Below are 57,412 nucleotides of genomic sequence, written 5' to 3' on the forward strand. Positions count from 1 at the left end.
CACGCTGGCGAAAGCCTGCGGCGAAGCTTTCCTGCTGACGGATGCGGGTGGGTTGAACTGGAATAAGGCCGCCTGATTTCTGAAGGCAGGCACTTGTCGGAAATCTTGGTGAATTTGAAAGGCCGTTCTTGACGGCCTTTTATTTTATGTGGATTGGTATCCTGAATATAGTGATGGATTTAACGATGAATAATATTAGAAATTTCTGTTTTTTATTTGTGTTTATACTTGGATGCATGCTCGGAAATAGTGCGAATGCGGAAACGTCAGAGTGGATGAGCGGCAAGGACGCCTTTTCCCGTGCAGACAAGCTGCGCTCTTTCGGAATGATCGTCACCCGCATGGATTGCAAGGACAGCGGCCAGCGAACGCTTGATGTGGGCAGCGCGCTCGTTCGCATGCACTACACGCGCAACACGGAAATGCGCGACTGGGTCATAGACGGCTGGAACCATCTGGAAGAAAACAAGAACTATTGGGCCGAGCGCGGCTACAGGCTTGCCTCCCACACGCTTTTTGTCCGCAAGGCCTCCGGGCTGAAATTGTATTGTACCGTCTTTTATAAATAACGGATGCCTGTTTCGCGCAGCGTGTTTCTCCCGGCAAAAACGGACAGAATGAGCGAAGCCCCATGACTTTGCGGTAATGAGCGGCTATCGTGCGCGCAACGAAGCTGGGAATCGCAATTCATGTTCATCACGCTGGCAATCATCGCGGCAATCGCGCTTTATGTCGTCTTCATCTATAACGGCCTCGTCAAGGCTCGGCAGATGAAGGAAGAGGCGTGGTCGGGTATCGACGTGCAGCTGAAGCGCCGCGCCGATCTCATCCCCAACCTCATCGAGACCGTGAAGGGGTATGCGGCGCATGAAAAGAGCACCTTCGAGGAGGTGATTGCCATGCGCAACCGGGCGCAGGCCGTGCCGGCTGGTGATGTCGAAGGCCGCGCCCAGGCGGAAGGCCTGCTGTCGCAGGCGCTCGGCAAGCTCTTTGCGCTCGCCGAAGCTTATCCCGATCTCAAGGCCAATACGAATTTTCTGGAATTGCAGCGCTCGCTTGAAACCATCGAAGGCGAACTCCAGATGTCGCGCCGTTATTACAATGGTGCGGCGCGCGATCTCAACGTCAAGGTGGAAAGCTTCCCGTCCAATCTCGTCGCCGGCCAGTTCGGGTTTTCCAAGGCGCCCTATTTCGAGATCGACAACCCGGCCGACCGTGCCGTGCCGACCGTGAAATTCTAAGGACACCGTTCTTCTGACGGTTTAAAACCTCCCGCTCAAATTCCGATAATCCGGCTCCGCGCCGCATTCTTTGACAAGACGACGATCATGATCGAATTGACCATCACCCCGCCCGGCCACCCGCTTTCCGGCAAGGTCGAGCCGCCCGGCTCCAAATCCATCACCAACCGCGCGCTTCTGCTCGCCGGCCTCGCCAGGGGCAAAAGCCACTTGTCCGGCGCGCTGAAAAGCGATGACACGCTTTATATGGCCGAAGCCCTGCGCGAGATGGGCGTGAAAGTCACCGAGCCTGATGCCACCACCTTCGTGGTGGAAGGGACCGGCGTGTTGCAGCAGCCGGAAAAGCCGCTTTTCCTTGGCAATGCCGGTACCGCTACGCGCTTCCTCACCGCCGCAGCCGCGCTTGTCGATGGTGCCGTCATCATCGATGGCGACGAGCACATGCGCAAACGCCCGATCATGCCGCTGGTGGAGGCGCTACGCGCCCTCGGTGTTGAGGCGGACGCGCCGACCAGCTGCCCGCCCGTCACCGTGCGCGGCAAGGGCATGGGTTTCCCGAAGGGCAACGTCACCATCGACGCCAACCTCTCCAGCCAATATGTGTCAGCACTTCTGATGGCCGCCGCCTGCGGCGACAAGCCTGTCGATATCATCCTCAAGGGCGAGGAAATCGGCGCGAAGGGATATATCGATCTCACCACGTCAGCCATGGAAGCCTTCGGCGCCAAGGTGGAGCGGGTTAGCAACGCCATCTGGCGCGTGCATCCCACGGGCTATACGGCCACCGATTTCCACATCGAGCCGGATGCTTCCGCCGCCACCTATCTCTGGGGTGCGGAACTGCTGACCGGCGGCGCGATCGATATCGGCACGCCTGCCGACAAGTTCACCCAGCCGGATGCCAAAGCCTACGACGTCATGGCCAAGTTTCCTCATCTACCCGCCGAAATCGACGGCTCGCAGATGCAGGACGCCATTCCGACTATCGCGGTTCTGGCCGCTTTCAACGAAACGCCGGTGCGTTTCGTCGGCATCGCCAACCTGCGCGTCAAGGAATGCGACCGCATCCGTGCCGTCTCGCTCGGGCTCAACGAAATCCGTAACGGTCTGGCGCATGAGGAAGGTGACGACCTGATCGTACATTCCGATCCCGCACTGGCGGGCCAGACGGTGAATGCCTCCATCGATACCTTCGCCGATCACCGCATCGCCATGAGCTTTGCGCTGGCGGCGCTGAAGGTCGGCGGCATCGCCATCCAGAACCCCGCCTGCGTGGCCAAGACCTACCCGGCTTACTGGAAAGAGCTCGCCTCGCTCGGCGTCGAGTACACGGAAAAGGAAAGCGCTGCCGAGCCGCAGCACTGAAGCCATCAAGGAGGGATCGCCCGTGAAGACCATCGCCGCAAGACTTCTCGCGCTGTTCGTCTTCCTGGGCGTGGCCTTTCCGGCCTTCGCGGAGGAATTCATCCGTTCCTACCATTCCGTCGTCGAGGTGGCGGCGGATGGCGAGCTGGCGGTGACGGAAACCATCACCGCGCGCGCCGAAGGGCAGAACATCAAGCGCGGCATCTTCCGCGATTTCCCGCTTTACGCGCTGGATGCGAATAACCGCCGCACGAAGGTGGATTTCAACGTCGTTTCGGTGGAGCGGGATGGCGCGCCGGAAAACTGGCGCACCGAAAATATCGATGGTGGCATCCGCATCTATACCGGCAGCGCCGACCGTTTTCTGCCAACCGGCGAGCACGTCTTCCAGATCACCTATACTACCGCCCGGCAGATCCGTTATTTCAGCGATTACGACGAACTCACCTGGAACGTCACCGGCAATGGCTGGCAGTTCCCGATGGGCGAGATTTCCGCGACCGTGGTTTTGCCTGATGGCGTGAAGGCGACAGATACCAACGTCTTCACCGGACCCTTTGGAGCAAAAGGCAAGGATGCGCGGGTTCTGAACGAAGGCAACGAGGTGTTCTTCGCCTCCACTCGCCCGTTTTCGGTGGGTGAGGGCATGACGGTTGCCGTCAAGCTGCCGAAGGGCGCTATCGCCGCACCCGACACCTCGCAGGAAACGGGCTGGTGGCTGCGCGACAATCTCGCCATCCTGCTTTCCGGCGGCGGGCTTTTGGCTATTTTGCTCTATTATCTGCGGGCGTGGTTCGCGGTGGGCCGCGATCCGGCCCGTGGCGTGGTCGTGCCGCGCTGGGATGCGCCGGAGGGGCTTTCTCCAGCTCTGGTCAATTACGTCGACAACAGGGGTTTTTCCGGCGCGGGCTGGACGGCGCTCTCCGCCTCGGCACTTGACCTCGCGGTCAAAGGTTATGTCGTTCTGGAAGACCTGAAGAATTCCATCGTCATCCGCCGCACCGAAAAGGAAAGCGCCGCCAATCTGCCGACGGGGCAGAAAACGTTGCTCGCCTCCATCGGTGGCCCGGGCGAAACGCTGACAATCGACAAGGCCCATGGAACGGAAGTCGAAAAAGTCGGCAAGCAGTTCCGCGCGGCGATAGAGAAAGAACATCGCGGCAAATATTACCACAGCAATGCCGGCTACGTCTTTTTCGGCATCTTCTTCAGCGTCTTCATTGTCGTTGCGACGCTGGTGTTTGGCGATCTCGATGAAATCGCCATTGCCGCCGTGCTGGTTTTCGGCTTTTTCGCATTGTTCTTCAGCATTCTGTCTATCGGCATCGGCCGGCAGTTCTCGCGCGGCGCATCGCTGAAAAAGCGGATCGGCGGCATCGTCATGCTGGCCTTTGCCGGTTTCGTGGCTTTCTCGGTTATCGGCGGCATCGCCACGCAGATCCTGCTGGATGTGACGCATGATACGAAATCGCTGGCGCTGGCGGCCATTGGCGGCATCATCCTTACCAATGCGCTTTTCCTGTTCCTGATGGGCGCGCCAACCCCGCTTGGCCGCAAGCTGATGGATGGCATCGAGGGCCTCAGAACCTATCTGACGCTGGCGGAAAAAGACCGCATGAACATGGCGAGCGCGCCTGCCATGTCGCCGCAACATTTCGAGACCTTGCTGCCCTATGCCGTCGCGCTCGGCGTTGAAAAACCGTGGAGCCGCACCTTTGAAACATGGCTTGCGACAGCCGCCGCCGGTGCTGCCGTGGCAAGCTATGCACCCGGCTGGTATGCAGGCAGCAATTACGGCAGCTTTGGCGACAGGATCGGCGGGTTCTCCTCGACCATGGCAAGCACCATCGCCTCCACCATTCCCCAACCCGTCAGTTCGTCCAACTCCAGCTTTTCTAGCGGTGGCGGCGGCGGCGGTTTTTCCGGCTCGGGCGGCGGCGGCGGTGGCGGCGGCGGCGGCGGCTGGTAATGCCCGCGCGCGGTAATTTAACCGAATGCATTGGTGACTTTTGCTGCGTTGCTTGCTAAGCCGACCGCAATCGTCCGACAACAGATAAAGTCCTGATCCCATGCCCGATCTTCTGCTTGAACTCCGCTCCGAGGAAATCCCCGCCCGCATGCAGCGCAAGGCGGCGGGCGATCTGAAGAAACTCGTCACCGATGCCTTGGTGGAGAGAGGGCTGACCTACGAAGGCGCGCGCGAATATTGGACGCCGCGCCGCCTGACGCTGGATATTCGCGGCCTCAACGCCCGCTCCGCCGATGTGCGCGAAGAAAAGAAGGGTCCGCGCACCGACGCCAATGAAAAGGCCATCGAAGGCTTTTTGCGCGGCGCTGGTCTCAATGATATCTCGGAAGCGCAGGTCGTTTCCGATCCGAAGAAGGGCGATTTCTACGTCGCCATCATCAACAAGCCCGGCCGCCCGGCGGAAGAGATCATCGCCGAGGTGATGCCCGGCATCATCCGCTCCTTCCCCTGGCCGAAATCCATGCGCTCCGGCCCGGCCTCCATGCCAAAGGGTTCCAGCTATGCCGGCATCGAAGGCAAGGGCTCGGAAAGCCTGCGCTGGGTGCGCCCGCTGCAATCCATCGTCTGCCTGTTCGGCCCCGAACATGACGAAACGCAGGTCATTCCGTTCGTTATCGACGGCATCGTCGCCGGCAATGTCACCTATGGCCACCGTTTCCATGCACCCGGCCCGATAACCGTGCGCCGTTTTGAGGATTATGTCTCGAGCCTCGAAAAGGCAAAGGTCATTCTCGATGCGGAGCGCCGCAAGGATATCATTCTGCACGACGCCAAGGATCTGGCCTTCGCCAATGGTCTCGACCTGGTGGAAGACGAAGGTCTGCTGGAAGAGGTCTCCGGCCTCGTCGAATGGCCGCAGGTGCTGATGGGCACCTTCGAGGAAGACTACCTGCAGATCCCGGCGGAAATCATCCGCCTCACCATCAAGACCAACCAGAAGTGTTTCGTCACCCGCAATCAGGGTGCGGAAGAAGGCCTTTCCAACCGCTTCATCCTGATCTCGAATATCGAGGCAAGCGATGGCGGCAAGGAAATCATCCACGGCAACGGCAAGGTCGTGCGCGCCCGCCTGTCGGATGCCCGCCATTTCTGGAACCGCGACCAGGGCGATCTGCCCGATCTGGAAACACTGAAGGATTCGGCTGCGAAGTTCGATCTCGATCTCAAAAAGCCGCTCGATCAGCGCATGGCAAAGCTCGACGCGTTGAACGTTACCTTCCACGCCAAGCTCGGCACGCAGGGTGAGCGCGTGGCCCGCATCCGCGAACTGGCCAAGGCGCTGGCCCCCGTCGTTGGTGCCGATGCCAATCTGGTGGACCGCGCGGTGGTGCTGGCCAAGGCCGACCTGCGCACCGAAGCCGTTGGCGAATTCCCCGAGCTTCAGGGCTTGATGGGCCGCAAATATGCGGCGCTTCAGGGCGAAAACGAGAGCGTCGCGGCTGCGATCGAAGATCACTACAAACCGCAAGGCCCCTCGGATCGCCTGCCGGCCGACAAGGTGGCGATCACGGTGGCGCTGGCCGACAAGCTCGACACTCTCGTCGGCTTCTGGGCCATCGATGAAAAGCCGACCGGCTCGAAGGACCCGTTTGCGTTGCGCCGCGCGGCGTTGGGTGTGGTGAGGGTTATTCTGGAGCGGAATGTCCGCAGCAAGCTTTCTGGTATCGTAGCAGGTGCCTACCTTCGAGTGCTTCTTGGCAAGCAAGTGGGCGGACAAAAAGTTTACTATCGTGAACAAGAGGCCAATGATAACGGCGTCTTAGCTTTTGTGACCATTACTCACCAGTTCCATGAACACATGTGGGAACGGGTTGAAAAAGGTGTGGTAGATGTATCTCAGCCATTCTGGGTTACCCAAGAGATAGATGCTCAACAAACCGAGCATGGGGTAACTTTTACCGATAGCTTAGCTCAGAAGAATGTTGTTCAAACCTTTCCGCCGCTTGCGGAAATTACTACAGACCTGATCTCCTTCTTCCACGACCGCCTGAAAGTTTACCTCCGTGACCTCGGCGCACGTTACGATCTGATCGACGCGGTTCTGACGCCGGAATCCGATGATCTCCTGATGATCGCCCGACGTGTCGAGGCGCTCACCGCCTTCATCACCGGCGAGGATGGCCGCAACCTTCTGGCGGGCGCCAAGCGCGCCACCCAGCTTCTGGCCGCCGAGGAAAAGAAGGGCACCGTGGTTGCCGATGGCGTTTCGGAAGAGCTGCTGAAGCTGGATGCCGAAAAGGCGCTTTACGCGGCGATCAAGACCGCCTCCGCCGATGCCGCAAAGGCCGTCGAAGGCGAAGATTTCCGCTCCGCCATGCAGGCGCTTTCGACGCTGCGCGCGCCCGTCGACAAGTTCTTCGAGGATGTGCTCGTCAACGACGAGGACGCCGCCATCCGCGCCAACCGTCTGGCGCTGCTGAAGGCCATCCGCGAAGCGACCGGAACGGTTGCGGATTTCTCGAAGATTACGGGGTGAGTGAATTGTGGGTAACCGGGTATGTCAGCGTACTTGGTTCACCCCCCTCTGTCCTGCCGGACATCTCCCCCACAAGGGGGGAGATCGGCAAGAGGGCGCTCCCCGTAAAAATTTGCAACGTCGGAGGTGGTCGAGAGGTTGCCACGATTCGATCTCCCCCCTTGTGGGGGAGATGTCCGGCAGGACAGAGGGGGGTAAGCCGCAGCTTCCGCTCCCGCAGGATGTTTCCCATTGACCCACACGCCTCCCAAAATCCTCATCAGCGCCTGCCTCCTCGGCCAGCCCGTCCGTTACGACGGCAAGGGTAAACCCCTATCCCACCCTGCAATAGAGCGCTGGCGAAGCGAGGGCAGGCTGGTAACGATCTGTCCGGAGATGGCGGGTGGTATGCCCGTGCCGCGTCCACCGGCGGAAATCGAGAGGGGTGCGTCTGGTCTTGATGTGCTGGAGGGCCGCGCCCGCGTGCTGGAGGTGACCGGTGGTGATGTCTCCGCGCAATTTATTGCCGGTGCGGAAAAGGCGCTTGCCTTTGCCAAGGCCAATGGCTGCACCCACGCGCTTTTGATCGACGGCAGCCCGTCCTGCGGGTCGGTCGCGATCTATGATGGTTCGTTCTCCGGCCTCAAACATCCGGGCAACGGCGTGACGGCTGCGCTGCTTGAGCGTGCGGGCATTTCGGTCTTTTCGCCAGCCGACATCGACAGGCTGGATGCTATGACACGTTGAAACGAAAAGCGCCGGAGTTTCCCCCGGCGCCGTTTTTGATCGATAGCCTCAAAGCGTATCACCCCGCCATACGCATCTGCTCTGCCATGCCGTGAAGCTGGTGTCCGGAAGAGACGCGGAAGCCGCGGATGAGGTTCAGCAGCTCTTCGGTGTCCACGGCCAGCGCCTCTGCCGAAGCCGTGGTTTCTTCCGCCATGGCGGCATTATGCTGGGTGGCGACGTCGAGCTGGTTCAGCGAGGTGGAAATCGAGCGCAATGTCGTGTCCTGTTCGGCGGCCGAATGGGCGATCTTGCTGACGATCTCGTTGGCGGATTTGATCTGGTCCGAGATGCGTTTCAGCGCTTCTCCGGTCTCGCCGACAAGGCGCACGCCGTTTTCCACCTGGGCGGAAGATCGGGAGATCTGGTCCTTGATCTCCTTGGCAGCGGCGGCGGATTTCTGCGCCAGCTCGCGCACTTCCTGCGCCACCACGGCAAAGCCCTTGCCGGCCTCACCGGCACGCGCTGCCTCCACACCGGCATTCAGCGCCAGAAGGTTGGTCTGGAAGGCGATGTCGTCGATCACGCCGATGATGTTGGAAATCTGGTCGGAAGACTGTTCGATGCCGCTCATCGCTGATATCGCCTCTTCCACCACCCGGTCGCTGCGCATGGCCTCCGAGCTGACGGTGGTGACGCGCTTGGCGGCGTCGGCTGCGCCTTCCGCCGTCTGGCGCACCGCAACGGTCAATTCATCCAGTGCGGCCGAGGTTTCCTCAAGGTTCGCGGCCTGCCGTTCGGTGCGCTGCGAAAGCTCGTTGGAGGCCTTGCGGATTTCCTCCTTGGAGCCGCCAATATCGATGCTCTTGGAGTTCACCTTGGCCATGGCGGCATCAAGATGCGTCAGGGCCTCGTTGAAATTGTCACGCAGCGCCGCATAGCGATTACCGAGATCGCCGCAGCGCACGGTCAGATCGCCGCCGGCCAGCTTTTCCAGCGCCTCGCCGATGGTGGTGACGACGCGGGCCTGCAATGCGGCTTCGTCGCGCTGCATGTCGAGATTGTTCTGGCGTTCCGTGTCGAGCTGGTCCTGCTGTTCTTCCTGCCGGCGCTGCATGGCGTGGCGCTCGCGCACCTTGTCCTGCAGCGAGGCGGTGGCTTTCGCCATCATGCCCACCTCGTTGGTAAGGCCGGTATGGGGAATGGTAAGCGAGACGTTCTCATTGGCCACTTCGCCAAGTGCGCGGTGAATATCGCCGAGCGGTCTGGAAATGCCGCGAATGACGTAGAAAGCGGCGGCGAGCGCCAGCACGAAGATGGCGGCACCGATGGACAGCGCCTTCATCACCTCGCCGCGAACCTGCGCATTCAGATCATCGATGTAAACGCCGGTCACGACCACCACCTGCCAGGGCTCGAAGGCAAGTGCGTAAGAGCTTTTGGCGTAATCATTGCCTTCCATGCCGGGCTTTGGACCGTAGAAATCCGTCTGGCCGCCGCCGTTGCGGCCAAGCCGAACCAGCTCGTCACGATAAGCGAAGCCTTTGCTGTCTGGCTTGCCCCTGTAGTTTTCGCCGACCCGCTTGGCATCGGGATGGAACTTCATCGTCACGTCATAGTCGTAACCGAACAGATAGCCATCAGGGGTGAACCTGATGGCGCTGACGGTGGCGTAAGCCTGTTTCATGGCTTCTTCCCGCGACAGCGTTCCGGCCGTTTCCTTGTCATGGAAGGATTGCAGAATGGAAATGGCCGATTGCACCTGCGTCCGCAACATGCCGTAGCGTTCCTCATAGATCGCATCGGTGGCGGATTTCAGCTGGTAGAAGGTCGCTACGGAGAAGGCGGCCATAAGGGCCACCACGAGCACGATCAGTTGACGGGAGATGGAGAGGTTCTTCATGGGCGCTCACAAGCGTTTTGCATCGCGGCCTGAAAAGGTCGCGCGCTGCCGAAGTTTCGGAAATGGGAATAGCGCCTGATGCGCGGTGAAGGGCCTGAAAAGCGAGCGTCCGCCTCAGGCCTCATATTGTGCTGCATTGCACCATGAAGTCACTTAGCGGCCAAAAATTTGAATAAATATTTAATTAGCAAAAGCTTTATCAGCTTGGCTGACAGAATAACGGCCGGAAAATATATTATTCCCCGAATGGTTGCTGAGAGCTACGATAAATACAGCAATGACGCGATTATTTGACGTTTGTCAGGAAAGCGCGCCGAGTACTGCCCGTCAGTTGCCACGCAATTTGAAATCCGGGAATACGGGTGCGGTGACCGCCGAGGCGCTGATCGAAGCTGCGGCATTGTCGGCAGAGATTTCCTTGACGCCGGCGGTCGTCGTCGTCACGTCGATGCCGGCAGGTGTCGAAACCGTTTCTTCCGGGTGCGCCACGGGTTCGGCATCGTCATAGGTTGCGATTGCGGTGCTGGAGGTTTCCGGCATCCATGCGGGATTGGTGCTGACGAAGGTAACCGGCGCACCGCCGAGCCATGCTTCGGTGCGGATAAGTGTGCGTTTTCCGTCGATTTCGCGCATTTCCGAATGCTGCGTTCCCGGCTCGATGGACGGAATGGCATAACCCTGCGCTGGCGTTTTGTCTTTCACGGGTTCGCAGCCCGTGCAGTCACGGCGAATGAAGCTGCCGTTGCTGGCATGGACGCCATTGATATATTCGATGGAAGACGCCATGGCCGACCCGCTGGTCAGCGCGATAATGGCTGTCAAAAGAAGACGACGCATCGAAAAACCCCCGAAATAACCGCAAAACCCGTGGCACAGGCACGGCGCGTCATTCAATATTCGGGCAAATATTACCGGTCTTTCGTTTCCATCGGGTCAGCAAACTTGGTAAAAATTGAACGAAATATTCGTTCTCAACGCTGTCTGCTTTAAGTATCAGGCCTTTTCGCGGGCCACGGCCTGCCAGCCGATATCACGGCGGCAGAAGCCGTTTTCCCATTCCACTTTGTCCGTCAGTGCATAGGCGCGTGCCTGCGCCTCCGTCACGTCTTTTCCAAAAGCGGTGACGTTCAGCACACGTCCGCCGGTCGCGACAAGCTGGCCATCCTTCAGCGCGGTTCCGGCATGGAACACCTTTGCCTCTTCGCTGGCATCGGGAATATGGGCGATCGGCGTGTTCTTGTCGTAAGCGCCGGGATAACCCCTGGAAGCCAGAACGACGGTCAGCGCCGCATCGTCACGCCATTCCGCCTGCACCTTGTCCAGAGTACCGGTGGCGGTGGCGTAAAGGATCGGCAGAAGGTCGCTCTTGAGGCGCATCATCAGCACCTGGCACTCGGGATCGCCGAAGCGCACATTATATTCGATCAGTTCCGGACCTTTGGCGGTGATCATCAGGCCGGCGAAGAACACGCCCGAGAAGGGATTGCCGTCCTTGGCCATGCCTGAAATCGTCGGCTCGATGATCTCCTTCATGGTGCGCTCCACCATGGCTGGTGTCATGACGGGGGCGGGGGAATAGGCGCCCATTCCGCCGGTATTCGGGCCGGTGTCGCCATCGCCCACACGCTTGTGATCCTGCGCGGTGGCGAGCGCCAGCGCCGTCTTGCCGTCCGAAAGGCAGAAGAAGCTCGCTTCCTCGCCATCGAGAAAGGCTTCCACAACCACCTCGGCACCGGCAGCACCAAACGCGCCGTCGAAACACTCATCGATGGCGGCAAGGGCTTCGTCTTCCGTCATCGCCACGGTCACACCCTTGCCGGCGGCAAGCCCGTCCGCCTTGATGACGATGGGCGCGCCCTGTTCACGGACATAGTCTTTCGCCGGTTCGGCGGCCTTGAAACGCTGGTAAGCGCCGGTCGGAATATCGTAACGGGCGCAGAGATCCTTGGTGAAACCCTTGGAGCCCTCAAGCTGGGCGGCTGCCTTCGAAGGTCCGAAGGTCGCGATGCCGGCGGCGCGCAGATCGTCCGCCAGACCCGCCACCAGCGGCGCTTCCGGGCCTACGATCACAAAATCGATCGATTTTTCTTTCGCAAAAGCGATGACGGCGGCGTGGTCTTCCACGTCAAGCGCCACGAGCGTCGCGTGGTCGGCAATGCCGGGATTGCCGGGTGCGGCGTAAAATTCTTCAAGCAGGGGAGACTTTGCGATTTTCCACGCCAGCGCATGTTCGCGTCCGCCGGAACCGATCAACAGAACTTTCATGGTCAACACCCCTGCAAATTCGCCAGTAACCTTGTGTCAGCGGCGTTAAGGGCAGGGGGGCGAAAGGTCAAGGAGAAAGCACCGCAAAGGCCTGTCTTTCCCTTGATCGCCGCCTTTCCTGTGGAATCGTTCCTGCCTCTTGTTGTCACGCCACAATCAGACATTATGTTCGCCGCTCCAGACGTCACATCAGAGAACCTCATGACCGCAGATAATGCCCGCCTCGCCACGCTCATCGCTTCTGAAATCAACGCCCGTCCCGATCAGGTAAAGGCGGCGGTGGGCTTGCTGGACGAGGGCGCGACCGTTCCCTTCATCGCCCGTTACCGCAAGGAGGTGACCGGCGGCCTCGATGACACCCAGCTTCGAACGCTGGCGGAACGCCTTGTCTATCTGCGGGAACTCAATGCGCGCCGCGCCTCCATCGTCGAGACCATCAACGGTCAGGGCAAGATGACGGATGCGCTGATGGTCAAGATCATGCAGGCTGGCACCAAGGCGGAGCTGGAAGACCTTTATCTGCCCTATAAGCCCAAGCGCCGCACCCGCGCGGAAATCGCCCGCGAACGTGGTCTCGGCCCACTGGCGGAAGCCATCTGGGAAAACCGCGCTAGCGATCCGGCGAAACTTGCAGAGGCCTATATCAAGGACGAAGTGGCCGATGTGAAAGCGGCGCTCGAAGGCGCGCGCGACATCGTAGCGGAAACCATGACGGAAAACGCTGATCTCCTCGGGCGTCTGCGCGACTACATGCGCCAGAACGCCATTTTCCTCGCCAAGGTGGTGGATGGCAAGCAGGCGACGGGCGAAAAATTCTCCGACTATTTCGATCATTTCGAACGCTGGTCGACGGTGCCGGGCCACCGGGCTCTGGCCATGCTGCGCGGCTGGAACGAGGAAATTCTGACGCTGACGATCGATGTCGATGCCGACGACCCGTCACCGGTGAAGCCCGCACAGCGCACTGTCGCGGCCGCCTTCGATATCCGCAATGCCGGTCCCGCCGATCAGTGGCTGATGGAAGTGGCGGGCTGGACCTGGCGGGTGAAGCTCTCCATGTCGCTGTCGCTCGATCTCATGCGCGAAGTGCGCGAGCGGGCGGAAGAAGAGGCGATCAACGTTTTCGCCCGCAACCTCAAGGATTTGCTGCTGGCCGCACCTGCCGGTTCGCGCGCCACCATGGGCCTCGATCCCGGCATCCGCACCGGCGTCAAGGTGGCGGTAGTGGACGGCACCGGCAAGCTGCTCGACACATCGACCGTTTATCCCTTCCAGCCCAGGAACGACGTGCGCGGCGCGCAGGCGGAACTCGCTTTGCTCATCCGCAAGCACAATGTCGAACTGATCGCCATCGGCAACGGCACCGGCAGCCGCGAAACGGAAAAGCTGGTCGCCGATCTTCTGGCGCAGATGCCGGCCTCGGCGTCGGGAACAAAGCCAACCAAGGTCATCGTTTCGGAGGCGGGCGCTTCTGTCTATTCCGCGTCGGAACGGGCGGCGGCGGAATTCCCCAATCTCGATGTTTCCATCCGCGGAGCCGTCTCCATTGCGCGGCGCCTTCAGGATCCGCTGGCGGAACTGGTGAAGATCGAACCAAAATCCATCGGTGTTGGTCAATACCAGCACGATGTCGATCAGGGCCGGCTCAGCCGCTCGCTCGATGCTGTCGTGGAAGATGCGGTGAACGCCGTCGGCGTCGATCTCAATACGGCCTCGTCGCCGCTTCTGGCGCGGGTCTCCGGCCTCGGAACTTCGATTGCCGACGCTATCGTTGCCCATCGCGACCAGACCGGCCCCTTCGCCAGCCGCAGGGAATTGCTGAAAGTGCCGCGCCTTGGCCAGCGCACGTTTGAACAATGCGCCGGCTTTCTGCGCATCCCGAACGGCAAGGAGCCGCTGGATGCGTCTTCGGTGCACCCGGAAGCCTATGGCGTGGCGAAAAAGATCGTCGCTGCCTGTGGCCGCGATCTGCGCACGTTGATGGGTGATAGCGCCACGCTGAAGGGGCTCGATCCGAAGCGGTTCATCGATGAACAATTCGGTCTGCCGACCGTCAAGGACATCATCGCCGAGCTGGAAAAGCCCGGCCGCGACCCGCGCCCGAGCTTCAAGACGGCGACTTTTGCCGACGGCGTGGACGAGATCACCGACCTGAAGCCGGGCATGTTGCTGGAAGGCACCGTCACCAATGTCGCCGCCTTCGGCGCATTCGTGGATATCGGCGTGCATCAGGACGGGCTGGTGCATGTCTCGCAACTGGCCGACCGTTTCGTGAAGGATCCGCATGAGGTCGTCAAGGCGGGCGATGTCGTCAAGGTGCGAGTCGTCGAAGTGGATGTGAAGCGCAAGCGCATCGGTCTCACCATGCGCAAGGATGGCGGAGAGGCGGCACCGCAGCCGATGCGCGAAAAGGGCAATGCGAGCGCCATGCGCCACGCGACATCCAAGCCGCAAGAACGCAACGAGGGGTCGCAATCCGGTGGTGCCCTTGCAGCAGCGCTGGCCGAGGCAATGAAGCGACGCTGACCTAAGGTTGAAATGATTTTTACCGAAAAGCCCTGTCGGATACCCCGGCGGGGCTTTTTATTTGATGAAATCGTTCAATTTTTTTGAAATAAGACTATCTTGAAACTTGTGCCGAAAGGAATACGGTCAACGGAATTGATAAGTGAGACTTAGCAATTTGGGGGTGCCATGGCGTCGTCTCTGCATGTTCTTCTCGAAAAGATAATCAAGATCGGTGATCTTGCCGTCCATAGCCCGCAGGGCAGCCGCACATTTGGCGACGGCACCGGAAAACGGGTTGTTCTGAATTTCACCGACGAAGCCGCCATGCAGGAGATCGCCGCGGATCCTGCATTGAAGTTAGCCGAAATATATATGGAAGGCCGTATGACCATCGCCGAGGGCGATATTTACGACTTTCTGGCGCTGGTCAAAGGCAATACGCTGAGCGAGGCGCTGTCCTTTGGCATGGTCTGGCGAGGTATGGCGCGCATCATCGCCGCCCGTATCAGGATGCGCCTGCCGGTCAATCACAACAAGAGCAACGTCGCCCACCACTATGATCTGAGCGCAAAGCTGTTCGACCTCTTCCTTGATGAGGACTGGCAATATTCCTGCGCCTATTTCAATCCGCCCGGCATCAGCCTTTCTGAGGCGCAGGTGGCCAAGAAACGCCACATCGCCGCCAAGCTGATGACGGAGCCGGGCCAGAGCGTGCTGGAAATCGGCTCCGGCTGGGGCGGCATGGCGATGTATATTGCCGAAAGTGTGGGTGCCGATGTCACCGGCATCACGCTTAGCGAAGAGCAGCTGCGCGTTTCCCGCGACCGGGCGGCAAAACGCGGGCTTGTCGGCAATGTCCGCTTTGAATTGCAGGACTACCGTTACCTGCCGGCCTCGAAGAAATTCGACCGTATCGTCTCCGTCGGCATGTTTGAACATGTCGGACCGACGCACTACCGCGACTATTTCGACAAGGTGGCGGAGGTACTGGACGACAAGGGTGTGATGGTGCTGCACTCCATCGGTCAGCCCTCTCCTGCACTGGCGACAAACCCCTTCATCGAAAAATATATTTTCCCCGGCGGGTATATTCCCTCGCTTGCCGAGGTGCTGCCGGCAATCCAGAAGTCGGGGCTGCTGGTGAAGGATATCGAAATTCTGCCCATGCATTACGCCCATACGCTCCGGCACTGGCGCGAACGTTTCGTGGCGCGCAAGGCGGAGGCGGTGGCGCTTTACGACGAGCGATTCTTCCGCATGTGGGAGTTTTATCTGGCGGGGTCCGAAATGGCCTTCACCCATGAAAATTTCCATATTTTTCAGATCCAGCTCGCCAAGGATCGCGATGCCGTTCCGCATAATCGCGACTATATCGCCCGTAACGAGGCGAAGCTGCTGGAGTTCGAGAAGACGCGTCCGCCGTTGGAAAAGGTGACGTTCTAAGGCATTCCTCCGTCATTCCGGCTGAGGGCCGGAATGACGGGACTTAGTCGCCAGTTTTCTTCCCGCGCTGGTTAATGGAATGGAAAGACAATCCCTCTAATTCTACGGGCACCTGTCTGTATTGCGTTTCTGGGGTTCTTTTCATGTTCAAGCCATCAGCGGCAGTCGCCGCCTGTGTCATGTCGCTTTTTGCCGTGGGCAACGCCCATGCCGAAGGCTGGTTTTCCGGCGACTGGTATCTGAAGCTCGGCGGCGCGGGTTTCACTGCGCCGAAATATCAGGGTGACAACAAGAATGAATTCGGCTTCTCGCCGATCATTTCGCTTGGCCGTCAAGGGCAGGGCGCGCGTTTCACCTCGCGCAATGACAGTGCTTCGATCTCGCTTCTGGACAACGGCCCGATCAGCATGGGTCTCGCCGGCAAGCTGGTTTCTCCGCGTGATGAGGGCGACTCTTCCGATCTGAAAGGCATGACCCGCATCAAGCGCGGTGGCGAGCTTGGTGGTTTCGCCGAGGCCTATCCGACTGACTGGCTGCGTGTTCGCGGCGAAGTCCGTCAGGGTATCCGCAGCCATAGCGGCGTTGTCGGTGACGTCGCCGTCGATGCGTTTACCGATATTGCGCCCGGCATCCAGATTTCCGCCGGCCCGCGCGCCACCTGGGTCAGCAGCAAATATAACGAGCGCTATTACGGCGTGAGCGCGGCACAGACGGCCGCCGGCGCGCCTTCGCCCTATAGCCCCGGCGGTGGCCTGCATTCCGCCGGCGTCGGTGCCGCCATCACCTGGAAGGTTACCGAAAACGCCGAAGTCGGCTCGTTTGCGGAATATCGCCGTCTCACCGGCGACGCCGCCGACAGCTCGCTGGTGCGCGAGCGTGGTTCGAAAAACCAGTTCATCATCGGCGTTCAGGCAAGCTACAAATTCAATTTCTCGCTGCCCTGAGACGACGCGAACAAGGTGATACAAAGCCCCGCCGCGAAAACGCTGCGGGGCTTTTTTTGTGGGCACGGCCAATGCTGAAATCCGTTCCGATTCGCCCGCCAATGCTGTAGAACCATCCCATGGTTCACCACAGCGATTTATCAGACCGCGTTTCCGACGCGCCATCCAACAACTGGGTCTATCGGATTTTGCCGAGGTCCCTCTGGCCCTATGCGCAGCTCGCAAGGTGGGATCGCCCCATCGGCTGGCAATTGCTGATGTGGCCCTGTTTCTGGTCCGCCGCCCTTGCTGCCAATGCCGCGACGATGAGCGGCGGCTTTTCCTGGGGCACGCTGATCTGGCACCTGGTGCTGTTCTTCATCGGATCGGTGGCGATGCGCGGTGCCGGCTGCACCTATAATGATCTGGCCGACCACAAGATCGACATGGCCGTGGCGCGCACCCGTTCCCGGCCGCTGCCATCAGGCCGCGTGACCCGGCTGCAGGCCAAGATATTCATCGTGTTGCAGGCGCTTGCCGGATTTGTGGTGCTTTTGCAGTTCAACGGCTTCGCAATCGCGACAGGCATCTTCTCGTTGATCTTCGTGGCGATCTATCCTTTTGCCAAGCGCTTCACCAACTGGCCGCAATTTTTCCTCGGCCTTGCCTTTTCGTGGGGTGCGCTGATGGGCTGGGCCGGGCAGTTCGGATCGATCGCCTGGCCGGCTGTCCTGCTTTATGTCGGCTCGATCGCCTGGACGATTGGTTATGATACAATCTATGCCCATCAGGACAAGGAAGACGACACGGCAGTCGGCATCGGTTCGACCGCCCTGCTGTTTGGAGAAAACACACATCGCTGGCTGGTTTTTCTTTATGGCACAGCCCTTGCCATGATCGCCCTGTCCTTCTGGGGCGCGGGTGTTAACGTCATTGCCTATAGCGGCCTTGCCGCCGCAGCCATCATGCTGTTCCGTCAGGTCTGGGTGCTGGATATCGACGACGTCGAGCAATGCCTCATATTGTTCAAATCCAACAACCGTGTCGGCGTGATGATTTTTGCCGGCCTCGTCCTGCCGCTTCTGCTGGCCTGAAGCCGGAAACATAAGATGCAAAAAAGCCCGGCCGCTTCGTTGCGCGCCGGGCTTTTGATTTGTTTTTGCTGACGATTATCAGCTGCGGGCGATGATTTCCTTGCCCTCGATCTTCATGCTCATGCCGAGCGAACCGGTGGAGCGGCGAACGAGGAAGCGCGGGCGGCGATCCGCGAAATAGGAATGACGGCGGCGCGGGCGGGTATTCTGGGTGCGCACCTTGCCGAGATGTTCTTCCAGCGGGCGGGCAACGCCATCGGCTTCCACCATCAGCATGGGAATGCGGTAGGCTTCGGACCAGCTGCGCCAGTCGGCGGCGATATCGCAGAGATCATGGGCGACCAGCAGCGGAACGCAGAGATCCGGGTCATCATGGTGAAGTTCCAGCGTCACGGTTACCTGACCGTCACCATGGTCGATGGCGCGGGCTGCAACACCCTTGAAGGCGCGGGCTGGCAGGGCGAAAGACAAAGGCAGGCCGGAAGAGGAAAGAACCTTTCTCAGAACGGCGCCCCGTTCATCGAGCGTCACGGCGACGTCGGTCGCGCCGTTGCTTTTTCCATAGGTGACCTGTTGCGGAAAACGTGCCGGGTCGAGTCTGAGTGTGGCAACGGCCCAGTCGGGCTTCAGAACGGTCTTGGTCATGTTTAATCTACCCTTGTTTTACCTGAGAGCCGGTTTCCGGTCTTCTCATCGGGACTTTTCGTCCTCTGATGTCAGGAGATTATCCGCCGCATGTTCGAGACTGCTTAAAAATCGCGGTTAAGAAAACTTTGCATTCCCAAATGGTTAGCAAAACCAACTGTGGCATGGTTTCGTTTGGGTAAAGCGGATTGAGACAATGCGGTTTTTATCGTCCCTGGAAATGTGCTCTTTCAAGCTCCGGGCAAGGAGCGTCATGCATAGTCCTGCCAAGGCTTGCCGTGCGTCCGGATGGGGCGTGTTGGGTGGATTTAAAAACCGAAACCTCGATGTCCCCCAAAGGGATACGCGATGTTTCAGAGGGCATTCAGATGGTATCGACGTATCTCAGCTACGACCTCATCAACCGCGATATGAAGACAAGCATTTCGCGCGTGGCGCAGCAGGGTCTCACCGAGCGGCAGACGAAATATTACAAGGAAAACATCGGCAATGTGAAAAGCGTCGATGATTTCCTCAATAACTATCAGCTCTATTCCTACGCCATGGATGCCTTCGGTCTCGGCGAAATGACCTATGCCAAGGCCTTCATGAAGAAGGTGCTGGAAAGCGATCTGAACGACCAGAACAGCTTCGCCAACAAGCTGACCGATGAGCGCTACCGCGAATTCGCCGCAGCCTTCAACTTCACGGCGTCTACGAAGACCGTCCAGACGGAGGCCCAGCTCGACAAGATGATCGGGCTTTACGGTACGTCGATATCCGATCTTGATAACAGTCTTTCGGAAGAAACGCGTTATTACAAGGCTATCATCGGCTCGGTCACCAATGTGGATCAGTTACTGCAGAATGACAGGACCCGCGCTTATATTTTTCAGGTCTTCAGCATCGATGAGAAGACCTATACCTACGCGCATATCAAGGGTTTGATGACCAGCGACATCGCCGATCCCGACAGCTACCTCAACCAGAAATTTGGCGCCGCCTATAATGACGCGGTCGAAAAACTGGCGATGAAGGGCAATATCGAACTTCACGGCCAGGTCACGGCCCGCATTACCGCCATCGACACCTCGCTTGCGGGGACGGACCTGACGGCCGAGCAGCGTACTGCGCTCGAAGCGGAAAAGGTGACGAGGCAGGATCAGCTGACGCAGCTTGAAGCCGTGTTGCCGCCGAAGAGCGAGTGGCAAGCAAAGCTCGCCGCCATCACGGCGGAGCAGACGACGCTGTCGAATGCCGTCACGCAATATAACAAGATGGCGCAACTCGCTGCCGCCTTCGAGTTCAAGAATGACGGCACCGTGGCCGCCGGCGGAGCGCAGAAGGCCGACAATGTCAAAGTGATGACGGATGCCTATATCGCCAGTGCACCGCGCGTAACGCCGACGGTCGCCACCCTGAACAGGGATTATTTCGAATCGAAGATCGGCTCGATCAAGACCGTGGCCGAACTGACCTCGGATGCGCGCCTTCTCAACTATATCAAGGTCGCCTTCGATCTGAACGACGTGACGATCGTGACGGCGACGATCGAGAATATTCTGACCAGCGATCTGAGTGACCCGACTAACTACATCGCGACCTTCGGCAAGAACGACAAGCGCTACATCGCCATGAGAAATGCGTTCAATTTCCAGACGGACGGAACGCTTGCCGCCGGCACGACACCGCAGACGACGTTGCAGACCGCGACCACCACCAACGGCTACATGACCCATTATAACGACAAGGATGACGCCGCCGACGAGAATGCGCTCAAGCTATTCAAGAGCGACATCAGAAGCGTCACATCCGTCAAGGATTTTCTCGATAGCAGCGCGGTCTATAACTATGCGCTGAAGGCGGTCGGTCTCGATCCGGCCAAGGTGAATGCCAGCGATATCCGCAAGGTACTCACCAGCGACCTGCAGGACAAAAAGAGCTTCGTTTATACGCTGAAGGACGAGCGCTACGTCAAGCTGGCCGAGCTTTTCAATTTCAAGTCCGACGGGAGTCTGGGGTCTCCGGTGCTGGCCCAGTCGGAAATCGAAATGCAGACCATGTCGGCCGATTATATCAAGAAGAAGTCGGCTTTCGGCACGGAGAAGGACAAGGAAGCGGCCAAGAAAGAATCGGAATATTTCACCGCCGAGATGCAGAAGATCAAGACGCTCAAGGAATTCCTGGCCAATGATCGCCTGACGAAATTTGCGATGGAATCGCTTGGCATCGATCCGAAAAGCGTGACGAAAGAACAGTTGGGAAAGATATTCTCTTCCAAGCTGGATGATGGCGAAAGCTACGTCAACAAGGAGATGGACCCGGTCTTCCGCCGCCTCGTCACCGCCTTCAACTTCGATACGGACGGCAATATCCTTCACGAAGATCGCAGTTTGATCCAGACGCGGCGTGGTCTTTACGAGACACTGGACAATTACCTGACCCAGACGCTGGAAACCCAGGCAGGTGAAGAGAATGCCGGCGTGCGCCTGGCGCTCTATTTCAAGCGCATGGCGGCAGGAACGACGTCCTATTATTCCATCCTCGCCGATACCGCGATCCAGAACTTCATCAACACCACCTTCGGCATTCCCTCCGAACTCGGCAACGCTCCGGTGGATACGCAGGTAGCGATGATGAAGAAATATTTCGACATTGAGGATTTTCAGGACCCGGAAAAGGTCAAGAAACTCGTCGCCCGTTTCACCATCATGTACGACAATGCGCAGAACACCACAGATCCGATCATGATGCTGTTTAATGGCAGCGGCTCGGCGGGTATCAGCGGCGAAACGCTGCTGGCGGTTGCGTCGTTGCGCGCGCAGTAAACAGCAGCGCGCAAACGCGCAATGAAAAGGCCGGGATTTGCCCCGGCCTTCGTATTTGTACTATTCGCTTACCATCCCGGCAGCATATGCCCGGCACGCAGGCGCGGCATCTTCGGGTAGGTCTTCACATCATTATCCAGCTCGTCGGCGACGTTCATCGGCGAGATATTGTCGAGGCAGGCGGTGATGTGGTCGGTAATGGCGTTTACCAGCGAGGGCGATAGGCCCGGACGTTTCATCAGGCCTATCTGCACCGGCGGCAGCGGTGGGAAACCGTCGGCGGCGGTCAGCACCTTCATGCCGGTACGCAGCGCCGATTCCGGCAGCACCGAGACGGCCATGCCGGCCAGCACGGCGGCGGCGACCACGGTGGAGGACCAGCTGGTGAACAGAACCTGATAATCTCGCCCGTCGGCATCGAGCGCCGAGCAGGCAAGCTGCCGCCAGTGGCAATCGCGCCGGCCGACGGCAAGCGGCACCGGCGCGTCGTCCTTCAGCGGATGGTTGGCGGAAGCGACCCAGCAGAGCGGTTCGGTGCGCACCACATCCGAGGAGCGGGCGCGGGGATTGTGGGTGACGAGCGCGATATCCAGTTCGCCGCGCGCCATTTTTTCAGCAAGGCTGACCGAAGGTTCGCAGACGATATAAAGCTCGACATTTGGATGGGTCTTGGCGAAACGGCCGATGATTTCAGGCATGTACCGGTCGGCATAGTCGTCCGGCGTGCCGATGCGCAACGTGCCCTCAAGCCGGTTGTCGTCAAAAGCGGCGATTGCCTCGTTGTTGAGACGGATGATACGGCGGGCGTAATTCATCAGCTTTTCGCCCTCCGCCGTCAGGCGGTTGCCACGCCCGTCCTTGGCGAACAGCTGTTTGCCGATCCGCTCCTCCAGCCTCCGCATCTGCATGGAGACGGCAGATTGTGTCTTGAAAACGCGGTCGGCGGCCTTAGTGAAGCTGCCCGTATCGATAATGGCGATAAAGGTGTGCAGCTGGTCGATGTCGAGGGGTGCGGACATGGAAACTCATCCATCAGAATGATTGATGTCTCATATTAGAAACATTCGTTGGACTGATCAATAGTCTTGCGACATTTTGACTTCAAGCAAATCAATCTCAACCACGGGCCGGCGAAATGTCAGGTCCCCAACCCAAGGCAGCTTCTCGCGCGTGGTGCGTCGGGGGCGGTGCCGCATCGTGCCGTTACGGAAGGATAAGTGTCATGCGCACGGCAGAACGGAGAATGGAACTGGAACTTGCAACCACAAGGCAGAGCGACACCCTGCGTCGCATCGTCTTCGGTGGCGTTTGGGCCGTGAAAACGTTTTTGCAGCGCATCTACAACCGTATCGCCGCCAATGGGCTTACCGAGCTTGACGACCGCCTTCTTGCCGATATCGGGCTGGCGCATTCGGATGTGCGGAACGCGCTTAATACCGGCCTGTTCGAAGATCCGACCGCTTATCTGACCCGCGCCGCACGCGAGCGGGCAGTGACACGGTTCAAGACGCTGTAGATCACGTTCGGACAATTGCGGCAGACCTCCAGCGGCCGGAATTGCTCCGAACAGACAAGGTTTTCCCCGCAGGGTGATTTGCCAATAACCCTGCCTTTGCCCGGTGCCAGGCCCTCGCGGCCACACCGGGTTTTTTTGTGGCTTTGATTAAAGTTTCCGCAGGCAAAAGCGCTGGGCGGTTCTGCCTGCTCTAATACTGATATTCCTCGAACACTGGCAGCACCGAGCCGCCCCAGCGTCCATTATAGAGCGCCAGCAGGTCTTCGGCGAGCGTGGTCTTCTTGGCCAGCACCTCGTCCAGCGATGACAGGAACACGGTCTCGTCCTGTCCTTCGCCATTCAGCCTGTTGCGGTTTTTGAGGCCGGTGCGGGAAATATCGACAACCTCGCGGGCGATACCGAGAAGCGGCTTGCCGGCAATCTCGGCACCCAGACCCTTGACCGGCACGGCATCGCGAAGCGCGATGACCTCGTCGAAGCTCCAGCCAGCGGTCAGTGCATCGGCAGCGTCAAGCGCTTCCTGATTATAAAGAAGGCCAACCCAGAAAGCCGGCAGGGCGCAGATGCGCCTCCATGGGCCGCCATCCGCGCCGCGCATTTCCAGAAAACGCTTCAGGCGCACATCCGGGAAGAGGGTGGAGAGATGATTTGTCCAGTCACCCATGGTCGGCTGCCAATCGGCGATTTCGCCCTTCAGCGCCCCATTCATGAACTGACGGAAGGTGACATGGGTGCAATCGTGATATTTGCTGTCGCGCACGATGAAATACATCGGCACATCAAGCGCCCATTCGACATAGTCCTTGAAGCCGAAATCGTCGTTGAAGGTGAAGGGCAGCACGCCGGAGCGCTGATTGTCGGTGTCGCGCCAGATATCGCCGCGCCAGGAGAGAAGGCCGTTCGGCTTGCCTTCGGTGAAGGGCGACGAGGCGAACAGTGCGGTTGCCAGCGATTGCAACTTCATGGAAACGCGCATCTTCTGGCGCATATCCGCTTCGGAGGAGAAGTCGAGGTTCACCTGGATCGTGCAGGTGCGGTACATCATGTCGAGACCCCTGGTCCCGACCTTCGGCATATAACGCGTCATGATCGCATAGCGTGATTTGGGCATATGCGGTGTTTCGTCATAGCTCCACAGCGGGCTGCCGCCGATGCCGAGGAAACGGATGCCCATCGGCTCGGCCACTTCGCGCAGCGTCGCCAGATGCTGGTTGGATTCCTTGCAGGTCTGGTGCAGGTTTTCGAGCGGCGCGCCTGACAGTTCGAACTGGCCGCCCGGCTCGATGGAGATGGCCCCCATGCCGTGCTGCTCGCCAAGCCCGATGATGTTCTCGCCATCCATGATCGGTTCCCAGCCGAGCTTTTCCTGCATGCCCTTGAGAAGCGCTGAAATGCTGGCCTCGCCGAAATAGGGAACCGGGCTGTTATCCTCGCGGAAGAAGGCAAATTTCTCGTGCTCGGTGCCGATGCGGAAATCGGCTTCAGCTTTGTTCCCGCCCGCCAGATAATCGGTAAGCTCCGTAACGGAGGAGAGGGGGGTCTGGTCGGTCGTGTCGCGTGCCATGGCTTACCTTGTTATGACGTCTCTGTTGCGGCGAGGCATATGATTGGCAGATAGAGCCGGATCGTATCTGGTGGCAAATGAATTTCTTTTAAAGATGCATGAAGCGTAATATTCGCCTTCAATTCCAGTCGCCGACGGTTGCCTGAATGACTGCCAATGCTGCGACCGCGGCCGTATCGGCCCGAAGGATACGCGGCCCGAGCGGAATGGGGGTGACGAAGTCAAGACTGCGCAGAAGCTCCCGTTCCTCCTCGGAAAACCCGCCTTCCGGGCCAACCAGCAGGGCGATTTTGCGTTCCTTGACGGATTGCAGAACGGGCAGCGGATTTTGTCCGGTATCGCCTTCGTCGCAATAGATGATGCGCCGGTCATGTGGCCAGCTCTCCAGCATGTCTTTCAGTTTCACCGGCTCCGCGACATCGGGCAGGGACAGTATGCCGCATTGCTCGGCGGCCTCGATGGCATTGGCGCGCAGCTTTTCGGTATTGTGGATCTTGCCCTGAACATGCTGCGTCATCACCGGCTGCAAAAGACCAGCACCCATCTCAACCGCCTTCTGCACCAGATAATCCATGCGCCCGACTTTCAGCGGCGCGAAGAGATAATGCAGATCCGCCGCGTCCGGCTGTGGCCGCGTCTGTTCCAGAGGGACAAGGACGATCTTCTTGCGGCTCGGAAAGGACAGTTTCGCCTTCCACTCGCCGTCACGGCCGTTGAACAGCAGGATTTCCGCGCCATCGGTCATGCGCAGCACATTGGCGAGATAGTTGAATTGTTCGCCTGTCGCCTCCAACGCCACGCCATTGGCAAGGGCGGCTTCGATAAACAGGCGTTGCATCCGGAAATTTGCGCGCATGGGATTTGGTTTCAGGTTCACATAAAGAGGAAAGACATCAGCCAGTAAAGCAGCGCCGCAAGCGTAGCGCTTGCGGGAACGGTGACCAGCCAGGCGGCGATGATCGTCATGAAGTGGGAACGCCGGACAAGATAGCGCCGGCGCACCTCGGACGGGTTTTCAGCATATCTGTCGGCTCTGCGGATTTGGCCGGAGCCAACCTGGACCAGTTCCTGCCGCCGTCGCGACGCCTGCGTGTACCATTCGCGGAAGAAACCGACGCCGAACACCGCGCCGATTGCGGTGTGGGTGGTGCTGACCGGCAGGCCGAAGCGTGAGGCAACAAGAACGGTGAGTGCCGTCGCCACGGAAACACAGAAGGCGCGCATCGGATTGAGCTTGGTGATCTGCTCACCGACAAGGCGGATGAGGCGCGGGCCATAAAGCAGAATACCGCAGGAAAGGCCGAAAGCGCCAACCAGCATCACCCATAACGGTGCGCGTGCCGAGGTTCCAACCGTCTCGTCATGCAAGGCGCGCACGATGGCCACCACCGGGCCGATGGCGTTGGACACGTCATTCGCCCCGTGCGCGAAGGACATCAGCCCGGCGGCGAGCACGAGCGGCCACTGGAACAGAATCCGAAGCGACTGGTTGCGGTTCTCCAGCCCTTGCGATTGTTTGCGGATGATCGGTACGCAGAGACGCCAGGCGACGAGACCGGTCACGAGCCCGATGAGGCTGGCATGGCCAAGCGACACATGCATGAGCTGCCGCAACCCGACCCAGATGAGATAAGCGGTGAAAACCCCCGCCATCAGGCCGATAAGTACCGGCACCCACAGCCGCGCGGATTCTATCTTGTCCTCGCGGTAGATGATGCATTCCTTGATGAAGGCAAGCATGAGGATGGCGATGGCGGCGCTGATGAAGGGTGCCAACACCCATGCAAACGCAATGCTGCCGAGCGACAGCCAGTCGACGGCTCCGATGCCATAGGCCGCCATGCCGGCACCTGCAACGCCGCCGACCACCGTATGGGTGGTGGAAATCGGCGCTTTGGTCCAGGTTGAAAGATTGACGAGAAGGCCGGCGGCGAGAAGTGCCGACAGCATCGCCCAGGAAAACACGGTCCTGTCGGGAATGGTCTCGATATTGATGATGCGGCTGGAAATGGTCTCGACGACATTACCGCCGGTGATCAGCGCGCCGGCGATCTCGCAGATGGCGGCAATGATGAGCGCTGCGGCCAGCGGCAGCGCCTTGGCGCCGACCGCCGGGCCGACATTGTTCGTCACATCGTTCGCGCCGATATTGATCGCCATATACGCGCCGATGGCGACGGCCGCGATGATGATGACCGAGCCGTCTGTGCCGGTAACAAAGGCACCGGCGAATATGGCCGCCAGGACAACGAACATGAACCCCGCGCCAAGGCCGGCAAGCTGCTGCGTGACATGCAGCGTCGCCTCTTCGACACGGGTGATCTTGTCGAGATCCTTGTCGAGCGTCGGCTTCATGTTCGATGGCGGCTTTATTGCCAATTCAGACCTCGTTTGCCAGCATTCCCTCTCGTCCGGCAATGTCGCAGGTTGAAGGCAATTTTACAGAAAGACTGTTACATCTCGCACATCTTTCCAAAATGAAAGACGATAAAAGCCATGTTGGAAAAACAAACTGCACATTGCCACGCTTCGGGCGGCAGCGCTATTTCGAATGCGCCATCCGCTTGTCGAAAGCGAGCATCAGCGCCTTCAGCTCCGGCTCGTTGACCCGCCTGTTGGCTTCCTGGGGCGTGACCCATTCCAGCCGTCTGGAGTCTTTTTCGGGAAAGCTATCCTGCATTTCCGAGACTTCGAGCAGATGCACCTGAACCCTGCACGGCACGTTGATGCCGCTGTTCAGTTTTTTCTCATATTCATAAAAGCCGAAGGGAGCCTTCTCCACCGTGCCTTTGACACCGGCTTCCTCATAGGCTTCCTGTTCGGCAACCGCATGGGCTTTCTTGCCGCCCATCGGCCAGCCCTTGGGAATGACCCATCGTCCCGTATCCCTGCTGGTCAGCAACAGGACTTCCGGCTCCGGATGTTTTTTGGAGAATCGATAGCACAGCGCCGCATATTGCTGTCGCGGCGGTCTGCGCAACATCAAGCCAACATCTGTCGCCAATCGATTCAAAATCTTCAATCCGTATAAATCCTTGTTTGCCGGGTAGTGATAATTGCTAATATAGATACACTGTATGTTCCGCCAATCCCCCTTTATCCATAACCCACTATTGTCTTCACGCTGATGAAGATTAAGGGGCACAGATGGAGGCGAACGGAAGCTTGCCGGGGTTCCCGGTTCAACAGCCGATTGCGGAATTCCGTATCTGTCTGCTTTCAGGTCATTCGGAACGCAAACCGCTCAACGGTTACGGCCGGAATTGCGCTGGCCCGCATCCAGTCCCCAATGCTGGAGACCTTCCATCACACCATCCGCTTCAGTCGCGCCCGAGAGGTAAAACCGGCTATTGCCGTTTGCCAGGGAAACAAGTTCCGGCAACGCATTGCCAACGATCACGCCGCGAACGTCATTTAACTCGAACATCGCCCGATCATTTCCAGTATCGCCTGCGACGACCGATTCGTCGAGACCGATATGCAGTTGTCCACATAACCATGCCAGTGCCGCACCCTTGTCGGCGGCCTTTGGCAAGATGTCCAGGTCGCGACCGCTGGAATAGACGATGCGGGCATCGATATCGGCCGTCAGCAGCGCGTTTTCAATATCGGCAAGCGCCTTTTCATCGGCATCATGCAGGAACCAGCTGGATTTGAGGCCGTGCTGATATTGCTCTTCCTGCATCGTCACATCGGATATGCGGCCCATGACATCGGCAACCCTCTTCGCGTCGAAGCCGGTGCCGAGGGAGTGCCTGTAGGCGCTTTCCAGCTCGCTGCGCTCCTTCGCATGCAGCATGGTTCCGACGCCGCCGATTATATAATCGGGCCGCGGCAGCGGCACCTCTTCCAACAGCGCAAGCTGGTCATCGACCAGCCTGCCGCTGTTAAAGACCAGAACCGGACGATGCTCGTCCGGTAATGATTGCCAGAAATCGCGGAACCGGCGCGTGGCATCGTTGTTGCCAACGACGGTGCCATCGAGATCGGTGGAAAAAAGGCGAAGCGGTCTCAATCGCCGTCATTCCACGGTTCGGCCCAGTCCGCCTCTTCGAGAACCGGCATCATGGTCCTGCCTTCAACAAGCGCCAGCAATTGCTGGGCAATTCCCGTCCAGGTGAACAGGCTACGCGCCTTATGTGCGCCCATGCGGGAAAGCCGGCCGTAAAGTCGCTCATGCTTGAACGGTTTCATCATGGTAATGCCGAGGTCTTCCTTGTCGAAAGGATCGGCAAACAATGCATGGCGGCCATAACTGACAGCCCGGAATAGCCCGCCATGGATGGTAACGACGGTCGGCGTGCCGCTGGCCATCGCTTCGATCGCCGTCATGCCGAAAGGTTCGTAACGGCTGGAAAGCACGAAGAGATCGGCAGCGCGGTATATATCCGGCAGGTCCTCATCTGCGACGTAACCGGAAAATGCCACCTTGTCTTCCAGTCCAAGCGCTTTTACGCGGTCCTTCAGCTGGTTGAGGATGGTGGTTTCTTGCTCGTCCATATTCTCGCCGCCGACGGCCAGATGCAGGCGGGCCTCCGGCTCGCGCTCGGCAAGGACGGAAAAGCCGTCGATCAAAAGATCGTAACCCTTGTTGGTGGCCAGCCGCCCCAGCGCCAGCACCACCTTGCCCTCGAAACCGAAACGCTGGCGGATCATCTGCCGCGTCGCATCCGAAACCGGGAAGAAGCGGTTGTCGTCATAACCCGGCGGGATCATGTGGATGTGTTTGCGCTTTTGCCCGTAATCTTCAATCAGCACGTCAAGCTGCACCGGCGTCGTGGCGATCACCATGTCGCAGCTGCGATAGATGATCAGCTCGTGCTGGATGCGCTCCCTGAAATTGAATTCCAGTTCGAACGTATCGGCCTTTTCCGGATAGTCGGTCTCCATCTGGCGTTTTTTCCAGATGCCGAGCGAATGCGGCGTATGCAGATGCGGAATTTTTAGCGCTTCGGACAGCCGCTGCCCGGCCACGCCCGCATCCCAGTAATGGCTGTTGATGAAGGAGTAATTGAGGTCATTTTTCTTGATGAAGCGCAGCGCATTTTCGCACCATTCCATCAGGTGGCGATGCAGATATTCCTTGGGAATGAAATCGCGCCCGCCACAGGGAATGCGCACCACGCGGACGCGCTCGTCAACCTCGTCGAATTCCGGCTGGTCTTCGAAGCGGCGGGTATAAAGATCGACAGTGTAACCGAGCTGGCCGAGTTTGCGTGCAAGCTCAAGCACATAAACCACCTGTCCCCCGGTGTCTGCGGCGCCCAGTGGCGGGTGCGCGGCGACATAGCCATGCGTCGATATGAGAGCTATCCGCGGATAGCGTTCAGTTTCGCTCGTGGTTGTCATGGGTCCCATCTTGGTAAATTTTTCCAATTAACCCGAGAAAAAGACCGAACAGGACAAAAGGTTCCATAAAAACCTGAATAAAATAGGTGCCGTATTTCGCCGGATAGCGTTTTCAGACGCTGCGCTGCTGCTGCCTCAAACGGGAAATCCGGTCCCATTCACGCGCCTGATGCGCCCTGGATGTCGTGTCCACGATGAAGTCGATATGGGCCTCCGCCGCTGCTCTTGCCGCTGCCGGACTACCCGCCGCAATGGCGTCATGGATGGCGATATGCTGTCTCAGCACCTCGTCATGCGCGCCCGCGACGGTGAAAATGAGATGGCGATTATAAAAGATATCATCGCTCAAAAGCCGGTAACATGACCGCAACGTATGCATCAGCACGATGTTATGCGCCGCCTCGCCAATGGCATTGTGAAATTCCACGTCGCCGGAAAGCTCGTCGTCGAAACGGCCCACCTCATGGGCCTCACGCATCCTGCCTATAATGGCGGCAAGGTTGCGCCTGTCCGGCTCCGTCGCCCGCTGCGCCGCAAGTTCGGCGGTCATGCCTTCGATATAGCGGCGATATTCGAGAAAATCCCGCGTCGCCCGGTTGTGGCGGGTGATCAGCGCGCTCAGGGGGTCGGAAAACACGGGGCCGACAATATCGGCGACATAGGTGCCGCCTCCATGTCTGCTCACGAGAAGGCCACGGGTTTCAAGCTCCTTGAGCGCTTCCCGAAGGATCGGCCGCGAGACGTCCAGCCGCTGCGCCAGTTCACGCTCGCCGGGCAGCCGGTCGCCATCCCGCAATATGCCGTCGAGGATCAGTTCCTCGAAACGCAAGATCACCTCCTGCGATGTGCGGCTGTGCTCAATGCGCGCAAAAAGCGTTTCGTCCATCGCAGAAGTCTCCGGCGAAATCCCGCCTTCATGTTTGATGTCGGGCAAATTATCAGCGAAGCATTGCACTGGTCAAATATTCTGTCCAGTTCCGCGCCAGCCGAACTCATCGGCATCTGCGGCAGCGCGGAACCTGTTCAAATCGGCTTCGGCGCTTCAATCCTGTTCCCAATAGGGTGCAGGCCCATAAAGCCCGGCCAGATAATCGATGAACAGCCGTACCTTCGCTGGCAGAAACTGCCGGCTTGGATAAACCGCCGAAAGCGTGACGTTGCGCGAACCCTCGTAACCCGGCAGAACCTGCACCAGTTTGCCGGCGCGCAATTCATGGCCGATATCCCAGGTGGAGCGCAGTGCAATGCCAAGCCCTGAAATCACCGCCTCGCGTATCACCTCACTGGAATTGGTGACCAGCATGCCTTCCGGGCGGATGCTGAGCGCGCCGCCCGGTCCTTCCAGCCGCCATACGTCGTTATTATGCGCCGGCAGGCAACGGTGCTTCTTCAGATCCTCGATTGTTACAGGCACGCCGTGCGCGGCCACATAATCCGCCGAGGCGCAGAGCACACGGCGAACCGGCGCCAGCCTGCGGGCCACGAGGCTCGACGAGTTGAGGTCGGCGATACGGATCGCCAGATCGTAACTGCCCTCAATGATATCGATGAATTGATCGCTGAGCACCAGATTGACCGAGAGGTCCGGATGACGCTCCATGAAGGTCTTCAGATGCGGTGCGATATGCATGCGCCCGAAGGAGGTGGGGGCGGAAATCTTCAGCGTGCCGTTGACGGTGTTGGCCCGTCCGGACACGAAATCTTCGGCCTCTTCAAGCCCTTCCAGCACGGCAAGTACCCGCTCGTAAAATCCCTGTCCGGCCTCGGTCAGCGAAATTTGCCGCGTGGTGCGCTGGAAAAGCCGTGCGCCAAGCTTTTCTTCCAGCCGCTTGATGCGCTTGGAAATGACGGCCGGCGAATAGCCAAGCTCCTTGGCGGCCAGCGACATGCTGCCGGAGGCGACAACGCTTGCGAAGACTTCCAGATCACCCAGATTTGTCACAGCTGCCCTCGATTATTTCCAGAATGGAAAAAATCCATAACATTTGATTGCTTTGTTTCAAAGTGGTAAAGAAAGAATACCAGTTGGCAGGACGTACATGGAGGAGGGGGCGGTGACGCAGCCGATCAAGTTTCTGGAGCCGCGTGCGAAGGTCGTCGCAAGCCGTGACCGCATCATATCCGATCTGAAAGATATCTTGCCGGAAGACTGTCTTGTGCACCAACCGCGCGAACTCGTGCCTTTCGAGACCGATGCTTTCGTTTCCTACCGCCGTCTGCCGCTCGCCGTCGCACTGCCGAAGACGACGGAGCAGGTGTCAGCGGTGCTGAAATATTGCCACCGTTATGGCATTCCGGTTGTGCCGCGCGGCGCCGGCACCTCGCTGTCCGGTGGCGCCATTCCGCAGGAAGATGCGGTGGTAATCGGCCTTTCGAAAATGGCCTCGATACTCGAACTCGATTTCTATAACCGCACCGCACGGGTGCAGGCGGGCGTCACCAATCTCTCCATTTCCGATGCGGCCGGCGCGGAAGGCTTTTTTTATGCGCCGGATCCAAGCTCGCAGCTTGCCTGCACCATCGGCGGCAATATCGGCATGAATTCCGGCGGCGCGCATTGCCTGAAATACGGCGTCACCACCAACAATCTGCTTGGCGTGAAAATGGTGCTGGTGGATGGAACGGTGCTGGAACTGGGCGGTAAGCACCTCGACGCTGACGGTTACGATCTGCTCGCCCTCGTCTGCGGCTCGGAAGGCCAGCTTGGTATCGTAACGGAAGCCACGGTGCGGCTGATCGCCAAGCCGGAAGGCGCGCGACCGGTGCTGTTCGGTTTCGAAACGTCCGAGGAGGCCGGCTCCTGCGTCGCCGATATCATCGGCGCGGGCATCATTCCTGTTGCCATCGAATTCATGGACAAGCCGGCCATCGAGATTTGCGAAGCCTTCGCTCATGCGGGATATCCGCTGGATGTCGGCGCGCTTTTGATTGTCGAAGTTGAAGGCTCGGAAGCGGAAATGGACGCCATGCTGGCCGATATCGTCACCATCGCCAGAAAACACGGCGTGAAGACCGTAAAGGAATGCCAGTCGGCCATGGAGGCGGCGGCGATCTGGAAAGGCCGCAAATCCGCCTTCGGCGCGACGGGCCGTATTGCGGATTATATCTGCATGGATGGCACGGTGCCGCTCTCCCAGCTTTCCTATGTGCTGAAAAAGACCAGCGAGATTACCGACCGGCTCGGTCTTCGCGTTGCCAATGTTTTCCATGCGGGCGATGGCAACATGCACCCGCTCATCCTGTTCAACGCCAACGATCCGGATGATGCGGCCCGCGCCGAGGAGGCGGGCAATGAGATATTGAAGCTCTGCGTCGATGCCGGCGGCTGTTTGACCGGTGAGCATGGTGTGGGTATCGAAAAACGGGATTTGATGCGCCACCAGTATGGCGAGGCCGATCTGGCCCAGCAGATGGCGGTGCGGGCAGCTTTTGACGAGGGGTGGTTGATGAACCCGTCGAAGGTGTTTCCGCTGGAGGGGAGGGAGTGATGGGCTTTAGCTTTGTAGCCTTGGAGGGGGTTGCTTACCCCCCTCTGCCCTGCCGGGCATCTCCCCCACAAGGAGGGAGATCGAATCGCGGCAAGGTCTCGCCTTTCTTATTGGTCGATATAGAGCGACGCAGGCGCACCTTGCCGATCTCCCCACCTGTGGGGGAGATGCCCGGCAGGGCAGAGGGGGGTATCTCTTGCTCAAAGGCCTCCACCCCATGCTGACCCCATACGCAGAAACACAGGCCGCCGATATCATCCGCGACCACGCAACCCGAAAAACCTCACTAAAAATCATCGGCGGCAACACCCGCTCCGGTTTTGGCAACGCAGTCGCGGCAAATGATGCGCTCTCTTCCCGCGCCATGAACGGCATCGTCTCCTACATCCCCGCCGAAATGGTCATGACCGTAAAGGCCGGCACCCCGCTCGCCAGCGTCGAAGCCGCCCTTGCTGAAAACCGCCAGATGATGGCTTTCGAGCCGATGGATCACCGCCCGGTCATGGGCACCGCAGGCGAACCGACCATCGGCGGCGTCTTTGCCGCCAATGTTTCCGGGCCGCGCCGTTATGTGGCAGGTGCGGCACGCGACAGCCTGCTCGGCATCCGTTTCGTCAATGGCAGCGGAGAGATCATCAAGGCAGGCGGCCGGGTGATGAAAAATGTCACCGGGCTCGACCTTTCGAAATTCCTCGCTGGCTCCTTCGGCACGCTCGGTTTCCTCACCGAAGTCACCTTCCGCGTGCTGCCGAAACCGCAGGCTGAAAAAACCGTGGTCGTGTCCGGTCTGGATGACGATGTGGCGACGCGCATCATGGCGGCGGCGATGGCGATGAGTGTCGAGGTTTCCGGTGCGGCGCATCTGCCGGAAAATGTCCGTTCCCGTTTCATCAACGGCACTCTGCCGGACGGTCCGGCAACGATCCTGCGGCTGGAAGGGCTTGCCGCATCTGTGGAAGCGCGCTCTGCCAAACTCCTCTCCGTCATGGATAGGGTCGGGCCGTGGGTGCTGCTGGAGGATGAAGAGAGCAGTCTGTTATGGCGGCAGGTGCGTGATGTCGCACCCTATGCCGGGCAAAATGCCAAACCGCTCTGGAAAGTCTCGGTCGCGCCGGCCGAAGGCCATAGGCTGGTCGGCGCCCTGCGCATGGAAGCGGGCATCGATGCCTTTTACGACTGGCAGGGCGGCCTTGTCTGGATGCAGATGGAGGCCGATCCCGAGGCGGATTTGCTGCGCGGCGCCATCCGGGCGCTCGGCGGCGGCCATGCAACGCTGGTGAGGGCGAGCGATGCGGCGCGCGCCACCGTTACCGCCTTCGAACCGCGTCCGGCGGCGGAAACCATCCTGTCGGCACGGATCAGGGAAAAGCTCGATCCGGCAGGTATATTCAATCCCGGCAAGATGGCCGGAACGATATAAAGGGCGGTCTGAACCATGCAAACATCCTTCACGCCGCAGCAGCTGGCCGATCCGCATGTGGCGGAATCCGAAAAAATCCTGCGCAAATGTGTGCATTGCGGCTTCTGCACCGCCACCTGTCCCACCTATGTCACGCTTGGCAACGAACTGGACAGCCCGCGCGGCCGCATCTACCTCATCAAGGACATGCTGGAAAACAGCCGTCCGGCCGACCGCGAAGTCGTCACCCATATCGACCGGTGCCTGTCGTGCCTTGCCTGCACCACCACCTGTCCCTCCGGCGTGGATTACATGCATCTGGTCGATCATGCCCGCGCCCATATCGAACAGACCTATAAGCGGCCTTTGATGGATAGGCTGTTCCGCAATCTTCTGGTTGCCGTCCTGCCACATCCCACGCGTTTCCGGCTCGCCTTGCGCCTGGCCCGACTGGCGCGGCCCTTCGCAGGTCTGCTTGCCAAGGTTCCGGCGCTGAAACCGCTGCAATCCATGCTCGCTCTTGCGCCCGCTGCCGTACCTCCGGCCTCCGCTTCCGCCCGTCCGGGTGAGCGGCCAGCCGAAGGCGAAAAACGCGGCCGTGTCGCCATTCTCACCGGTTGCGCCCAGCCCGTGCTCGACCCCGGCATCAACGAGGCGACGCTGCGCCTGCTTGCGCGGCTCGGCATCGAGGTCGTGGTGCCGAAGGGGGAGGGCTGTTGCGGTTCTCTGGTGCATCACATGGGCCGGGAGGAAGAAGCGCTCGCGTCTGCCCGCCGCAATGTCGATGTCTGGACACGGGAGATGGAGAATGGTGGCCTCGACGCCATCATCATCACCGCTTCCGGTTGCGGCACCACCATCAAGGATTATGGCCATATGCTGCGGCTCGATCCGGCCTATGCGGACAAAGCCGCGCGGGTCTCGGCGTTTGCAAAGGACATCACCGAATATCTCGCCAGCCTCGATCTGCCGCAAATGCAAAGCCAGGGACTGACGGTCGCCTATCATTCGGCCTGTTCCATGCAGCATGGCCAGAAGATCACGCTTGCGCCGAAGCAATTGCTGAAAGCGGCGGGTTTTACCGTACGCGATCCGGCGGAGGGCCACCTCTGTTGCGGATCGGCCGGAACCTATAACATCCTGCAGCCGGAGATTTCCGACAAACTGAAAGCCCGCAAGGTGAAGAACATCGAAGCCACGCGTGCCGATGTTATCGCCACCGGCAATATCGGCTGCATCACGCAGATCGGAACCGGCACTGATATGCCGATCCTGCACACGGTTGAGCTGCTGGACTGGGCCTATGGCGGGCCGAAGCCTGCCCGGCTTTCCGCTTAGAACTTATACGCAACGCCGAAGTTCACCGCATTGGTCATGATATCGGTTTTCAGCTTGCCGCCATTGTCCATATCGACATCGATAAAGGAATAGGTGCCCTTATATTCCACGAAGGTCGACCAGTTGTCGGTGATGCGGTAGCTGAGGCCGGCTTGCGCCTGCAGGGTGGCGCCGCCCAGCTGGTACTCGAAGGTTTTGCCCGACGGGCGGGTGACTTCCACATGCGGCACGTTGATGCCGACGCCGGCGCCGACATAGGGGGTCAGGCGCCATGTCTCCAGCGGAAAGCGATAGAGCGCGTTCAGCGTCAAAAGGTTCAGGCCGTCGGTAAACTCGAAATGCGACCAGCCGGAGCGGGCAAGGGTCTGATCGTCGGCATAGACCTTGTCGTGGGTGTAATCGAGCGAGATACCGAAATTGTTGAGCTGGCCTTCCTCGAACCAGTAGGTGCCGCGCACGCCCCAATAGGCCGGGCTGGAAAACGACTTGCCTTCCCATCCGGCCCGGAAGTCCGGTCCGTCGGAAACCGTCACGTCGCTGTGCGGGGCGCTTTGCCAGCCGCCATAACCGGAAATTTCAAATTCACCTGCGATGGCGGCAGAGAAGGAAACGCCGCTGAAGAGCAGGGCGCAGACAAATGAAGTATAGCGCGGCATGAAGAGAATCCAGATTGATATCAGAAATGCACCAAACCGCTTTTTGATAACATTTGAATGACAGAAACGAAAAACGGGCGGTCAGTTGACCACCCGTTTCAAGGCCGTTCCATCATCCCCCTGAGAGAGGTCCGGCGCCTGGCGTCCCCCGCCAAGTCTCGCAAAATCAATCTAGTAGCGATTGTATCGCTCCGGGACAGCAATTCAAGCGTGATGCGCCGCCATGCCGGCTGCGAGCCGGCGTATTAGCGGCACCGTTGCCGTCATATCACAATGACGGTGGTTCCGACGTTCACGCGCTCGAAAAGATCGGTGACATCCTCATTGCGCATGCGGATGCAGCCGGACGAATTGTTGCTGCCGATCGTCCATGGCTGGTTGGTGCCGTGGATGCGGTAAAGCGTGGAGCCGAGATACATGGCGCGTGCGCCCATCGGGTTGGCCGGGCCGCCTTCCATGAAGGCCGGCAGGTAGTGTCCCTTCGCCGCTTCGCGGGTAATCATTTCCTTCGGCGGCGTCCAGCTTGGCCATTCGGCCTTGCGGGTCACCTTGTGGGTCCCGGCCCATTCGAAGCCGGGTTTGCCGACGCCGACGCCATAACGCCGCGCCTTGCCATCCGCCATGACGAGATAAAGGAAGCGGTTCGGCGTATCGATGACGATGGTGCCGGGTTTTTGAGTGGTCGGGTAGGTCACGATCTGCGGCAGGAATTGCGGTGCGATCTGCGTGCGCACTGGTGCGTTGGGACGCACGGCGGCATTCTGCACCCGCGCCGGACGTTGCGATGTGACGCCGGAGCTGGGGCGCTGCGGCATGGCGACCTGGCGCTGCTGGAAGAACGGCTGGCGTGCGGCAGGGGCGCGCGGATAAACCACCGGGCGCACATTGCCGCGGCCACCCAGCTGCATGACCCATGGTGCGGAAAGGTCCGGGCTGACGACGACCGGCGGGCGCTCGCGATAACGCTCATTGGCCAGGGCGGCCGGCACTGCGAGGGTGGAAACGAGGCTCAGCGCCAGAAAAACGGACTTCATCGTCATCGGGTGGACTCTCTCTGCGGGATGCCGCAACAATGGAAATGGCGGGGAATATTGTCCCGCATTGCCGGACACGTTCGCACCTCGACGCCAGCGAATCGTAAATGGCCGTTCATTAAAAAGCCCTTGATTAGGGAAAGCTGGATTTAAGGTTAGCACCCGGTTTTGAAACGTGGTGAATGAGTGGTAAGTGCGCAGCTTCCAACGGTTACGGGCGGGAGCGGAAAAGGGTTGTTGCGGAATGAGTGAAGCGGGACTTGAAACCGGTGCGGATGGTCGGGTGCGGTGCTTCTGGCAGCAGGGGCTGGAGGATTACAGCCGCTATCACGATGAGGAATGGGGTTATCCCGTCACGGATGATCGCCGCCTGTTCGAGAAGGTCTGTCTGGAAGGTTTCCAGTCCGGCCTTTCCTGGCTGACGGTTCTGCGCAAGCGGGAAGCTTTCCGGCTTGCCTTCGCCAATTTCGAGTTCGAAAAAGTGGCTGAGTTCAGCGATGCGGATATTGAGCGCTGCGTTGCGGACAAGGGCATCATCCGCCATCGCGGCAAGATCGTTTCGACCATCAACAATGCCCGTCGCGCTTTGGAACTGCGCGATGAATTCGGTTCGCTCGCCCGATATTTCTGGGGTTTCGAACCCGCTGCCGCAGAAAGGCCGCAAAGGCTGGACTATGCGACGTTAAGGGCCAATCCCACCAGCGCCGCCTCCGTTCGCCTTTCCAAGGATTTGAAGAAGCGGGGCTGGACTTTCGTCGGCCCGACGACCGTCTATGCATTCATGCAGGCCATGGGTATGGTCAATGACCACATCGAAGGCTGCCATTGCCGCCAGCCGATTGAGGCCATGCGGCGGGAGTTTGTACGTCCATGAAGGTAACCTCCCTGCTTCTGGCTTTCACCATGACTGTGGCCGCCGTGCCGCATCCGTCCTTTGCGGAAAGCCGCAATGTCGACGGTATCTGGCTGGATGATGGCGAAAGGCTGAAGGAAGTCGCGCTGCCGCCGGCCGGACCGCTGACGCTGGACGGCTGGACCCGGCGCGGACGTGGTGATGTCTATCGCCTGAAAGTGAAAGCCGGGCAGACGGTGAAGATCGAGCTCGCCGCCTCCAGTGAATTCGTCCTGATGGCGGTCTTCGATTTTTCGACACCGGATGAGGATGCCATCTTCTTTAGCGATTCCGGCGGCAAGATCGCCACCTTGACACCGAAGGCGGATACCGAATGGCTGATCCGCCCGACACTCATTCTGGGGTCGCCGCGCCGTGGGCTCGGCGCGCATTACACGTTGACGGTCAGCACCGGAAAATAACGTCGCCTCAGATTGTCTGCGTCAGCATGATCAGGCCAAAGCTCAGAACACCAAGCAGCACCAGCGACAGGCTGGCGGCGAGGATGACCTTGCCGCCGGCATGGCGAAGGCTGCGGATATCGACAGAGAGGCCCAGTGCCGCCATCGACATGATGGTCAGGATATTGGAGAGCGAGGCGACCGGGGAAAGCAGAACTTCGGGGATGAGGCCGAAGGAACGGGCCATGATCATCAGCACGAAGCCGATGATGAACCACGGAACCATCTGCTGCAGCTTCAGGCGTCCCTTGCCGGACTGGCCATGGATGACGGAGAGCGTGGCGATGACAGGACCCAGCATCAGGACGCGGATAAGCTTGACGATGGTGCCGGTCTGCACGGCTACGGCTCCAAGCGGGGCGGTGGCGGCCAGCACCTGCGGTACGGCATAGACCGTCAGGCCAGCGAAGATGCCATATTGAGTGGCATCGAGGCCAAGGAGTTGCGGCAGGAACGGCATCAAAAGCACGGCGACGACGCCGAGGACCGCAGTGAAGGCAATCGAAGCGGCAACATCTTCCGGTTTCGCTCCGATGGCGGGCGCGGCGGCAGCGATGGCGGAGTTGCCGCAAATGGAATTGCCGCAGGCGATCAACGTTGCAAGCTTGGGCGGCAGCCCCAGCATCCGCCCGGCGAAATAGCTGATGATCAGCGACAGTGCGACGATCAGCGCGATGCCACCGATCAGCAGCCCGCCGGCGCCCTTGAGAATGGCAAGGCTGAGGGACGCACCGAGAAGCGCCACGGCGATCTCAAGCAGGGTCTTGGCGCTGAATTTGATGCCGGCCGAAGCAACCGCCGGCAGGGACACCAGCGACCGCAGAAGCGTGCCGATCAGAATGGCCAGCACGAGATCGCCAAGCCATGCATGGCCTGCTAGCCGCACCTGAAAGCGCTCCGCCAGAATGGCGGCGCAGCTGACCGCCGCGCAGAGCAGGATACCCGGCAGAAGCGGGGTGAGCCAGCGAAGGGAAAACTGAAAGGGATGGGAGAGGGTGCGATGCTGTGCCATGGCCAGACAATGCCGCAGCCGCCTGTTTTATTCCATCAAATAATATGGCATATATTATTCGATAAAATCGAATGAAAAGCCATGACTTTTGAACAACTCCGCATCTTTATCGCCGTTGCCGAACGGGAACATCTGACGAGGGCCGCCGAAGCCATCGGCCTGACAGCTTCTGCCGTCAGTTCCGCCATCAAGAATCTCGAGGCCTTTTATAATGTCGAGCTATTCCATCGCGTCGGCCGCAACATCGAACTGACCGAAAGCGGTCGGGTGTTTCTGGGCGAAGCAAAGGCGACCTTGGCACGCGTGCGCAATGCCGAATTGATTCTCTCAGAAATGGGCGGCCTGACGCGCGGCGAAATCACCGTCTGCGCCAGCCAGACCATTGCAAGCTACTGGCTGCCGCCGATCCTGATGCAATTCAAGAAACTCTATCCCGGCGTCACCGTCCGGCTCGACATCGGCAATACCAAGACTGTCACGCAGGCGGTGCTGGATGGTCTGGCGGAGGTCGGTTTCATCGAGGGCAGGATCGACGAGCCGGCATTGATGGTGCAGCCCGTCGTGTCGGACAAGCTGCTGGTCGTCACGGGTTCGGCCCACCCCTTTGCCGATGGCCGTTATCTAACCGCGCTCGACATGCTCTATGGCACCTCGTGGGTGCTTCGCGAACAGGGCTCCGGCACCCGCTCCGCCTTCGAGGCGGCGGTGCGGCAGATGGGGGTGGATCCCGGCGAGCTTTCCGTCATGCTGGAGCTGCCGTCCAACGAGGCGGTGGTGATGGCGGCGCGCTCCGGCGGGGCTGCGACGGCAGTTTCCGCCTCGGTGGCGTCGCTGTTTCTGCGGCAGGGTTTGCTGGTCCGTTCAGGTATCGATCTGCCCGCCCGTAACTTCGCTTTGTTGCGCCATAAGGAGCGTCACACAAGCCGGGCTGCCATGGAGTTGGAACGCCTCAGCCGGGCGGCATCGGAGGACTATAAGGCCGGTCTTGCGGGGTTGTAGGGCGTGGCAAACCTTCGCTCATAGCTCCCGTCATCTTATGGGCCAATGCCGGTGCCGATGGATTGAGCGGTTACCGCTTGTTTCTTCTCCCCGGCGGGGAGAAGGAACCTGCCGCGACGCCGAAGGAGCGCCGTAACCAGCGCTCCACCTTTAACAATAGCAATCACTTGCCCTTGGACTTCAGCCAGGCCTTCATCATGGCGATTTCGCCTTCCTGCGCCTTGATGACTTCTTCGGCCAGCTTGCGGATTTCCGGGTCCTTGCCATATTCGAGCTGGACCTTGGCCATATCGATCGCGCCCTGATGATGCGGGATCATGCCGCGCACGAAATCGACATCGGCGTCACCGCTGTAGTCGATGGCCATATCGCCATGCATCTTCTTGCTGGCTTCCATGAAGGCCTTGGTGGAAGCAGTTTCGCTTGCGGCACCCTTGGACATGGTGTGCCCGGCATGGCCGCCCGCTTCCTGGGCGAAAACGGGCATGGCGAATACTGCCGCGAAAGCGGCGACGAGCGTGATGGTCTTGATAGACATGGATTATCCTTCCTGTGTCTGTCGGATTTTTCGATGGATTGACTGGAAAAATCTGGCGTCAGGCGCGGGGAGGCGGCAGCGGCGGGGCGAAAGCCTTGCCATTAAAGAGAATGCCACGCTGCGGCTTGGGGTAGGCGAAGATCATCCGGCCAGCGTCGGCAAAGATCATTTGCGGAACCACAATCAGGCAGGCGGCGCAGGACCCGGGATGCGCAGCGTCATCGCCATGTGGACAGCAATCGCCCATGCCCGATTTATGGGTTTTGGCTGTATCCTGCCCATAGGTCTCGGCACCGATGTCCCGATTTCCGGTATGGTTTGAATGGCCATTTTCATGGTTCATCGCGGGTTGCGACGAAACGGCCATATCCGCGCTCACCGGCATGCTCATCGCCATCTGCGCCGGCATTGCACCGTAAAGCAGACAGGCAAGGAACATCAAAGTGCGGATCATCAGGCGCATGACGCGAATTTACCGCGAAAATTGTGGAATAAGCATGACGTTCAGGTGAGTTCACGCGCGATGACGTGATGCACGATACGATAATCCCTGCTTTCCTCTCCAAGGGGGGCAAGCGGCCATTCCCATGCGGCTGGGGGTGCCGGAATATTGACACCATGCAGCAGGTCTTCATGCTGGTGCAGACTGCCATTCTTGCCGATGATGTCGAAGGATGTGTCGGTTACCAGACAGACCTTGCAGGGAAGGCCGGCCAGCGCATCGAGATGCGTCTGAATGAGTTTCGGCAGCAGATCGTCCGGCGCATTCGCGATTTTCTCGCGCTCCAACCGATGGCGCGCGCCGGTGCCGATCTGTGACAGGAGGTTGGCCGATACCACGAAATCGAGATAGGGCACCCGCCGCAGGAAATCGAGCGGTTCCGGGTCTTTGCCGGCGATAATCTCGTCGAAGCCGGAAAGATCTCGATTGGCGATGCGCACGTTCTTTTTGGAGTTGAGGCGCAGCTTTGCCTGCACGCTGGCAAGATGCACCAGATCAACCAGAACGACGGTATCGAACATCGCCACCAGTGCATCATGAGGCACATCGCGTAGCAGGCCCGATCCCAGCACCACCGCCGTGCGCCGCTGTTTCAGCTTTCTGGCGGATTGCAGCACGAATTGCCGGCTGTTGTCCTCATGTTCCGCCCATGCCTTGGCGCAGCGGTTGGCGCGTGCCCACAGGTTCACGGAATAACGGATATGCGGCCGGAATTCTTTGGGCGTCGCCGCGCGGGTGGCGGCATATTGCAGGGCTTCGAGGATCATGAATGCCTAACGGTAGATTTCACGGCGATGGCCGATTTCGACCACCAGCACGACCAGCTTGTGGTCCTGTATATCGCAGATGATGCGATAGTCGCCTACCCGGTAGCGCCAATAATTGCCGAGTTCGGAGCCTTGCAGGGCGGCACCTGTCTGACGGGGATTGTCGAGCGCCGCTACTCTTTCTTGAAGGAAAGCGCGGATACGCTGACGGGTCTGCGGATCGATTTTCCGCATCTCTTTCTGGACAAGAACATCGTATTCAATTGTCCAGATCACGCCAGAACTCCTCGGCGCTTATCACCTTTGATTCACCGCGCTGGATGCGCCGCGTCGCCTCTTCGGCAAGATAAAGATCTTCCATGTCCTCGATATGCTTCTCGATCGCCTCGCGGATATAATAGGCGGAGGTGCGGCCGGTGCGCTCGGAAAGCGCTTTCAGCCGCTCATAGGTCTCATCCGGCAGGCGAATTGCCGTCTGTTTGCTCATGGCGTGCGTCCTTTCCGACTAAAATGGGATACGTGCATCCCATATAGCACCGCTTGCCCCGCGCTGCCAGTAAAACCAGAGCCTTTGCGGCTTGCCGCACAGGGCTTCATCCTCTAATACACCGGCATAATTTCAGGAAAATATCGGATCGGCATCATGAGCGAAAAAGCAAAAAAGCCTCAGAAACTGAAAGCCCGCCTGCCGCGTGGCTTCGTGGACCGCTCGGCTGCCGATATCCATGCCACCAATGAGATGATCGACAAGATCCGCAGGGTATACGAGCTTTACGGTTTCGATCCGATCGAAACGCCGCAGTTCGAATATACCGATGCGCTCGGCAAGTTCCTGCCTGATAGCGACCGTCCGAACGAAGGCGTGTTTTCGCTGCAGGATGACGATGACCAATGGATGAGCCTGCGCTACGATCTCACCGCGCCGCTCGCCCGTCATGTCGCGGAAAACTTCAACGAAATCCAGCTGCCATTCCGCACCTATCGCGCCGGTTACGTGTTCCGCAATGAAAAGCCCGGCCCCGGCCGCTTCCGGCAGTTCATGCAGTTCGATGCCGATACGGTGGGTGCCGCCGGTGTGCAGGCAGATGCCGAAATGTGCATGATGATGGCCGATACGCTGGAAGCACTCGGCATTGCACGTGGCGACTATGTCATTCGCGTCAATAACCGTAAGGTACTGGACGGCGTCATGGAAGCCATTGGTCTCGGCGGCGAGGACAATGCCGGCCGGCGTCTCAATGTGCTGCGCGCCATCGACAAGCTCGACAAGTTCGGCCCGGAAGGGGTGAAGCTGCTGCTCGGCCCCGGCCGCAAGGACGAGTCCGGCGACTTTACCAAGGGCGCAGGTCTTGGCGACGAGCAGATCGAAAAGGTGCTGTTTTTCGTTGGTATCAAGGATTACGCGGAAAGCGCTGATGATCTGGCCAAACTCGTGGCCGGCACATCGAAAGGCGGAGAAGGCGTTGATGAGCTGAACATCATCGGCGCTCTGGTCACCAGTGCCGGTTACGATTCGACGCGCATCAAGATCGACCCCTCCGTCGTGCGCGGCCTCGAATATTACACCGGTCCCGTCTATGAAGCCGAACTGACCTTCGATGTCACCAATGAAAAGGGTGAAAAGGTCGTGTTCGGTTCGGTCGGCGGCGGCGGGCGTTATGATGGTCTCGTGTCGCGCTTCATGGGCCAGCCGGTTCCGGCCACGGGCTTCTCCATCGGCGTTTCGCGCCTGATGACCGCCCTGAAGAACCTCGGCAAGCTCGGTCAGGTCAAGCCGCTTGCGCCCGTTCTCATCACCGTCATGGATGGCGATGTGGAGAGCATGGGGCGTTACCAGCGCTTCACGCAGGCGCTGCGGGCTGAAGGTATCCGTGCCGAAATGTATCAGGGCAACTGGAAGAAATTCGGCAACCAACTGAAATATGCCGACCGTCTCGGCTCCCCCATCGCCATCATTCAGGGTGGTGACGAGCGTGCCGAAGGTGTGGTGCAGATCAAGGATCTGATCGAAGGCAAGCGCCTCTCCGGCGAGATCGAGGACAATGCCAGCTGGCGCGAGGCGCGGGTGGCGCAGGTCAGCGTGCCGGAGGCAGAAGTGGTGGCGAAGGTCCGCGAGATTCTGGCCGCGCAGGCTGAGGATGTGCTGCGGGCGCAAGGAAAGTAACGTGATGCGTGCCGCTTACCCCCCTCTGCTCTGCCGGGCATCTCCCCCACAAGGGGGGAGATCGATCTGCGGCTATGTTCCGGCCATCTCGACGCTTGAGAATAAGGCGGCGGTTGCGCTCCTTGCCGATCTCCCTCCTTGTGGGGGAGATGCCCGGCAGGGCAGAGGGGGGTATCTCGCGGCCCAGCCATCATTTTTTATTGTTCTTGATCGACGAGGCGGAATTTTCCAGAGAAGTGCCGCAATAGTTCGCCGCGCCGCCGAAGGGCGCTGAGATCATGACGATCCTTGCGCTCGATCATCTTCAACTGGCGATGCCGGCCGGTCGGGAAGACGAGGCGCGCGCTTTTTATGGCGGCCTGCTTGGCTTTGCGGAGCAGGCAAAACCTGCCAATCTGGCCGCGCGCGGCGGCTGCTGGTTCACCTGCGGCGCGATAAAACTGCACCTCGGCGTCGAGCAGGATTTCTTGCCAGCGCGCAAAGCCCATCCGGCCTTTGTGGTCGATGATCTGGCAACCTTGCGAAAAACACTTGAAACAGCAGGCTGCCATGTGGTTGAGGATGAGCCGCTGGAAGGGTATCACCGGTTTTATGTCCATGATCCCTTCGGAAACCGCATCGAAATGATGCAGCCGCTCGAACCGTGACGAAAAGTACCGTTCCATGCCCCTGATCGACATGCCGGAATTTTCCGGAGAGCTACTGGAAGAATTCGCCGCGCGCCGCACGAGCCGTGTGAACACGCCGGTCATCCAGCCTGCCGAACCGTTTCTGGATATGGCCGGCGAGGATTTGCGCCGCCGTATCTTCATGACGGAGAGCGAAACGGGAACCAGCCTCTGCCTGCGTCCCGAATTCACCATTCCCGTCTGTCTGCGCCATATCGAGACGGCGACCGGCACGCCGAAGCGTTATTCCTATCTTGGTGAAGTGTTCCGTCAGCGCCGTGAAGGTGCGAACGAATTTTATCAGGCCGGCATCGAGGATCTCGGTGATACCGATATTGCCGCCGCCGATGCCCGCGCCGTCATTGACGCGACCGGAATATTGAAGCGGCTGCTGCCCGGCCGCACGCTTGCCGTCACGCTGGGTGACCAGCAGGTGTTCGAGGCGGTGGTCGCGGCGCTCGGCCTGCCGCTTGGCTGGCAGAAGCGGCTGGTGCAGGCCTTTGGCGACATAGTGCAGCTCGAAGCACTGCTCGAAAGCCTCGTGCATCCCAAACCCATGACCGGTCTCGACGCGCGGGTTGCCGGCCTTCTGGCAACCGGTGACGAGGCGGTGCTGGTCGATTATCTCGATACGGTGATGCAGGAAACCGGCTATTCCACCAATGCCAGCCGCTCGCCGCAGGAAATCGCCCGCCGTCTGCGGGAGAAGCTGGCGCTTGCCGCCACCCGCCTGCCGGATGAGAGTTTCGAGCTGCTCAAGCAGTTCCTGGCCCTGCAGGCGCCTTTGCCGCAGGCCTCGCAAATCCTCCGCGATTTCGCCGAAAAGGCAAAACTGAAACTGGACGGTGCGCTTTCCGCTTTCGATAAGCGCGTTGCAGCGCTTGCCAATGCCGGTGTCGATCTTGAAACCGTGACCTATGGCGCGGCTTTTGGTCGCCCGCTCGATTATTATACCGGCCTCGTTTTCGAGGTGGTGGAAGCGGGCAGTGACAGCGTGCTTGCCGGTGGCGGCCGTTTCGACCGGCTGCTGACGCTGCTTGGTGCGCAGGAAAAAATCCCGGCCGTGGGCTTTTCGCTCTGGCTGGATCGCATCGAAACGGTGCGTGGGAGTGACAAGCCATGATCACCATTGCATTGCCCTCCAAGGGCCGGATGAAGGAAGAAGCCTCCGCCGTTCTGGAACGCGCCGGGCTGAAAGTCGCTTCTGTCGGCAATGACCGTTCCTATCGCGGCCGCATCGAAGGACGCGATGATATCGAGATCGCTTATCTGTCGGCCTCCGAGATCGCCCGCGAAATCGGCGTTGGCACGGTGGATTTCGGCGTAACGGGCGAAGATCTGGTGCGCGAGGGGCTGGCAAATGCCGATGCGCAGGTGGAGTTTTGCGCCCGCCTCGGTTTCGGCCATGCCGATGTCGTGGTTGCCGTGCCGGAAATCTGGCTGGATGTGGACAGCATGGCCGATCTTGGCGATGTGGCGTCTGAGTTCCGCGCCCGCCATGGCCGGAGACTGGCGATTGCCACCAAATATTGGCGGCTAACGCAGCAGTTCTTTTCGCGCCAGCACGGCATCCAGCTTTACCGCATCGTTGAAAGCCTCGGCGCGACAGAAGGTGCACCGGCGGCGGGGCAGGCGGATATCATCGTCGATATCACCTCCACCGGCTCGACGCTCAAGGCCAACCACCTGAAAATCCTCTCGGACGGTATCATTGTTCGCTCGGAAGCCTGCTTCGTTCGCGCTCGCAAGCCGGAGCACGAGGGCGATGCTGCAGTTCATGAGATCGCATCGCGCATAAAAGCGGCGCTCTGAGAATTAAAAACAAAAAAAGCCGCCGGAGCGATCCGGCGGCTTTTTTGTTGGTTTTTTAATTCGACTCAGGCGTGGGCCAAAGCCGCGCCGCGCTTGGCGTCGACGGAATAGGCGCCCGGACCGAAGGCGGCGAGCAGGATGTAAGCGCCGGCAAGGGTGATGTTCTTCATCAGCATGATGCCGTTCAGTGCATTGATCCAGCCGAGGGCCGGGTCAGGCCAGCCGGGCACGGCGACGGTGCCGCTGTGGAAGACGAGGCCGGTGAAGACGCAGAAGACGGCAAGCGCCCATGCGGCAATCTTCGTCTGGAAGCCGGCGAGAATGGCAAGGCCGGCAACGAATTCGAACAGGCCAGCAAGATAGGCAAGCGCGGTTGCGGCGGGCAGGCCGGCGCCTGCGATCATGCCGGCGGTGCCGGCCGGATCGGTCAGCTTGCCAAAGCCGGAATAGATGAAGATGAAGGAAAGCAGAATGCGGGCGATGAGAACGAGAACGTTCTGGCTGCTGGTCATGGATATCTCCGGTAGATGATCGGCGTGTCGCCGGTTAGCTGCAAGGCAATGTCTGGAGATATCAATGGCCGAAATTCATCCGTCCATAAAGATGAACAATAGGAGACAAATTGTCTTCATTTTGTGAACGAAGCTCATTCGCTTGCGTAATTAGGCGGCGAAGCGAATATCTTCGAAACGCGGAAACAGGAACAGCCCGGAAATCCGACCCTGCTGGCCGTCGTCGAAACCGGAGGATTCACCCATGCAGATGACCGGCTGCCGCATCGTCGGCAAGATGGAGACGCCGGTCGAAAAACAGAAACGCGAGGCCGCGGTGGAAGCCTGTTCGAAAAGCTCCAGCACACGGGCATGGTCACCACGATCATAACAGCGGATCAGGCTGAGCAGACCGCATTCGCCTGGCGGCAGGCCGTGCATGAAAGACGCGTGTTCACCAAGCCGGAGGACGCCGCTTGAAAGGTCGCTGTTCCATTCTTCTGAAATGAAAAAATGTGACAGGGTTCGCGGATCGGGCATGGTTGCCGCAGCCATAGGCAGAGCATCGTTGCGTCTTGATATTTCAAACAAATCGCGCCCCCGCATGAACATCGTGCCAGCGCCGCTATTTCAAGCTTCGCCGCCAGGTCGAATTTTCACCGCCATCCGCAGTCGAACGTATTTGCCAGGCATTGAAACCCCTTCAATGCTTGCGTCCAGTCGCGGCACCCTTATGGGGGGTGACTTATAGTTTATTTTCTTCCGCCTACAACAACCGCTCAGTGAGAAAATCAAAAATATTATGTATTCCTTCATCGTAATCGCGAAATATATGAAAAAAGACAACTAAATGTCGCACATATAAGCTTGATGAAGCGGAAATCCGGCCGGTCGGCAATGGTGATTCGCCTGTCTTGACGTCCGATTATTGCATAGGTCACCGAAAACAAGCCGGCTAAATTTGCCGCTGTCTCAAAAAGAGACAATATCTTGAGCCTGTGCCCGGCATCTCGCGCGAAAAGATATTCTGCCATCTGGCAAGGCAGTTTTTCCTACGAAATTTCAACAGAAAGGGCGATCCGAAGACCGGCCTTTCTGCATTCCAGAGACAGGACCGATTGGAAGTCCATGCTGCGCATCTGGTGCGCTTGCGACGCCGCACCTGCAAAAAAGTATGGGCGGTAACAAAAAAAGGGCGATCCGAAGACCGCCCTTTCCTTATTCCAGAGACAGGACTGATTAGAAGTCCATGCCGCCCATGCCGCCGCCGGGCATCTGCGGCATTGCCGATTCTTTCTTCGGAAGTTCGGCAATCATGGCTTCGGTGGTGATCAGCAGCGAAGCAACCGAAGCTGCGTTCTGCAGGGCTGTACGAACAACCTTGACCGGGTCGACGATGCCGAGCTGGATCAGGTCGCCATATTCGCCGGTCTGAGCGTTGTAGCCGTAGTTGTCTTCGTTCTTGTCGAGAATCTTGCCGACAACGATCGAAGCTTCATCACCAGCGTTTTCTGCGATCTGGCGAACCAGAGCCTGCAGAGCCTTGCGAACGATGTTCACGCCGGCTTCCTGGTCGTCGTTTTCACCCTTGACGGTGATCTTCGTGGAAGAACGCAGCAGGGCAACGCCGCCGCCCGGTACGATGCCTTCCTGGACGGCAGCGCGCGTCGCGTTGAGAGCGTCGTCGATGCGGTCCTTCTTTTCCTTCACTTCAACTTCCGTCGAACCGCCAACGCGGATAACGGCAACGCCGCCAGCGAGCTTGGCAAGACGTTCCTGCAGCTTTTCGCGGTCGTAATCCGAAGTGGTTTCTTCGATCTGCGCCTTGATCTGGGCAACGCGGCCTTCGATGTCGGACTTCTGGCCAGCGCCATCAACGATCGTGGTGTTTTCCTTGGAGATCGAAACCTTCTTCGACTTGCCGAGCATGTCGAGAGTAACGTTTTCGAGCTTGATGCCGAGGTCTTCGGAAATGACGGTACCACCGGTCAGGATGGCGATGTCTTCCAGCATGGCCTTGCGGCGGTCGCCGAAGCCAGGAGCCTTAACGGCAGCGATCTTGAGGCCGCCACGCAGCTTGTTGACGACGAGCGTAGCAAGAGCTTCGCCTTCGACGTCTTCAGCGATGATGACGAGCGGCTTGCCGGTCTGAACGACAGCTTCGAGAACCGGCAGCATGGCCTGGAGGTTCGAAAGCTTCTTTTCGTGCAGAAGGATGTATGCGTCTTCGAGATCCGCAATCATCTTTTCCGGGTTGGTCACGAAGTAGGGCGACAGGTAGCCGCGGTCGAACTGCATGCCTTCGACGACTTCGAGTTCGGTTTCTGCGGTCTTGGCTTCTTCAACGGTGATGACGCCTTCGTTGCCAACCTTTTGCATTGCTTCAGCAATGTCGAGGCCGATCTGACGCTCGCCGTTTGCAGAGATCGTGCCGACCTGTGCAACTTCTTCCGAGGTGTTGATCTTCTTGGCCTTGGCCTGAAGGTCCTTGACGACTTCTGCGACGGCGAGATCGATGCCGCGCTTCAGGTCCATCGGGTTCATGCCGGCAGCAACTGCCTTTGCACCTTCGCGAACGATGGCCTGGGCCAGAACCGTTGCGGTGGTGGTGCCGTCACCGGCGATGTCGTTGGTCTTGGAGGCGACTTCGCGAACGAGCTGTGCGCCCATGTTCTCGAACTTGTCTTCCAGTTCGATTTCCTTGGCGACGGAAACGCCGTCCTTGGTGATGCGCGGAGCGCCGAAGGACTTGTCGATAACGACGTTACGACCCTTCGGGCCGAGGGTTACCTTCACTGCATCAGCAAGAACGTCGACGCCCTTGAGCATCTTTTCGCGCGCTGTGCGGCCGAATTTTACTTCTTTGGCTGCCATGTTCAAAACTCCTGGTTTCGAATGGCCGGACCGGGTCCGGCTTGAAATTTAAGGAAGGACGGGTTCGGCTAAATCAGCCGATGATGCCCATGATGTCGGCTTCCTTCATGATCAGAAGGTCTTCGCCATTGAGCTTGACTTCGGTGCCCGACCACTTGCCGAACAGAACGCGGTCGCCAGCCTTGACGTCGAGAGCGACGACCTTGCCGGACTCATCGCGTGCGCCGGAACCGACGGCGACGATTTCGCCTTCCTGCGGCTTTTCCTTGGCGGTATCGGGAATGATGATGCCGCCCTTGGTCTTTGCTTCGGATTCAACGCGACGAACGACGACGCGATCGTGAAGCGGGCGGAAATTGGTGCTTGTCATTGCCTAATCCCTCGATCAAATGACTTCAGGAACCTTTTGGAGGTTCACGAGATGGGTGTTAGCACTCTCTTTGTTTGAGTGCCAGCGGAACCGAGATAAGGAGGCGTTCTGCCTGAGTCAAGAACGCGCCGTCGGAAAAATTTCACGACTTATGGTTATCAGCGTTCCATGACAGAAATTTCCCATGCGCTGAGCGGCGGGTGAAAACCAACCCTTTTGGCAACTCCTCATCCGTTACGGGCCTAGCGGGGTTTTATGTCCGCACGGTGGCGGGTGGATTGGCAGGCAGGCTCGGCACCGCTTTTTTCCTTGCCATCGGCGTCCTGCTTTGCGATGTCACGCACACCCTTTTCTCGCATCCGGAAAGCATATCATGGCCCATCGCATTCTCACCCTCGGCGAAATCACTGATGGGTTCGACGTTATTCTTTCGGATGTCTGGGGCGTGCTGCACAATGGCGTCAACGCCTTCCCAGATGCGGCTGTTGCGCTGCACGAAGCGCGCAAGGCCGGCAAGACGGTGGTGCTCATCACCAATTCGCCGCGTCCCGCCCCCGGCGTCATCGCCCAGCTTCGCGTGCTCGGCGTGGCGGATGAAGCCTATGACCGCATCATCACCTCGGGCGATGTCACTCGTGGTCTGATCGCGGAAGGCCCGAAAAAAGTCTTCCTGCTTGGCCCCGAGCGGGACATGCCGCTGCTGGAAGGCCTGGATGTCGAGCGCGTGGCCGAAGCGGAAGCGCAATCCGTTGTCTGCACCGGTTTCTTCGACGACGAAACGGAAACGCCGGAGGACTACACCGAAATGCTCAAGGGCTTCATCGCCCGTAAAGCCCCTATGATCTGCGCCAATCCCGATCTGGTGGTTGAGCGCGGCGAGCGCATCATCCCCTGCGCCGGTGCAATGGCCGCCTATTACGAACAGCTGGGCGGCGAGGTTCGCATTGCCGGCAAGCCGCACGCGCCGATTTACGAAGCCTGCCTTGCGGCGGCCAAGGAAGTTCGCGGCGCCTTCCCCAAAGATCGTGTGCTCGCCATCGGCGACGGCATGCCGACGGATGTGAAGGGCGCGATTGCGAGCGGCCTCAACCTTCTTTATATCAGCGGCGGCATTCACGCCGCCGAATATACGCTGAATGGCCACACGGACGAGGCGCTTCTCAACGCCTATCTCAAGGGGCAGGGCGCGGCTCCCGGCTGGTGGATGCCCCGCCTTGCCTGAGAAACGTCTGGCTTAAGCCGGCGTAAAATATGGATCGACTGCCATGACCGTCTTTCATCGCAATGAAAAAAAGGAGTCGCTGCCGGACAATCTTCGCGGTGGCGTCATCGCGATCGGCAATTTCGATGGCGTGCATCGCGGCCACCGCGCTGTTCTGGACCGGGCGCTGGAACTGGCGGAAGCGCGCGGCGTTCCCGCACTGGTTCTGACCTTCGAACCACACCCCCGTTCCGTCTTCCGCCCTGACGTGCCGGTCTTCCGCCTCACGCCCGCGCCGTTGAAGGCGCGCATTCTCGAGGCCATCGGCTTCCGCTCCGTCATCGAATATCCCTTCGATCGGGAATTCTCGCAGCGTTCGGCGGAAGAATTCGTCCAATCCATTCTGGTCGACTGGCTGGGCGCGAGTGCCGTCGTCACCGGCTTCGATTTCCATTTCGGCAAGGGCCGCGAGGGCGGCCCGGCATTTCTGATGGCGGCCGGCAAGCGCCACGACTTCGACGTGACGCTGGTGGACGCCTTTCGCGACGAGGGCGCGGATGTCGTCTCCTCCAGCCGTATCCGCTCGCTTCTGTGCGAGGGCGATGTGGCGGGGGCTGCCGGACTGCTTGGCTATCGTTTCACCGTTGAAAGCGAAGTCATAGACGGCAAGAAGCTAGGTCGCACGCTGGGTTACCCCACCGCCAACATGGCGCTGGCGCCGGAGACGGAACTGAAGGCGGGCATCTATGCCGTGCGGTTCCGCCGTCCCGATGGTTCGATCCGCGATGGCGTCGCAAGCTTCGGTTACCGCCCGACCGTGACGGAAAACGGCGCGGCACTGCTTGAAACATTCGTCTTCGATTTTTCCGGCGATCTTTATGGCGAGGTCTGTTCGGTGTCCTTCTTCGGGCATCTGCGCGACGAGCTGAAATTCGATGGCCTCGAACCGCTGGTCGCACAGATCAGGCGTGATGAGGAAGAGGCGAGGGCGATGCTGTCAGGTGTGCGGCCGCTGAGCGAACTGGACGCGAAAATCGCCTTTTGAGCTGAAAGGGTCGACCGACCCTTATTCCGGCCCCGATTGCTGTCGCTTTTCTCTTCCTTTTTACTGGAAAACCGCATAAACAATCCGCCATGTCCCAATACCGGTTGATGTTTAAAACTCAGATTAGCCGAATTATTGGCCCGGCTTTCCGCCCGCTCTGACGAGCCGGAAGGTCCGGGATTTTGGCGCTTGTCATGACAGTCGTCATGGCGCTTTCCGTATTTGCCCTGTTTTAAATTGAGACGGCGCGACCGACACGGCGCGCAACAACGGTACGATTATGAGCGACACCGCAGAAAAACTCGACTATTCCGCCACCCTTTATTTGCCGCAGACGGATTTCCCGATGCGCGCCGGCCTGCCGCAGAAAGAACCGGAAACGGTGAAGCGCTGGCAGGAAATGGGTCTCTATAAGAAGCTGCGCGCTTCCGCCGCCGGCCGCGAAAAATTCGTGCTGCATGACGGCCCGCCCTATGCCAATGGCAACATCCATATCGGCCATGCGCTGAACAAGATCCTGAAGGACGTCATCACCCGCTCGTTCCAGATGCGCGGTTACGACGCCAATTACGTGCCGGGCTGGGATTGCCACGGCCTGCCGATCGAATGGAAGATCGAGGAAGCCTATCGCGCCAAGGGCAAGAACAAGGACGAGGTTCCGGTCAACGAATTCCGCAAGGAGTGCCGTGAGTTTGCGGCCGGCTGGATCAAGGTGCAGTCGGAAGAGTTCAAGCGCCTCGGCATCGAGGGCGACTTCGAAAATCCCTATACGACGATGAACTTCCACGCCGAGGCCCGCATCGCCGGCGAACTCCTGAAGATCGCCCGGACCGGCCAGCTCTATCGCGGCTCGAAGCCGATCATGTGGTCGGTGGTGGAACGCACGGCGCTGGCGGAAGCTGAGGTCGAATACCATGATGTCGAGAGCGATATGATCTGGGTGAAATTCCCGGTGAAGGATGCTGCGCCCGCTCTTTCCGGTGTTTCCGTCGTTATCTGGACGACCACGCCGTGGACTATCCCCGGCAACCGCGCCATCGCGTTCTCTTCGCGGGTCGAATATGGCCTGTTCGAAGTCGAAAGCGCACAGAACGATTTCGGCCCGCAGCCGGGTGAAAAGCTGATCTTCGCGAAGAAGCTTGCCGATGAGGCAGCGGCTAAGGCGAAGCTGAGCTTCAAGCTCGTTCGCGATGTCAAAACCGAAGAACTGGCCGCCATCACCTGCGCCCATCCTCTGGCCTCGCTCGGCTATGATTTCCCGGTTCCGCTTCTCGATGGCGATCACGTCACCGATGATGCCGGTACGGGCTTCGTACACACCGCACCGAGCCATGGCCGCGAGGACTTTGACGTCTGGACCGCGCATCAGCGCGAGCTGGAAGCGCGTGGCGTCTCGCCGGCTATCCCGTTCCCGGTCGGCGATGACGGTTTCTACACCGAAGACGCCCCCGGTTTCGGCCCGTCGGCCGACGGCGGTGCGGCCCGCGTCATGGACGATAACGGCAAGAAGGGTGACGCCAATGATCGCGTCATCAAGGCGCTGATCGCTGCTAATAACCTGTTTGCGCGAGGTCGCCTGAAGCACAGCTATCCGCATAGCTGGCGCTCCAAGAAGCCGGTCATCTTCCGGAATATGCCGCAATGGTTCATCAGCATGGAGACGGAGTTGGGTGATGGCACCACGCTACGCTCGCGGTCGCTCAGTGCCGTCGAGGCTACACGATTCGTACCGGCCTCCGGCCAGAATCGTTTGCGTGCCATGATTGAAAGCAAACCCGACTGGGTTCTTTCGAGGCAAAGAGCGTGGGGTGTCCCAATAGCGATTTTCGCGGACGAGAAGGGTGAGGTTCTGCTTGACGATGTTGTCAATCAGCGCATCCTTGACGCCTTCGAAGCTGACGGCGCGGATGCTTGGTTTGCCGAAGGCGCAAAGGAACGTTTCCTCGGTAATGACCACGATCACGCCAAATGGCAGCAGGTCATGGATATTCTCGACGTGTGGTTCGACAGCGGCTGCACTCACACCTTCACGCTGGAAGACCGTCCGGATCTGAAATGGCCGGCGGACGTCTATCTTGAAGGCTCCGACCAGCATCGTGGCTGGTTTCAATCGTCCCTCGTCATAGGTTGTGCGACACGCGGCCGTGCGCCATACGACACCGTTGTCACCCATGGTTTCACCATGGATGAGAAGGGTGAGAAGATGTCCAAGTCCAAGGGCAACGTGGTCTCGCCGCAGGAAGTCATGAAGGATGCCGGCGCGGATATCCTGCGCCTGTGGGTCATGACCACCGATTATTGGGACGACCAGCGCCTCGGCAAGGCCATCATCCAGACCAATGTCGATGCCTATCGCAAGCTGCGCAACACCATCCGCTGGATGCTCGGCACGCTCGCCCATTATGAGGGCGAGGAGGTTGCTTACGCCGATCTGCCGGAGCTGGAAAAGCTGGTGCTGCACCGCCTGTCCGATCTGGATAAGGTCGTGCGCGAAGGTTATGACGGTTTCGAGTTCAAGAAGATCGCCCGCGCGCTGGTGGACTTCTCGAATGTCGAGCTTTCCGCCTTCTATTTCGATATCCGCAAGGATACGCTTTATTGCGACGCGCCGTCGTCGCTGAAGCGCCGGGCGGCCTTGTCGGTCATTTCCAGGCTGTTCGATTGCCTCGTTTCGTGGCTGGCGCCAATGCTGCCCTTCACGACGGAAGAAGCGTGGCTATCGCGTTATCCGCAGGCGGAATCGGTGCATCTCGTCCAGTTCCCGGCAATCCCGGCGGAATGGAAGAATGATGCTCTTGAAGCCAAGTGGGACAAGATCCGCAAGGTTCGCACCGTCGTGACCGGTGCCTTGGAAGTCGAACGCCGTGAAAAGCGTATCGGCTCCTCGCTGGAGGCTGCCCCCGTCGTGCACATCATCGATGCCGATCTTCTGGCCGCGCTGAAGGGCCAAGATTTCGCCGAAATCTGCATCACCTCGGCCATCTCGGTGGTCGGTGATGAAGGCCCGACCGATGGCTTCCGTCTGCCGGAAGTCGCAAAGGTCGTGGTCGAACAGAAGCTGGCGGAAGGCGCAAAATGCGCCCGCTCCTGGCGCATCACCACCGATGTCGGTTCCGACCCGGATTATCCCGAGGTTTCGGCCCGCGATGCGGCTGCGTTGCGGGAACTCGTTGCCATAGGCCGAATGTAGTCCATCTCGTAAAACGCCGCACCGAACTCGGTGCGGCGCTTAAAAAACGGGGGGTTAGGGGGTCGTCATGCATCTGCAGCCGCCGCAGCGACTACCGCAACCATTCATGCAGTTATCTGAAGTCAGAAGAGGCCAAACCTCAGGGTCTGGAGACTGTCCAAATGCTGCTTCGTATGTGGCATTGAACCGAAGAGCGGCGATGCGACGGCCGGCTTCAGGTGTGTCCTCGTCATTCGGGGCGTGATGAATAAATTCTCCTGCTACTTCTTCGCAGAAGCGCTGATAGTCTTCGGTAAACATCAAAAATGAATGCCAGAGTTCATCGACTTGACCGCGCATACCTATAGGGCCGCGATATATAGCGCACAACGCTAAAAACCGCTTTAGTTCTTTTTCATGGATGCGCGCTACCAATTGGGACACGCCTTCGTCTTTGACGTAGCGCGCTATAATTTTATCCATTGGGAATGCGTTGGCAACATCGATGATCGCCTTTATTTCCGTAGAATTTTTTGTAGTGAATATTTTTATTTCTTTTCCATCACCAAGCGCTGCGTCTGCAAGAATTCCCTCTTTTATAGAAGAGATATTTTCTTGATAATCAAATGATCCATGCATATTTAATCTCCATTATATAGTTAAGTTAATTAAAAAATGCAAAGTTTAATTTATATGTTT

General features: G+C 59.2%; 52 protein-coding genes (1 of these 52 only partly in view). 26 read left to right on the plus strand and 26 right to left on the minus strand.

The window, feature by feature from the left end; translation table 11 throughout:
* The 7 genes from JZX89_RS17590 to JZX89_RS17620 all read left to right on the plus strand — a co-directional run.
* Positions 1-76, plus strand: partial view of a glycine--tRNA ligase subunit alpha gene (locus JZX89_RS17590; RefSeq protein WP_174373058.1) — the 3' end only. Its footprint begins 887 nt before the window's first position; the window shows 76 of its 963 coding nt (coding positions 888-963); its start codon lies off the left edge, out of view; the stop codon is at positions 74-76.
* Between the two features lie 199 nt (positions 77-275).
* Positions 276-569, plus strand: a complete 294-nt coding sequence (locus JZX89_RS17595) for a hypothetical protein (RefSeq protein ID WP_236776548.1) — start codon at positions 276-278, stop codon at positions 567-569.
* Between the two features lie 120 nt (positions 570-689).
* On the plus strand, positions 690-1,241 hold the full coding sequence (locus JZX89_RS17600; RefSeq protein WP_137037139.1) for a LemA family protein: 552 nt from the start codon (positions 690-692) through the stop codon (positions 1,239-1,241).
* Positions 1,242-1,328: 87 nt separating this feature from the next.
* Positions 1,329-2,606, plus strand: coding sequence for a 3-phosphoshikimate 1-carboxyvinyltransferase (locus tag JZX89_RS17605; RefSeq protein WP_207134873.1), 1,278 nt, complete (start codon positions 1,329-1,331; stop codon positions 2,604-2,606).
* Positions 2,607-2,628: 22 nt separating this feature from the next.
* A complete protein-coding gene (locus tag JZX89_RS17610; protein ID WP_207134874.1) occupies positions 2,629-4,575 on the plus strand; it encodes a DUF2207 domain-containing protein in 1,947 nt (648 codons plus the stop codon).
* Positions 4,576-4,675: 100 nt separating this feature from the next.
* Positions 4,676-7,111, plus strand: coding sequence for a glycine--tRNA ligase subunit beta (gene glyS / locus JZX89_RS17615; RefSeq protein ID WP_207134875.1), 2,436 nt, complete (start codon positions 4,676-4,678; stop codon positions 7,109-7,111).
* 231 nt (positions 7,112-7,342) lie between these two features.
* A complete protein-coding gene (locus JZX89_RS17620) occupies positions 7,343-7,837 on the plus strand; it encodes a 2-thiouracil desulfurase family protein (RefSeq protein WP_207134876.1) in 495 nt (164 codons plus the stop codon).
* A 58-nt stretch (positions 7,838-7,895) separates the two neighbouring features.
* On the opposite strand, the gene JZX89_RS17625 is transcribed toward JZX89_RS17620, so the two are convergent.
* The 3 genes from JZX89_RS17625 to purD all read right to left on the minus strand — a co-directional run bounded on the left by JZX89_RS17625 (position 7,896) and on the right by purD (position 11,984).
* Positions 7,896-9,719: a methyl-accepting chemotaxis protein gene (locus JZX89_RS17625; protein WP_207134877.1), complete on the minus strand. Its 1,824-nt coding sequence runs from the start codon at positions 9,717-9,719 to the stop codon at positions 7,896-7,898.
* A gap of 327 nt (positions 9,720-10,046) precedes the next feature.
* Positions 10,047-10,556, minus strand: coding sequence for a plant virulence effector HPE1-like domain-containing protein (locus JZX89_RS17630; RefSeq protein WP_153513216.1), 510 nt, complete (start codon positions 10,554-10,556; stop codon positions 10,047-10,049).
* A 156-nt stretch (positions 10,557-10,712) separates the two neighbouring features.
* Positions 10,713-11,984, minus strand: a complete 1,272-nt coding sequence (gene purD / locus JZX89_RS17635) for a phosphoribosylamine--glycine ligase (protein WP_153513217.1) — start codon at positions 11,982-11,984, stop codon at positions 10,713-10,715.
* Between the two features lie 201 nt (positions 11,985-12,185).
* Here purD and JZX89_RS17640 point away from each other — a divergent pair, with 201 nt between their 5' ends.
* From JZX89_RS17640 to ubiA, 4 genes are all read left to right on the plus strand, one after another.
* Positions 12,186-14,510 carry a Tex family protein gene (locus JZX89_RS17640; protein WP_207134878.1) on the plus strand — a complete coding sequence of 775 codons (2,325 nt, stop codon included), beginning with the start codon at positions 12,186-12,188 and terminating at the stop codon, positions 14,508-14,510.
* 168 nt (positions 14,511-14,678) lie between these two features.
* On the plus strand, positions 14,679-15,935 hold the full coding sequence (locus tag JZX89_RS17645) for a cyclopropane fatty acid synthase (RefSeq protein ID WP_207134879.1): 1,257 nt from the start codon (positions 14,679-14,681) through the stop codon (positions 15,933-15,935).
* 143 nt (positions 15,936-16,078) lie between these two features.
* Positions 16,079-16,879 (plus strand): MipA/OmpV family protein, encoded by an 801-nt coding sequence (locus JZX89_RS17650; protein ID WP_153513220.1) that lies wholly within the window; start codon positions 16,079-16,081, stop codon positions 16,877-16,879.
* Positions 16,880-16,998: 119 nt separating this feature from the next.
* Entirely contained in the window at positions 16,999-17,952 is a 954-nt protein-coding gene (gene ubiA, locus JZX89_RS17655; protein ID WP_207134880.1) for a 4-hydroxybenzoate octaprenyltransferase, read from the plus strand.
* Between the two features lie 78 nt (positions 17,953-18,030).
* Here ubiA and JZX89_RS17660 read toward each other — a convergent pair whose 3' ends face one another.
* Positions 18,031-18,597 carry a DUF6101 family protein gene (locus JZX89_RS17660; protein ID WP_174373046.1) on the minus strand — a complete coding sequence of 189 codons (567 nt, stop codon included), beginning with the start codon at positions 18,595-18,597 and terminating at the stop codon, positions 18,031-18,033.
* 368 nt (positions 18,598-18,965) lie between these two features.
* Between JZX89_RS17660 and JZX89_RS17665 the strand changes: the two genes are divergently transcribed.
* Positions 18,966-21,404: a DUF1217 domain-containing protein gene (locus tag JZX89_RS17665; RefSeq protein WP_153513222.1), complete on the plus strand. Its 2,439-nt coding sequence runs from the start codon at positions 18,966-18,968 to the stop codon at positions 21,402-21,404.
* 68 nt (positions 21,405-21,472) lie between these two features.
* Here the strand turns inward: JZX89_RS17665 and JZX89_RS17670 are convergent, their stop codons facing one another.
* On the minus strand, positions 21,473-22,423 hold the full coding sequence (locus JZX89_RS17670) for a LysR substrate-binding domain-containing protein (RefSeq protein WP_149898634.1): 951 nt from the start codon (positions 22,421-22,423) through the stop codon (positions 21,473-21,475).
* A gap of 203 nt (positions 22,424-22,626) precedes the next feature.
* Between JZX89_RS17670 and JZX89_RS17675 the strand changes: the two genes are divergently transcribed.
* A complete protein-coding gene (locus tag JZX89_RS17675; RefSeq protein ID WP_207134881.1) occupies positions 22,627-22,920 on the plus strand; it encodes a YjiS-like domain-containing protein in 294 nt (97 codons plus the stop codon).
* 190 nt (positions 22,921-23,110) lie between these two features.
* On the opposite strand, the gene JZX89_RS17680 is transcribed toward JZX89_RS17675, so the two are convergent.
* The 8 genes from JZX89_RS17680 to JZX89_RS17715 form a co-directional block, all read right to left on the minus strand.
* On the minus strand, positions 23,111-24,484 hold the full coding sequence (locus JZX89_RS17680) for a glutamate--cysteine ligase (protein WP_149898636.1): 1,374 nt from the start codon (positions 24,482-24,484) through the stop codon (positions 23,111-23,113).
* Positions 24,485-24,602: 118 nt separating this feature from the next.
* Positions 24,603-25,340, minus strand: coding sequence for a 16S rRNA (uracil(1498)-N(3))-methyltransferase (locus JZX89_RS17685; protein WP_207134882.1), 738 nt, complete (start codon positions 25,338-25,340; stop codon positions 24,603-24,605).
* Positions 25,341-25,357: 17 nt separating this feature from the next.
* The gene (locus JZX89_RS17690) at positions 25,358-26,863 is read right to left on the minus strand and encodes an inorganic phosphate transporter (RefSeq protein ID WP_149898638.1); all 1,506 of its coding nucleotides are present in this window, start codon (positions 26,861-26,863) and stop codon (positions 25,358-25,360) included.
* Between the two features lie 163 nt (positions 26,864-27,026).
* A complete protein-coding gene (locus JZX89_RS17695) occupies positions 27,027-27,467 on the minus strand; it encodes an NUDIX hydrolase (RefSeq protein ID WP_188355960.1) in 441 nt (146 codons plus the stop codon).
* A 261-nt stretch (positions 27,468-27,728) separates the two neighbouring features.
* On the minus strand, positions 27,729-28,499 hold the full coding sequence (locus JZX89_RS17700) for an HAD-IIB family hydrolase (protein WP_207134883.1): 771 nt from the start codon (positions 28,497-28,499) through the stop codon (positions 27,729-27,731).
* Positions 28,496-29,842, minus strand: coding sequence for a glycosyltransferase family 4 protein (locus tag JZX89_RS17705; RefSeq protein ID WP_188355961.1), 1,347 nt, complete (start codon positions 29,840-29,842; stop codon positions 28,496-28,498). The genes JZX89_RS17700 and JZX89_RS17705 overlap by 4 nt, the downstream gene beginning before the upstream one ends.
* A gap of 103 nt (positions 29,843-29,945) precedes the next feature.
* On the minus strand, positions 29,946-30,719 hold the full coding sequence (locus JZX89_RS17710; protein ID WP_207134884.1) for a FadR/GntR family transcriptional regulator: 774 nt from the start codon (positions 30,717-30,719) through the stop codon (positions 29,946-29,948).
* Positions 30,720-30,875: 156 nt separating this feature from the next.
* The gene (locus JZX89_RS17715; RefSeq protein ID WP_207134885.1) at positions 30,876-31,775 is read right to left on the minus strand and encodes a LysR family transcriptional regulator; all 900 of its coding nucleotides are present in this window, start codon (positions 31,773-31,775) and stop codon (positions 30,876-30,878) included.
* A gap of 97 nt (positions 31,776-31,872) precedes the next feature.
* Between JZX89_RS17715 and JZX89_RS17720 the strand changes: the two genes are divergently transcribed.
* From JZX89_RS17720 to glcF, 3 genes are all read left to right on the plus strand, one after another.
* Positions 31,873-33,321, plus strand: coding sequence for an FAD-linked oxidase C-terminal domain-containing protein (locus JZX89_RS17720; protein WP_210348514.1), 1,449 nt, complete (start codon positions 31,873-31,875; stop codon positions 33,319-33,321).
* A gap of 217 nt (positions 33,322-33,538) precedes the next feature.
* Positions 33,539-34,741 carry a glycolate oxidase subunit GlcE gene (gene glcE, locus JZX89_RS17725; RefSeq protein WP_207134886.1) on the plus strand — a complete coding sequence of 401 codons (1,203 nt, stop codon included), beginning with the start codon at positions 33,539-33,541 and terminating at the stop codon, positions 34,739-34,741.
* A 15-nt stretch (positions 34,742-34,756) separates the two neighbouring features.
* On the plus strand, positions 34,757-36,058 hold the full coding sequence (gene glcF / locus JZX89_RS17730) for a glycolate oxidase subunit GlcF (protein ID WP_207134887.1): 1,302 nt from the start codon (positions 34,757-34,759) through the stop codon (positions 36,056-36,058).
* Here the strand turns inward: glcF and JZX89_RS17735 are convergent.
* Together JZX89_RS17735 and JZX89_RS17740 are read right to left on the minus strand one after the other, a co-directional pair.
* Positions 36,055-36,714 (minus strand): outer membrane beta-barrel protein, encoded by a 660-nt coding sequence (locus JZX89_RS17735; protein WP_174373034.1) that lies wholly within the window; start codon positions 36,712-36,714, stop codon positions 36,055-36,057. The two genes, glcF and JZX89_RS17735, sit on opposite strands and share 4 nt — an antisense overlap.
* A 263-nt stretch (positions 36,715-36,977) precedes the next feature.
* Positions 36,978-37,754, minus strand: a complete 777-nt coding sequence (locus JZX89_RS17740; RefSeq protein WP_207134888.1) for a L,D-transpeptidase — start codon at positions 37,752-37,754, stop codon at positions 36,978-36,980.
* A 238-nt stretch (positions 37,755-37,992) separates the two neighbouring features.
* Between JZX89_RS17740 and JZX89_RS17745 the strand changes: the two genes are divergently transcribed.
* Positions 37,993-38,622 (plus strand): DNA-3-methyladenine glycosylase I, encoded by a 630-nt coding sequence (locus JZX89_RS17745; RefSeq protein ID WP_207134889.1) that lies wholly within the window; start codon positions 37,993-37,995, stop codon positions 38,620-38,622.
* Positions 38,619-39,062 (plus strand): hypothetical protein, encoded by a 444-nt coding sequence (locus JZX89_RS17750; protein ID WP_149898649.1) that lies wholly within the window; start codon positions 38,619-38,621, stop codon positions 39,060-39,062. Before JZX89_RS17745 ends, JZX89_RS17750 begins: the two co-directional genes overlap by 4 nt.
* Before the next feature lie 7 nt (positions 39,063-39,069).
* Here the strand turns inward: JZX89_RS17750 and JZX89_RS17755 are convergent, their stop codons facing one another.
* Positions 39,070-40,113 carry a YeiH family protein gene (locus JZX89_RS17755; RefSeq protein WP_149898650.1) on the minus strand — a complete coding sequence of 348 codons (1,044 nt, stop codon included), beginning with the start codon at positions 40,111-40,113 and terminating at the stop codon, positions 39,070-39,072.
* An 81-nt stretch (positions 40,114-40,194) separates the two neighbouring features.
* Between JZX89_RS17755 and JZX89_RS17760 the strand changes: the two genes are divergently transcribed.
* Positions 40,195-41,112: a LysR substrate-binding domain-containing protein gene (locus JZX89_RS17760; protein WP_149898651.1), complete on the plus strand. Its 918-nt coding sequence runs from the start codon at positions 40,195-40,197 to the stop codon at positions 41,110-41,112.
* 163 nt (positions 41,113-41,275) lie between these two features.
* Here JZX89_RS17760 and copM read toward each other — a convergent pair whose 3' ends face one another.
* From copM to relB, 5 genes are all read right to left on the minus strand, one after another.
* The gene (gene copM / locus JZX89_RS17765; protein WP_207134890.1) at positions 41,276-41,650 is read right to left on the minus strand and encodes a CopM family metallochaperone; all 375 of its coding nucleotides are present in this window, start codon (positions 41,648-41,650) and stop codon (positions 41,276-41,278) included.
* Between the two features lie 58 nt (positions 41,651-41,708).
* Positions 41,709-42,047: a hypothetical protein gene (locus JZX89_RS17770; protein WP_246746759.1), complete on the minus strand. Its 339-nt coding sequence runs from the start codon at positions 42,045-42,047 to the stop codon at positions 41,709-41,711.
* 107 nt (positions 42,048-42,154) lie between these two features.
* The gene (locus JZX89_RS17775; RefSeq protein ID WP_207134891.1) at positions 42,155-42,919 is read right to left on the minus strand and encodes a hypothetical protein; all 765 of its coding nucleotides are present in this window, start codon (positions 42,917-42,919) and stop codon (positions 42,155-42,157) included.
* A 6-nt stretch (positions 42,920-42,925) separates the two neighbouring features.
* A complete protein-coding gene (locus JZX89_RS17780; RefSeq protein ID WP_149898654.1) occupies positions 42,926-43,195 on the minus strand; it encodes a type II toxin-antitoxin system RelE family toxin in 270 nt (89 codons plus the stop codon).
* Positions 43,179-43,406 carry a type II toxin-antitoxin system RelB family antitoxin gene (gene relB, locus JZX89_RS17785; RefSeq protein ID WP_063947698.1) on the minus strand — a complete coding sequence of 76 codons (228 nt, stop codon included), beginning with the start codon at positions 43,404-43,406 and terminating at the stop codon, positions 43,179-43,181. Before relB ends, JZX89_RS17780 begins: the two co-directional genes overlap by 17 nt.
* Before the next feature lie 156 nt (positions 43,407-43,562).
* Here relB and hisS point away from each other — a divergent pair, with 156 nt between their 5' ends.
* The 4 genes from hisS (at position 43,563) to hisG (ending at position 47,563) form a co-directional block, all read left to right on the plus strand.
* Positions 43,563-45,083 carry a histidine--tRNA ligase gene (hisS, locus tag JZX89_RS17790; RefSeq protein ID WP_207134892.1) on the plus strand — a complete coding sequence of 507 codons (1,521 nt, stop codon included), beginning with the start codon at positions 43,563-43,565 and terminating at the stop codon, positions 45,081-45,083.
* A 278-nt stretch (positions 45,084-45,361) separates the two neighbouring features.
* The gene (locus tag JZX89_RS17795; protein WP_207134893.1) at positions 45,362-45,730 is read left to right on the plus strand and encodes a VOC family protein; all 369 of its coding nucleotides are present in this window, start codon (positions 45,362-45,364) and stop codon (positions 45,728-45,730) included.
* A gap of 16 nt (positions 45,731-45,746) precedes the next feature.
* Positions 45,747-46,874 (plus strand): ATP phosphoribosyltransferase regulatory subunit, encoded by a 1,128-nt coding sequence (locus JZX89_RS17800; protein WP_153513239.1) that lies wholly within the window; start codon positions 45,747-45,749, stop codon positions 46,872-46,874.
* Positions 46,871-47,563, plus strand: a complete 693-nt coding sequence (hisG, locus tag JZX89_RS17805) for an ATP phosphoribosyltransferase (RefSeq protein ID WP_207134894.1) — start codon at positions 46,871-46,873, stop codon at positions 47,561-47,563. Before JZX89_RS17800 ends, hisG begins: the two co-directional genes overlap by 4 nt.
* 65 nt (positions 47,564-47,628) lie before the next feature.
* On the opposite strand, the gene JZX89_RS17810 is transcribed toward hisG, so the two are convergent.
* The 4 genes from JZX89_RS17810 to groES form a co-directional block, all read right to left on the minus strand.
* On the minus strand, positions 47,629-48,075 hold the full coding sequence (locus JZX89_RS17810; RefSeq protein ID WP_149898658.1) for a DoxX family protein: 447 nt from the start codon (positions 48,073-48,075) through the stop codon (positions 47,629-47,631).
* Positions 48,076-48,225: 150 nt separating this feature from the next.
* On the minus strand, positions 48,226-48,660 hold the full coding sequence (locus JZX89_RS17815; protein ID WP_149898659.1) for a hypothetical protein: 435 nt from the start codon (positions 48,658-48,660) through the stop codon (positions 48,226-48,228).
* A 633-nt stretch (positions 48,661-49,293) separates the two neighbouring features.
* Positions 49,294-50,928, minus strand: coding sequence for a chaperonin GroEL (groL, locus tag JZX89_RS17820; RefSeq protein WP_153513240.1), 1,635 nt, complete (start codon positions 50,926-50,928; stop codon positions 49,294-49,296).
* Between the two features lie 73 nt (positions 50,929-51,001).
* Positions 51,002-51,298: a co-chaperone GroES gene (gene groES / locus JZX89_RS17825; protein WP_003522946.1), complete on the minus strand. Its 297-nt coding sequence runs from the start codon at positions 51,296-51,298 to the stop codon at positions 51,002-51,004.
* A 373-nt stretch (positions 51,299-51,671) separates the two neighbouring features.
* Between groES and JZX89_RS17830 the strand changes: the two genes are divergently transcribed.
* From JZX89_RS17830 to ileS, 3 genes are all read left to right on the plus strand, one after another.
* The gene (locus tag JZX89_RS17830) at positions 51,672-52,520 is read left to right on the plus strand and encodes a TIGR01459 family HAD-type hydrolase (RefSeq protein ID WP_207134895.1); all 849 of its coding nucleotides are present in this window, start codon (positions 51,672-51,674) and stop codon (positions 52,518-52,520) included.
* Positions 52,521-52,563: 43 nt separating this feature from the next.
* Complete coding sequence (locus JZX89_RS17835) at positions 52,564-53,544, plus strand: bifunctional riboflavin kinase/FAD synthetase (RefSeq protein ID WP_207134896.1); 981 nt, start codon at positions 52,564-52,566, stop codon at positions 53,542-53,544.
* A gap of 280 nt (positions 53,545-53,824) precedes the next feature.
* Positions 53,825-56,734 carry an isoleucine--tRNA ligase gene (gene ileS, locus JZX89_RS17840; RefSeq protein ID WP_207134897.1) on the plus strand — a complete coding sequence of 970 codons (2,910 nt, stop codon included), beginning with the start codon at positions 53,825-53,827 and terminating at the stop codon, positions 56,732-56,734.
* Positions 56,735-56,788: 54 nt separating this feature from the next.
* On the opposite strand, the gene JZX89_RS17845 is transcribed toward ileS, so the two are convergent.
* Positions 56,789-57,352 (minus strand): glycine-rich domain-containing protein, encoded by a 564-nt coding sequence (locus JZX89_RS17845; RefSeq protein WP_207134898.1) that lies wholly within the window; start codon positions 57,350-57,352, stop codon positions 56,789-56,791.
* Between the last annotated feature and the right edge of the window lie 60 nt (positions 57,353-57,412).

The sequence above is a fragment of the Agrobacterium burrii genome, assembly GCF_017313405.1.
GTDB classification, from domain to species: domain Bacteria; phylum Pseudomonadota; class Alphaproteobacteria; order Rhizobiales; family Rhizobiaceae; genus Agrobacterium; species Agrobacterium burrii.

Excerpts from the sequence above, each read along its gene's own strand:
- JZX89_RS17630 (WP_153513216.1), bottom strand. The coding sequence starts at position 10,556 with ATGCGTCGTCTTCTTTTGACAGCCATTATCGCGCTGACCAGCGGGTCG.
- JZX89_RS17640 (WP_207134878.1), top strand. The coding sequence starts at position 12,186 with ATGACCGCAGATAATGCCCGCCTCGCCACGCTCATCGCTTCTGAAATC.
- JZX89_RS17695 (WP_188355960.1), bottom strand. The coding sequence starts at position 27,467 with ATGTTGCGCAGACCGCCGCGACAGCAATATGCGGCGCTGTGCTATCGA.
- JZX89_RS17815 (WP_149898659.1), bottom strand. The coding sequence starts at position 48,660 with ATGCGGGGGCGCGATTTGTTTGAAATATCAAGACGCAACGATGCTCTG.
- ubiA (WP_207134880.1), top strand. The coding sequence starts at position 16,999 with ATGGTTCACCACAGCGATTTATCAGACCGCGTTTCCGACGCGCCATCC.
- JZX89_RS17735 (WP_174373034.1), bottom strand. The coding sequence starts at position 36,714 with ATGCCGCGCTATACTTCATTTGTCTGCGCCCTGCTCTTCAGCGGCGTT.
- glcE (WP_207134886.1), top strand. The coding sequence starts at position 33,539 with ATGCTGACCCCATACGCAGAAACACAGGCCGCCGATATCATCCGCGAC.
- copM (WP_207134890.1), bottom strand. The coding sequence starts at position 41,650 with ATGTCTATCAAGACCATCACGCTCGTCGCCGCTTTCGCGGCAGTATTC.
- JZX89_RS17685 (WP_207134882.1), bottom strand. The coding sequence starts at position 25,340 with ATGCGCGCAAATTTCCGGATGCAACGCCTGTTTATCGAAGCCGCCCTT.
- JZX89_RS17705 (WP_188355961.1), bottom strand. The coding sequence starts at position 29,842 with ATGGGACCCATGACAACCACGAGCGAAACTGAACGCTATCCGCGGATA.
- JZX89_RS17660 (WP_174373046.1), bottom strand. The coding sequence starts at position 18,597 with ATGACCAAGACCGTTCTGAAGCCCGACTGGGCCGTTGCCACACTCAGA.
- glyS (WP_207134875.1), top strand. The coding sequence starts at position 4,676 with ATGCCCGATCTTCTGCTTGAACTCCGCTCCGAGGAAATCCCCGCCCGC.
- JZX89_RS17720 (WP_210348514.1), top strand. The coding sequence starts at position 31,873 with ATGGAGGAGGGGGCGGTGACGCAGCCGATCAAGTTTCTGGAGCCGCGT.
- relB (WP_063947698.1), bottom strand. The coding sequence starts at position 43,406 with ATGAGCAAACAGACGGCAATTCGCCTGCCGGATGAGACCTATGAGCGG.
- hisS (WP_207134892.1), top strand. The coding sequence starts at position 43,563 with ATGAGCGAAAAAGCAAAAAAGCCTCAGAAACTGAAAGCCCGCCTGCCG.
- JZX89_RS17750 (WP_149898649.1), top strand. The coding sequence starts at position 38,619 with ATGAAGGTAACCTCCCTGCTTCTGGCTTTCACCATGACTGTGGCCGCC.
- JZX89_RS17605 (WP_207134873.1), top strand. The coding sequence starts at position 1,329 with ATGATCGAATTGACCATCACCCCGCCCGGCCACCCGCTTTCCGGCAAG.
- JZX89_RS17775 (WP_207134891.1), bottom strand. The coding sequence starts at position 42,919 with ATGATCCTCGAAGCCCTGCAATATGCCGCCACCCGCGCGGCGACGCCC.
- JZX89_RS17680 (WP_149898636.1), bottom strand. The coding sequence starts at position 24,484 with ATGGCACGCGACACGACCGACCAGACCCCCCTCTCCTCCGTTACGGAG.
- JZX89_RS17755 (WP_149898650.1), bottom strand. The coding sequence starts at position 40,113 with ATGGCACAGCATCGCACCCTCTCCCATCCCTTTCAGTTTTCCCTTCGC.
- JZX89_RS17625 (WP_207134877.1), bottom strand. The coding sequence starts at position 9,719 with ATGAAGAACCTCTCCATCTCCCGTCAACTGATCGTGCTCGTGGTGGCC.
- JZX89_RS17760 (WP_149898651.1), top strand. The coding sequence starts at position 40,195 with ATGACTTTTGAACAACTCCGCATCTTTATCGCCGTTGCCGAACGGGAA.
- JZX89_RS17810 (WP_149898658.1), bottom strand. The coding sequence starts at position 48,075 with ATGACCAGCAGCCAGAACGTTCTCGTTCTCATCGCCCGCATTCTGCTT.
- JZX89_RS17600 (WP_137037139.1), top strand. The coding sequence starts at position 690 with ATGTTCATCACGCTGGCAATCATCGCGGCAATCGCGCTTTATGTCGTC.
- JZX89_RS17835 (WP_207134896.1), top strand. The coding sequence starts at position 52,564 with ATGACCGTCTTTCATCGCAATGAAAAAAAGGAGTCGCTGCCGGACAAT.
- JZX89_RS17745 (WP_207134889.1), top strand. The coding sequence starts at position 37,993 with ATGAGTGAAGCGGGACTTGAAACCGGTGCGGATGGTCGGGTGCGGTGC.
- groES (WP_003522946.1), bottom strand. The coding sequence starts at position 51,298 with ATGACAAGCACCAATTTCCGCCCGCTTCACGATCGCGTCGTCGTTCGT.
- JZX89_RS17710 (WP_207134884.1), bottom strand. The coding sequence starts at position 30,719 with ATGGACGAAACGCTTTTTGCGCGCATTGAGCACAGCCGCACATCGCAG.
- JZX89_RS17645 (WP_207134879.1), top strand. The coding sequence starts at position 14,679 with ATGGCGTCGTCTCTGCATGTTCTTCTCGAAAAGATAATCAAGATCGGT.
- JZX89_RS17675 (WP_207134881.1), top strand. The coding sequence starts at position 22,627 with ATGCGCACGGCAGAACGGAGAATGGAACTGGAACTTGCAACCACAAGG.
- JZX89_RS17795 (WP_207134893.1), top strand. The coding sequence starts at position 45,362 with ATGACGATCCTTGCGCTCGATCATCTTCAACTGGCGATGCCGGCCGGT.
- JZX89_RS17670 (WP_149898634.1), bottom strand. The coding sequence starts at position 22,423 with ATGTCCGCACCCCTCGACATCGACCAGCTGCACACCTTTATCGCCATT.
- hisG (WP_207134894.1), top strand. The coding sequence starts at position 46,871 with ATGATCACCATTGCATTGCCCTCCAAGGGCCGGATGAAGGAAGAAGCC.
- JZX89_RS17650 (WP_153513220.1), top strand. The coding sequence starts at position 16,079 with ATGTTCAAGCCATCAGCGGCAGTCGCCGCCTGTGTCATGTCGCTTTTT.
- glcF (WP_207134887.1), top strand. The coding sequence starts at position 34,757 with ATGCAAACATCCTTCACGCCGCAGCAGCTGGCCGATCCGCATGTGGCG.
- ileS (WP_207134897.1), top strand. The coding sequence starts at position 53,825 with ATGAGCGACACCGCAGAAAAACTCGACTATTCCGCCACCCTTTATTTG.
- JZX89_RS17740 (WP_207134888.1), bottom strand. The coding sequence starts at position 37,754 with ATGACGATGAAGTCCGTTTTTCTGGCGCTGAGCCTCGTTTCCACCCTC.
- JZX89_RS17800 (WP_153513239.1), top strand. The coding sequence starts at position 45,747 with ATGCCCCTGATCGACATGCCGGAATTTTCCGGAGAGCTACTGGAAGAA.
- purD (WP_153513217.1), bottom strand. The coding sequence starts at position 11,984 with ATGAAAGTTCTGTTGATCGGTTCCGGCGGACGCGAACATGCGCTGGCG.
- groL (WP_153513240.1), bottom strand. The coding sequence starts at position 50,928 with ATGGCAGCCAAAGAAGTAAAATTCGGCCGCACAGCGCGCGAAAAGATG.
- JZX89_RS17665 (WP_153513222.1), top strand. The coding sequence starts at position 18,966 with ATGGTATCGACGTATCTCAGCTACGACCTCATCAACCGCGATATGAAG.
- JZX89_RS17595 (WP_236776548.1), top strand. The coding sequence starts at position 276 with ATGAGCGGCAAGGACGCCTTTTCCCGTGCAGACAAGCTGCGCTCTTTC.
- JZX89_RS17845 (WP_207134898.1), bottom strand. The coding sequence starts at position 57,352 with ATGCATGGATCATTTGATTATCAAGAAAATATCTCTTCTATAAAAGAG.
- JZX89_RS17830 (WP_207134895.1), top strand. The coding sequence starts at position 51,672 with ATGGCCCATCGCATTCTCACCCTCGGCGAAATCACTGATGGGTTCGAC.
- JZX89_RS17770 (WP_246746759.1), bottom strand. The coding sequence starts at position 42,047 with ATGGCGATGAGCATGCCGGTGAGCGCGGATATGGCCGTTTCGTCGCAA.